Annotated in this window: 54 protein-coding genes (1 of these 54 running past the window's edge); 38 read left to right on the top strand and 16 right to left on the bottom strand. The window is 72.9% G+C overall.

Annotated features, from left to right (window positions below; genetic code table 11):
* The 4 genes from NHG27_RS13550 to NHG27_RS13535 all read right to left on the bottom strand — a co-directional run.
* Positions 1–839: the 5' portion of a D-alanine--D-alanine ligase family protein gene (locus NHG27_RS13550; RefSeq protein WP_497016627.1), read on the bottom strand. The gene continues 223 nt to the left of window position 1, outside the view; the window shows 839 of its 1,062 coding nt (coding positions 1–839); the start codon lies at positions 837–839; its stop codon lies beyond the left edge, outside the window.
* On the bottom strand, positions 839–2,017 hold the full coding sequence (gene alr / locus NHG27_RS13545; RefSeq protein WP_497016626.1) for an alanine racemase: 1,179 nt from the start codon (positions 2,015–2,017) through the stop codon (positions 839–841). The genes NHG27_RS13550 and alr overlap by 1 nt, the downstream gene beginning before the upstream one ends.
* Entirely contained in the window at positions 2,014–2,652 is a 639-nt protein-coding gene (locus NHG27_RS13540) for a M15 family metallopeptidase (protein WP_497016625.1), read from the bottom strand. Before NHG27_RS13540 ends, alr begins: the two co-directional genes overlap by 4 nt.
* Positions 2,653–2,847: 195 nt before the next feature.
* The gene (locus NHG27_RS13535) at positions 2,848–3,678 is read right to left on the bottom strand and encodes a DUF4184 family protein (protein WP_497016624.1); all 831 of its coding nucleotides are present in this window, start codon (positions 3,676–3,678) and stop codon (positions 2,848–2,850) included.
* Positions 3,679–3,969: 291 nt separating this feature from the next.
* On the opposite strand from NHG27_RS13535, the gene NHG27_RS13530 reads away from it, so the two are divergent.
* The 20 genes from NHG27_RS13530 to NHG27_RS13435 all read left to right on the top strand — a co-directional run bounded on the left by NHG27_RS13530 (position 3,970) and on the right by NHG27_RS13435 (position 24,073).
* Positions 3,970–4,176: a hypothetical protein gene (locus NHG27_RS13530; protein ID WP_193720174.1), complete on the top strand. Its 207-nt coding sequence runs from the start codon at positions 3,970–3,972 to the stop codon at positions 4,174–4,176.
* A gap of 105 nt (positions 4,177–4,281) precedes the next feature.
* Positions 4,282–6,303: a threonine--tRNA ligase gene (thrS, locus tag NHG27_RS13525; protein ID WP_193720175.1), complete on the top strand. Its 2,022-nt coding sequence runs from the start codon at positions 4,282–4,284 to the stop codon at positions 6,301–6,303.
* A gap of 75 nt (positions 6,304–6,378) precedes the next feature.
* Positions 6,379–6,951, top strand: a complete 573-nt coding sequence (locus NHG27_RS13520) for an HIT family protein (protein ID WP_497016638.1) — start codon at positions 6,379–6,381, stop codon at positions 6,949–6,951.
* Positions 6,952–7,584: a phosphatidylinositol phosphate synthase gene (pgsA, locus tag NHG27_RS13515; protein WP_193720176.1), complete on the top strand. Its 633-nt coding sequence runs from the start codon at positions 6,952–6,954 to the stop codon at positions 7,582–7,584.
* Position 7,585: 1 nt separating this feature from the next.
* The gene (locus NHG27_RS13510; RefSeq protein WP_497016623.1) at positions 7,586–8,572 is read left to right on the top strand and encodes a phosphatidylinositol mannoside acyltransferase; all 987 of its coding nucleotides are present in this window, start codon (positions 7,586–7,588) and stop codon (positions 8,570–8,572) included.
* 2 nt (positions 8,573–8,574) lie between these two features.
* Positions 8,575–9,786: a glycosyltransferase family 4 protein gene (locus NHG27_RS13505; protein WP_193720252.1), complete on the top strand. Its 1,212-nt coding sequence runs from the start codon at positions 8,575–8,577 to the stop codon at positions 9,784–9,786.
* Positions 9,783–10,454: a hypothetical protein gene (locus NHG27_RS13500; protein ID WP_193720178.1), complete on the top strand. Its 672-nt coding sequence runs from the start codon at positions 9,783–9,785 to the stop codon at positions 10,452–10,454. The genes NHG27_RS13505 and NHG27_RS13500 overlap by 4 nt, the downstream gene beginning before the upstream one ends.
* 134 nt (positions 10,455–10,588) lie before the next feature.
* The gene (gene pdxS / locus NHG27_RS13495; protein WP_497016622.1) at positions 10,589–11,512 is read left to right on the top strand and encodes a pyridoxal 5'-phosphate synthase lyase subunit PdxS; all 924 of its coding nucleotides are present in this window, start codon (positions 10,589–10,591) and stop codon (positions 11,510–11,512) included.
* Between the two features lie 36 nt (positions 11,513–11,548).
* Positions 11,549–12,196: an NUDIX hydrolase gene (locus NHG27_RS13490; protein ID WP_321575415.1), complete on the top strand. Its 648-nt coding sequence runs from the start codon at positions 11,549–11,551 to the stop codon at positions 12,194–12,196.
* 82 nt (positions 12,197–12,278) lie between these two features.
* A complete protein-coding gene (gene pdxT / locus NHG27_RS13485) occupies positions 12,279–12,914 on the top strand; it encodes a pyridoxal 5'-phosphate synthase glutaminase subunit PdxT (RefSeq protein ID WP_497016637.1) in 636 nt (211 codons plus the stop codon).
* Between the two features lie 7 nt (positions 12,915–12,921).
* Positions 12,922–13,680 carry a YebC/PmpR family DNA-binding transcriptional regulator gene (locus tag NHG27_RS13480; RefSeq protein WP_193720179.1) on the top strand — a complete coding sequence of 253 codons (759 nt, stop codon included), beginning with the start codon at positions 12,922–12,924 and terminating at the stop codon, positions 13,678–13,680.
* A gap of 83 nt (positions 13,681–13,763) precedes the next feature.
* Positions 13,764–14,327 carry a crossover junction endodeoxyribonuclease RuvC gene (gene ruvC, locus NHG27_RS13475; protein ID WP_193720180.1) on the top strand — a complete coding sequence of 188 codons (564 nt, stop codon included), beginning with the start codon at positions 13,764–13,766 and terminating at the stop codon, positions 14,325–14,327.
* Between the two features lie 178 nt (positions 14,328–14,505).
* Positions 14,506–15,144 (top strand): Holliday junction branch migration protein RuvA, encoded by a 639-nt coding sequence (gene ruvA / locus NHG27_RS13470; protein ID WP_193720181.1) that lies wholly within the window; start codon positions 14,506–14,508, stop codon positions 15,142–15,144.
* Between the two features lie 52 nt (positions 15,145–15,196).
* On the top strand, positions 15,197–16,270 hold the full coding sequence (ruvB, locus tag NHG27_RS13465) for a Holliday junction branch migration DNA helicase RuvB (protein WP_407671904.1): 1,074 nt from the start codon (positions 15,197–15,199) through the stop codon (positions 16,268–16,270).
* Positions 16,271–16,386: 116 nt separating this feature from the next.
* Positions 16,387–16,827 (top strand): preprotein translocase subunit YajC, encoded by a 441-nt coding sequence (yajC, locus tag NHG27_RS13460; RefSeq protein ID WP_193720183.1) that lies wholly within the window; start codon positions 16,387–16,389, stop codon positions 16,825–16,827.
* 127 nt (positions 16,828–16,954) lie between these two features.
* Entirely contained in the window at positions 16,955–18,721 is a 1,767-nt protein-coding gene (gene secD / locus NHG27_RS13455; RefSeq protein WP_497016621.1) for a protein translocase subunit SecD, read from the top strand.
* Positions 18,721–19,839, top strand: a complete 1,119-nt coding sequence (gene secF / locus NHG27_RS13450; RefSeq protein ID WP_497016620.1) for a protein translocase subunit SecF — start codon at positions 18,721–18,723, stop codon at positions 19,837–19,839. The genes secD and secF overlap by 1 nt, the downstream gene beginning before the upstream one ends.
* A gap of 6 nt (positions 19,840–19,845) precedes the next feature.
* On the top strand, positions 19,846–20,418 hold the full coding sequence (locus NHG27_RS13445; RefSeq protein WP_497016619.1) for an adenine phosphoribosyltransferase: 573 nt from the start codon (positions 19,846–19,848) through the stop codon (positions 20,416–20,418).
* A gap of 56 nt (positions 20,419–20,474) precedes the next feature.
* Complete coding sequence (locus NHG27_RS13440) at positions 20,475–22,790, top strand: RelA/SpoT family protein (RefSeq protein ID WP_193720187.1); 2,316 nt, start codon at positions 20,475–20,477, stop codon at positions 22,788–22,790.
* A 176-nt stretch (positions 22,791–22,966) separates the two neighbouring features.
* Entirely contained in the window at positions 22,967–24,073 is a 1,107-nt protein-coding gene (locus NHG27_RS13435; protein WP_497016618.1) for an ATP-dependent DNA ligase, read from the top strand.
* Between the two features lie 109 nt (positions 24,074–24,182).
* On the opposite strand, the gene ligD is transcribed toward NHG27_RS13435, so the two are convergent.
* From ligD to NHG27_RS13415, 4 genes are all read right to left on the bottom strand, one after another.
* A complete protein-coding gene (ligD, locus tag NHG27_RS13430) occupies positions 24,183–25,274 on the bottom strand; it encodes a non-homologous end-joining DNA ligase (RefSeq protein WP_497016617.1) in 1,092 nt (363 codons plus the stop codon).
* A gap of 4 nt (positions 25,275–25,278) precedes the next feature.
* A complete protein-coding gene (locus tag NHG27_RS13425) occupies positions 25,279–25,962 on the bottom strand; it encodes a hypothetical protein (protein ID WP_497016616.1) in 684 nt (227 codons plus the stop codon).
* Between the two features lie 106 nt (positions 25,963–26,068).
* The gene (locus NHG27_RS13420) at positions 26,069–27,817 is read right to left on the bottom strand and encodes a DUF349 domain-containing protein (RefSeq protein ID WP_497016615.1); all 1,749 of its coding nucleotides are present in this window, start codon (positions 27,815–27,817) and stop codon (positions 26,069–26,071) included.
* The gene (locus NHG27_RS13415; RefSeq protein WP_497016614.1) at positions 27,814–28,518 is read right to left on the bottom strand and encodes a peptidylprolyl isomerase; all 705 of its coding nucleotides are present in this window, start codon (positions 28,516–28,518) and stop codon (positions 27,814–27,816) included. The genes NHG27_RS13420 and NHG27_RS13415 overlap by 4 nt, the downstream gene beginning before the upstream one ends.
* 188 nt (positions 28,519–28,706) lie before the next feature.
* Here NHG27_RS13415 and NHG27_RS13410 point away from each other — a divergent pair, with 188 nt between their 5' ends.
* Together NHG27_RS13410 and hisS are read left to right on the top strand one after the other, a co-directional pair.
* Positions 28,707–29,555, top strand: coding sequence for an MBL fold metallo-hydrolase (locus NHG27_RS13410; RefSeq protein ID WP_497016613.1), 849 nt, complete (start codon positions 28,707–28,709; stop codon positions 29,553–29,555).
* 44 nt (positions 29,556–29,599) lie between these two features.
* Positions 29,600–31,003, top strand: coding sequence for a histidine--tRNA ligase (hisS, locus tag NHG27_RS13405; RefSeq protein WP_497016612.1), 1,404 nt, complete (start codon positions 29,600–29,602; stop codon positions 31,001–31,003).
* A gap of 177 nt (positions 31,004–31,180) precedes the next feature.
* On the opposite strand, the gene NHG27_RS13400 is transcribed toward hisS, so the two are convergent.
* Together NHG27_RS13400 and NHG27_RS13395 are read right to left on the bottom strand one after the other, a co-directional pair.
* Positions 31,181–31,702: a hypothetical protein gene (locus NHG27_RS13400; protein WP_497016611.1), complete on the bottom strand. Its 522-nt coding sequence runs from the start codon at positions 31,700–31,702 to the stop codon at positions 31,181–31,183.
* Positions 31,671–32,423, bottom strand: coding sequence for a TIGR02391 family protein (locus NHG27_RS13395; protein ID WP_497016610.1), 753 nt, complete (start codon positions 32,421–32,423; stop codon positions 31,671–31,673). The genes NHG27_RS13400 and NHG27_RS13395 overlap by 32 nt, the downstream gene beginning before the upstream one ends.
* Before the next feature lie 389 nt (positions 32,424–32,812).
* Between NHG27_RS13395 and NHG27_RS13390 the strand changes: the two genes are divergently transcribed.
* Together NHG27_RS13390 and NHG27_RS13385 are read left to right on the top strand one after the other, a co-directional pair.
* Positions 32,813–32,959: a hypothetical protein gene (locus tag NHG27_RS13390; RefSeq protein ID WP_497016609.1), complete on the top strand. Its 147-nt coding sequence runs from the start codon at positions 32,813–32,815 to the stop codon at positions 32,957–32,959.
* A 64-nt stretch (positions 32,960–33,023) separates the two neighbouring features.
* Positions 33,024–34,166, top strand: a complete 1,143-nt coding sequence (locus NHG27_RS13385; RefSeq protein WP_497016608.1) for an Rv2578c family radical SAM protein — start codon at positions 33,024–33,026, stop codon at positions 34,164–34,166.
* Positions 34,167–34,232: 66 nt separating this feature from the next.
* Here NHG27_RS13385 and NHG27_RS13380 read toward each other — a convergent pair whose 3' ends face one another.
* Entirely contained in the window at positions 34,233–34,700 is a 468-nt protein-coding gene (locus tag NHG27_RS13380) for a PPOX class F420-dependent oxidoreductase (RefSeq protein WP_193720197.1), read from the bottom strand.
* A 138-nt stretch (positions 34,701–34,838) separates the two neighbouring features.
* Here NHG27_RS13380 and aspS point away from each other — a divergent pair, with 138 nt between their 5' ends.
* Both aspS and NHG27_RS13370 read left to right on the top strand, forming a co-directional pair.
* Positions 34,839–36,671 (top strand): aspartate--tRNA ligase, encoded by a 1,833-nt coding sequence (aspS, locus tag NHG27_RS13375; protein ID WP_497016607.1) that lies wholly within the window; start codon positions 34,839–34,841, stop codon positions 36,669–36,671.
* Positions 36,668–37,513 carry a GNAT family N-acetyltransferase gene (locus NHG27_RS13370; protein ID WP_497016606.1) on the top strand — a complete coding sequence of 282 codons (846 nt, stop codon included), beginning with the start codon at positions 36,668–36,670 and terminating at the stop codon, positions 37,511–37,513. Before aspS ends, NHG27_RS13370 begins: the two co-directional genes overlap by 4 nt.
* A gap of 88 nt (positions 37,514–37,601) precedes the next feature.
* On the opposite strand, the gene NHG27_RS13365 is transcribed toward NHG27_RS13370, so the two are convergent.
* Entirely contained in the window at positions 37,602–39,884 is a 2,283-nt protein-coding gene (locus NHG27_RS13365; protein ID WP_497016605.1) for an MMPL family transporter, read from the bottom strand.
* 160 nt (positions 39,885–40,044) lie between these two features.
* Here NHG27_RS13365 and NHG27_RS13360 point away from each other — a divergent pair, with 160 nt between their 5' ends.
* From NHG27_RS13360 to NHG27_RS13325, 8 genes are all read left to right on the top strand, one after another.
* Complete coding sequence (locus NHG27_RS13360; RefSeq protein WP_497016636.1) at positions 40,045–41,520, top strand: replication-associated recombination protein A; 1,476 nt, start codon at positions 40,045–40,047, stop codon at positions 41,518–41,520.
* A gap of 245 nt (positions 41,521–41,765) precedes the next feature.
* A complete protein-coding gene (gene rpsD, locus NHG27_RS13355; protein WP_193720201.1) occupies positions 41,766–42,392 on the top strand; it encodes a 30S ribosomal protein S4 in 627 nt (208 codons plus the stop codon).
* A 140-nt stretch (positions 42,393–42,532) separates the two neighbouring features.
* Entirely contained in the window at positions 42,533–42,913 is a 381-nt protein-coding gene (locus NHG27_RS13350; protein ID WP_193720202.1) for a DUF948 domain-containing protein, read from the top strand.
* A complete protein-coding gene (locus NHG27_RS13345) occupies positions 42,913–43,254 on the top strand; it encodes a hypothetical protein (protein ID WP_193720203.1) in 342 nt (113 codons plus the stop codon). The genes NHG27_RS13350 and NHG27_RS13345 overlap by 1 nt, the downstream gene beginning before the upstream one ends.
* A 147-nt stretch (positions 43,255–43,401) precedes the next feature.
* Complete coding sequence (gene alaS / locus NHG27_RS13340; RefSeq protein ID WP_497016604.1) at positions 43,402–46,095, top strand: alanine--tRNA ligase; 2,694 nt, start codon at positions 43,402–43,404, stop codon at positions 46,093–46,095.
* Between the two features lie 11 nt (positions 46,096–46,106).
* Positions 46,107–46,658 carry a Holliday junction resolvase RuvX gene (gene ruvX / locus NHG27_RS13335; RefSeq protein ID WP_497016603.1) on the top strand — a complete coding sequence of 184 codons (552 nt, stop codon included), beginning with the start codon at positions 46,107–46,109 and terminating at the stop codon, positions 46,656–46,658.
* A 55-nt stretch (positions 46,659–46,713) separates the two neighbouring features.
* Entirely contained in the window at positions 46,714–47,859 is a 1,146-nt protein-coding gene (gene mltG / locus NHG27_RS13330) for an endolytic transglycosylase MltG (protein ID WP_193720206.1), read from the top strand.
* Entirely contained in the window at positions 47,856–48,740 is an 885-nt protein-coding gene (locus NHG27_RS13325) for a shikimate dehydrogenase (RefSeq protein ID WP_193720207.1), read from the top strand. The genes mltG and NHG27_RS13325 overlap by 4 nt, the downstream gene beginning before the upstream one ends.
* Before the next feature lie 46 nt (positions 48,741–48,786).
* On the opposite strand, the gene NHG27_RS13320 is transcribed toward NHG27_RS13325, so the two are convergent.
* The gene (locus tag NHG27_RS13320; protein WP_497016602.1) at positions 48,787–49,482 is read right to left on the bottom strand and encodes a prepilin peptidase; all 696 of its coding nucleotides are present in this window, start codon (positions 49,480–49,482) and stop codon (positions 48,787–48,789) included.
* 154 nt (positions 49,483–49,636) lie between these two features.
* Here NHG27_RS13320 and aroC point away from each other — a divergent pair, with 154 nt between their 5' ends.
* The 3 genes from aroC to aroB are packed head-to-tail and all read left to right on the top strand — an operon-like array spanning position 49,637 to position 52,636.
* Positions 49,637–50,854 (top strand): chorismate synthase, encoded by a 1,218-nt coding sequence (aroC, locus tag NHG27_RS13315; protein WP_497016601.1) that lies wholly within the window; start codon positions 49,637–49,639, stop codon positions 50,852–50,854.
* Between the two features lies 1 nt (position 50,855).
* Positions 50,856–51,428 (top strand): shikimate kinase, encoded by a 573-nt coding sequence (locus NHG27_RS13310; RefSeq protein WP_193720210.1) that lies wholly within the window; start codon positions 50,856–50,858, stop codon positions 51,426–51,428.
* Entirely contained in the window at positions 51,425–52,636 is a 1,212-nt protein-coding gene (gene aroB, locus NHG27_RS13305; protein ID WP_407671902.1) for a 3-dehydroquinate synthase, read from the top strand. The genes NHG27_RS13310 and aroB overlap by 4 nt, the downstream gene beginning before the upstream one ends.
* An 87-nt stretch (positions 52,637–52,723) precedes the next feature.
* Here aroB and NHG27_RS13300 read toward each other — a convergent pair whose 3' ends face one another.
* From NHG27_RS13300 to NHG27_RS13290, 3 genes are read right to left on the bottom strand one after another with little or no spacing between them, the layout of a single operon-like run.
* Positions 52,724–53,548 carry a glycerophosphodiester phosphodiesterase family protein gene (locus NHG27_RS13300; protein WP_193720211.1) on the bottom strand — a complete coding sequence of 275 codons (825 nt, stop codon included), beginning with the start codon at positions 53,546–53,548 and terminating at the stop codon, positions 52,724–52,726.
* Positions 53,545–54,732, bottom strand: a complete 1,188-nt coding sequence (locus NHG27_RS13295; RefSeq protein ID WP_497016600.1) for an alpha/beta hydrolase — start codon at positions 54,730–54,732, stop codon at positions 53,545–53,547. Before NHG27_RS13295 ends, NHG27_RS13300 begins: the two co-directional genes overlap by 4 nt.
* Positions 54,729–56,210 (bottom strand): MFS transporter, encoded by a 1,482-nt coding sequence (locus tag NHG27_RS13290; RefSeq protein WP_497016599.1) that lies wholly within the window; start codon positions 56,208–56,210, stop codon positions 54,729–54,731. Before NHG27_RS13290 ends, NHG27_RS13295 begins: the two co-directional genes overlap by 4 nt.
* A 198-nt stretch (positions 56,211–56,408) precedes the next feature.
* Between NHG27_RS13290 and NHG27_RS13285 the strand changes: the two genes are divergently transcribed.
* A complete protein-coding gene (locus NHG27_RS13285) occupies positions 56,409–56,855 on the top strand; it encodes a type II 3-dehydroquinate dehydratase (RefSeq protein WP_193720213.1) in 447 nt (148 codons plus the stop codon).
* The last annotated feature ends 96 nt before the right edge of the window (positions 56,856–56,951 follow it).

The following is a 56,951-nucleotide window of genomic DNA, read 5'->3' as shown; positions in this document are numbered from 1 at the left end:
TCGAACAGGGCGAGGGCGGCCTCGCGCAGCGCGGTGCGCTGCGCCGGAGAGACCGGTGCGGGGAGGAGGAAGGACGGGTCGGCCTCGTACTTGTCGGCGGTGTCGAACACGCTGCCGGCCGCGACCTCGATCTCGAGGGGAGGACCGACCATCCTCGAGCCGTCCGCCGTCTCGAGGACCGCGATGTCGATCTCCCGGCCGACCACGAAGTCCTCGAGCAGCACCCGGGGGTCGAGCAGAGCGGCCCGGGCGACGGCCTCGTGCAGCCCGGCGTCGTCGTGCGCGACGCTCACCCCGTGGCTCGATCCCGATGCGACCGGCTTGACCACGACGGGGTACGTCCGGTCGGCGGGCAGGGGGTCGCCCGCGTCGACGAGCCCGCCCCCGGCGACCGCGATGCCGAGCTCACGTGCCACGAGCTTGGTGGCCCACTTGTCCATGGCGAGCGCCCCGCCACGGACTCCCGACCCGACGTACGGGACCCCGGCGAGGTCGAGCAGGGCGGCCAGGGTGCCGTCCTCCCCGCGGGGGCCGTGGACCGCGGGGAAGACGGCGTCGCACCTGCCGAGCACCGCGACGGCCGCGGCGAGACTCTCGGCGACCCCCTCGCCGAGCGCCCCCTGCGGGTCGCGCCACCGACCGTCCCTCCCGATCGTCAGGCGCACGACGGTGACGTCGCGCGCCTCGAGCGCTGCGGCGACGGATCGTGCGGTCGCGAGGGACACGTCGTGCTCGCAGCTCTGCCCCCCGCCGAGCACGGCGACGCGCAGGCAGGACGGCGCACCCTCTGCGCGGGCCGTCGCGGGGCGGACGGGGGAGTCGTGGCTCGTGTTTCGCATCAGTGGTCCTCCTCGACGTGGTGGCGCTCGACGCGGGGGCCGATGCCGGTGACGATCTCGTGCTCGATGGTCCGGGCCCAGCCGGCCCAGTCGCGTGCGGTGGGCTCGCCGTCGTCCCCCGGGCCGAGGACGACGGCGACGTCCCCGGCGGCCACGGGCAGTGCTCCCACGTCGACGACCACCTGGTCCATGGACACGAGGCCGACGACGGGGCAGCGGTGGCCGTGCAGCAGGACCGACGCGCGTCCGGTCGTGATCCGGGGAATGCCGTCGGCGTACCCGACCGGGAGCAGGGCGAGCCGGGTGGCGCGGGCCAGGACGTGCGCGTCGCCGTACCCGACGCGCCGGCCCGCCGCTGCCTCGCGGACCCCGACGACCGGGGCGAGCAGGGTCAGGGCAGGGCGCAACGTGGCGGCGGGGCCGACGGGGGGAACGCCGGCGGGGGCGATGCCGACGAGCCCCGCGCCGACCCGGCACATGTCGAGGCGTGCGCGGGGGTCGTTCAGGGCCGCGTCCGTGCCGCCCAGGTGCCGGACCGTCGGCGACAGCCCTGCGGAGCGGGCGACCCGGGTCGCCCGCTCGAAGCGGTCCAGGTCCGCGGTCGCGGTCGGGCGTCCGGCGCGGTCAGCGCACCCCAGGTGCCCCATGAGACCGCGGACCACGACGTCGCCCGCGGCCTCGGCGGCACCCGCCTCGGCGCACAGCCGACCCCAGGTCTCCTCCTCGGCCCCGTCGCGCGACATCCCGATGTCGGCGTGCAGGTGGATCGTCGCCGTGGTCCCCGTGCGCCGGGCCGCGTCGACGACCGCACGCAGGTGACCGGGGCTCGGGACGGCGACGTCGACCCTGGCCCGGAGCGCGTCCCCGAAGTCGGCCGCCGGGGAGTTGAGCCAGCTCAGGACCGGGACGTCGATGCCTGCGTGCCGCAGGAGGACGGCCTCCGCGATCGAGGTGACCCCCAGCGCGCTCGCCCCGCCGGCGAGCGCCGCCCGGGCCAGGGCGAGGGCACCGTGCCCGTAGCCGTCGGCCTTGACCACGGCCATGACGGGAGTCCTGGTGGCGCGGACGACCGCGCAGGTGTTCGCACGCAGGGCGCCGACGTCGACGAGCGCGGTGGGGCGGCTCACGGCGGGTGGGCGGCGGGTCGTGCGAGGTGGCCGCAGCAGGTCGGTGCTCATGCCGCGGTCGCCAGCCCGGCGGGCCCGTAGAGCGCGTACCGCGCCCCCGTGGCGAGCGCCCAGTACCGGTCGCCGTAGCTCCAGTGCCACCACTCCGTGGGGTAGTTGACGAGCCCGACCTGCCCCAGGGCCGCCGCCAGCAGGTCGCGGTGCGCGCGGGCCTGCCGCGAGATGCCGGGGGCGTCGAAGTAGCAGGCGCCGCCGCTCTCCTCGGGGGTCGCGTCCAGGGGGCACCCCATGTCGAGCTCATGGCCGCGGGAGTCGACCAGCGTCACGTCGACCGCCGCGCCGGCCACGTGCGGCGCGACGTCCAGGGGGGCGACGTAGCGGCTCGAGAGCGCGGCCACCTGCTCCGGGTCGAGGTGCGGGTGGTGGGCACGCAGCGACGCGCCGTAGCGCGCGATGATCGCGTGCTGCGCCGCGACCGGCCGGTAACCCTCGGACAGCGCCAGGCGCAGCCCGCCCGGGAGCGAGCGCTGCGCGGCGAGCAGACGGTCGGCGAGGCCCGCGCGGACGTGGCGCGCCGTGGGGCAGGCGGGGCCGTCGATCCAGGTGAGCTCGACGAGCGGCTCGCCGGTGTCGCGGACCGGCACGCGCCGGACCTGGGGGTCGCTGATCAGGGTGGGCTGGGGCATGGCTCGACGCTAGGTCGCGGGCCGTCGGCGCGGCCTCCACCTCAGGTACCGGTGACCGGCCCGGGAGGTCCGTCCGTGGTCCGACCACGGGGTGACGCCAGGGCTGGTGCCGTGCGCCGTGCCCCTCGCGCTGCGACCGGGGCCGCGGCCGGAGGGGGCCCGACGACGCGACGTGCGCGCCGCCGTCGGGCCCGGTCAGCGGTGGGCCGCCACGTCCCGCGCGTCGCGGGGGCTCGACGCGCGGGCCTCCGTCGCGGTGCGGACCGAGGCCCAGACGAGCACGCCGAGCCCCGCCCCGAGGACCGGGTAGGTGGCGGCGAGGCGGGCGAGCGAGAAGACGGTCACGGCGTGGTCCGTCGCGAGGAGGCGCACGACCGCGCCGACCATCCCGACCACGGCCCCCGTGCCCGCCGCGACCACCGCGGAGCGCAGGTGCCGGGGGTGGGGCACGGGTTCGGCGCGGCGCCACCAGCGCACCGTGAGGATCGAGATCGCCACGAACCCCAGGAGCGAGCTCCCGTGCTGGAGGTACTTGTAGAGCACGACGCCCGCGACGGGGGTGCGCAGGACGTCCCAGGTCTGGACGGCCGTCCCTCGCAGGTGCGTGAAGTCGTCCCAGAGGATGTGGGTGAGCGTCCCGGCCACGGCGAACCCGACGACTGCGCCCGCGACGACCAGCGGTCCCGCGACCCGGGGAGACGTGCCCTGGTCCGTGCCGCCGGGCGGGGCGGACCGCCGGGGGAGGGCGGCCAGGAACGGCCCCCGCACGACCAGGACCCACAGCGCCGTGAAGGCGACGGCGAGGGCCAGGTTTACGGTCACGGCGCCCAGCAGGCGGTGCGTGGGGTGCGCGAGCTCGTCCGTCCCGGGGAGCAGGACGTCGAGGAAGAGGGGAGCGTCGGGCACCATCGCGCCGACCGCGAAGGCAGGCAGGGCCCAGAGCAGCAGGTTCGGGGGGAGCGCACGTCGCGCACGGCGGCCTGCGAGGGGGAGGGACACCAGGGCGTGGACGGGCGTGTACGGCACACGGCACATCCTGGCAGCGGTCGGTCGGCGCCGCTGCCACGTCTCGTGGCGTGCGCGGGGTCGACGTCGGGCATCTCACACTTTTCGGATGTTTCCCCGCGACGAGTAGAAATAGTGTGCCAAGCGCCGACCTTCACTCAGCTCACCCCAGCAACCCGACTCACCACCAGCAGGGACGAGCACAGGCCGGCCCCACGTCCGTCCCAGCCGTGGAAGGAGGCGCCCGACGGCGGTAGTTTCGCTAGGACGGGGCACCCGTCCCGTGACGGACCTGGCGCAAGGGAGCCGAGCATGGGGATCGACGAGGCGAAGGACAAGGCAGCAGCCGCAGGCGACGAGGCCAAGGAAGGGCTGGGGGGACTGGTCGACAAGGCCAAGGGCTTCCTGACCGACGACAAGATCGACGAGGTCGCCGACAAGATCAAGGGATTCACGCCCGACTCGGTCGACGGGCACGTCGACGCCCTGGCCGAGAAGGCCAAGGAAGCGAACGACTGACGGGGCAGGAACGCACGCGACCTGCCGAGGTCGGTAACATCGAGGGGCGCCACCGTCTGGTGGCGCCCTTTCCACTGCCCTCTCGAGCCGCTAGGAGCGCGCACCGTGTCAGACGTCTTCTCGTCACCCTTGTCCATCACTCTCGACGGGGAACGGACCACGGTGGAGACGGGCACGACCGGCGCAGACCTGTTCCAGGGTCGCCGCGACGTCGTCGTGCTGCGCGTGAACGGTCAGCTCAAGGACCTCGACACCCCCGTCGCCGAGGGCGACGAGGTCGAGGGCGTGACCATCGACTCGCCCGACGGGCTCGACGTGCTGCGCCACTCCGCGGCCCACGTCCTGGCCCAGGCGGTCCAGCAGGTCAACCCCGACGCCAAGCTCGGCATCGGCCCTCCCATCCGTGACGGCTTCTACTACGACTTCGACGTCGAGACCCCCTTCACGCCCGAGGACCTCAAGGCCCTCGACAAGGCCATGGCCCGCATCGTCAAGGACGGCCAGACGTTCAAGCGTCGCGTCGTCACCGAGGACGAGGCCCGTGCCGAGCTCGCGAACGAGCCGTACAAGCTCGAGCTGATCGGGCTCAAGGGCTCGGGCTCGGCCGACGACGCGGGGGAGGGCGTGTCGGTCGAGGTCGGCGCGGGCGAGCTCACCATCTACGACAACGTCCGCCGCGACGGCACCGTCGCCTGGAAGGACCTGTGCCGCGGCCCGCACCTGCCCAGCACGCGCCTGATCGGCAACGGCTTCCAGCTCATGCGCAGCGCGGCCGCCTACTGGCGAGGCAGCGAGAAGAACCCGCAGCTCCAGCGCGTGTACGGCACGGCCTGGCCCACCAAGGACGAGCTGCGCGCGTACACCGAGCGTCTGGCCGAGGCCGAGCGCCGCGACCACCGCCGCCTGGGCGTCGAGCTCGACCTGTTCTCGTTCCCCGACGAGATCGGCTCGGGGCTCGCGGTCTTCCACCCCAAGGGCGGGATCATCCGCAACGAGATGGAGGAGTACTCGCGCAAGCGGCACATCGAGGCGGGCTACTCGTTCGTCAACTCCCCGCACATCACCAAGGAGAAGCTCTACCAGGTCTCCGGGCACCTCGACTGGTACTCCGAGGGCATGTACCCCCCCATGCACCTCGACGAGGAGCGGGACGCGGACGGCACGCTGCGCCGCGCCGGGCAGAACTACTACCTCAAGCCCATGAACTGCCCCATGCACAACCTGATCTTCGACGCGCGCGGCCGCTCGTACCGTGAGCTGCCGCTGCGCCTCTTCGAGTTCGGCACCGTCTACCGCTACGAGAAGTCCGGCGTGGTGCACGGCCTGACCCGTGCCCGCGGCTTCACGCAGGACGACGCGCACATCTACTGCACGCGCGACCAGATGAAGTCCGAGCTGACCGACGCCCTGAACTTCGTCCTCGACCTGCTCAAGGACTACGGGCTCGACGACTTCTACCTCGAGCTCTCGACGCGCGACCCCGAGAAGTCCGTCGGCACCGACGACGCCTGGGAGGAGGCGACCGAGACGCTGCGCCAGGTCGCCGAGGAGTCGGGCCTGGCGCTCGTGCCGGACCCGGGCGGCGCTGCCTTCTACGGTCCCAAGATCTCCGTCCAGGCCAAGGACGCGATCGGTCGGACGTGGCAGATGTCGACCATCCAGCTCGACTTCAACCTGCCCGAGAAGTTCGACCTGGAGTACCAGGCGTCGGACGGCACGCGTCAGCGCCCCGTCATGATCCACCGTGCGCTGTTCGGCTCGATCGAGCGCTTCTTCGCGGTGCTCACCGAGCACTACGCAGGCGCGTTCCCGGCCTGGCTCGCGCCGGTCCAGGTCGTCGCGGTCCCCGTCGCGGAGCCGTTCAACGACTACCTGGCCGACGTCGTCGCGCAGCTGCGCGCCCAGGGCATCCGTGCCGAGGTCGACTACTCGGACGACCGGTTCGGCAAGAAGATCCGCACGGCCAGCACCCAGAAGGTGCCGTTCGTGCTCATCGCCGGTGGCGAGGACGTCGAGGCGGGTGCGGTGTCGTTCCGCTACCGCGACGGACGTCAGGACAACGGCGTGCCCGTCGCCGAGGCCATCGAGCGGATCGTGTCTGCGGTCCGCGAGCGCAGCCAGGTCTGACGCGTGACGTCGGACGGCGCGGGGGCCGGGTACTCGGTCGAGGGGCCCGAGGGGCATCCTCGGTTCGACGACGGGATGGACCGGTTGTGGACGCCGCACCGCATGGTCTACATCGGTGGGCAGGACAAGCCGGCCGACGACCGTTCGTCGTCGTGCCCGTTCTGCCGGGTCCCTGCGTCGTCCGACGAGGACGGGTTGGTCGTGGCGCGTGGCACGTGGTGCTTCGTGGTGCTCAACCTGTACCCGTACAACCCGGGCCACCTCATGGTGTGCCCGTACCGGCACGTGTCGGACTACACGGACCTGACGCCCGAGGAGACGGACGAGCTGGCGCGGCTGTCGCAGAAGGCGATGCGGGTGACGCGTGCGGTGTCGGGTCCTGACGGCTTCAACCTGGGCATGAACCAGGGGGCGGTCGCAGGGGCCGGCATCGCGGCGCACCTGCACCAGCACGTGGTGCCGCGCTGGTCGGGGGACGCGAACTTCCTGCCGATCGTGGCGCACACCAAGGCCGTCCCGGAGCTGCTGGGGGACACGCGTGCCCGGTTGGCGGCGGCGTGGGACGGCGTGGGCCCGGCGGCGGCCGGCGACGACGTGGTTGACGAGGACGACGTGGCGCCGGTGGCGCCCACAGCTGAGGAGAGCTAGATGTTCGGTCGGCTGCGCGCCGTCGTGACGAGGTTGTTCACGCCGATCGCGGCGTTCCTGCTCCGTGCCGGCGTGTCCCCGGACGCGGTGACGGTCGTGGGCACGCTCGGGGTCGTGGCGTCCGCCCTGTGGTTGTTCCCGACGGGGCACCTGTTCGCGGGGACCATGGCGATCATGGTCTTCGCGTTCTCGGACGCGCTCGACGGCGTGATGGCCCGGCAGGCCGGGCGCTCGGGGCCGTGGGGGGCGTTCCTGGACTCGACGCTGGACCGTCTGGCGGACGCGGCGATCTTCACGGGGCTCATCGTGTGGTTCGTCCGCACGGACAACACGTGGGGCATCGCGGTGGGGCTCGCGTGCCTGGTCCTGGGGTCGGTGGTGCCGTACGCGCGGGCACGGGCCGAGGGCCTGGGCATGACGGCTGCGGTCGGGATCGCCGAGCGGGCGGACCGCCTGGTCGTGACGCTCGTCGCGGCGGGGCTCGTGGGCCTGGGCCTGCCGGTGACGGTGCTGGTCGTGGTGCTGGGGCTGCTCGCGGCCGCGAGCGCCGTGACGGTCGTGCAGCGGATGGCGACGGTGCGTCGTCAGGCGGTCGCCGCTGCCGGGGCTGCGCCGTCCGAGGGTGGTGCCTGAGGTGGGGGTGAGTGCGGACAAGGCGTTCACGTTCGCGTGGCGCAATGCGCACAAGGTGCCGGAGCCGGTGCTGCGTGGGTTGTTCACGCTGATCGCGGACGTGGCGTGGGCGTCGCGCAGGGGTGGTGTGCCGCAGCTCGAGCGGAACCTGGCGAGGGTGCGGCCTGACCTGGACGTGCGGGGGCTGCGCCGGTTGAGCCGGGCGGGCATGCGTTCGTACATGCGGTACTACCGGGAGGCGTTCACGCTGCCTGCGGCGTCTGCTGCGCAGATCGAGGCGCGGGTGCGGCTGGAGGGGTACGAGAACTGTCTGCGGTTCACGTCGCAGGGGGTCACTCCGGTGCTGGCGCTGGGGCACACGGGCAACTGGGACCTGGCGGGGGCGTATGCGACGCCGCACATCGCCCCGGTGCTGACGGTCGCGGAGCGGCTCGAGCCGGAGGAGCTGTTCCAGGAGTTCCTGGCGTTCCGCAACTCGTTGGGGATCGAGATCCTGGCGCTGGGTGACGGGGACGTGTTCCGTGAGCTGATGCGCGGTGCGCGGGGGCCGGGGAAGCTGATCCCGTTGCTCGCGGACCGTGACCTGACGTCGCGGGGCGTGGAGGTGGACCTGTTCGGTGAGCGGGCTCGGGTCGCGGCGGGGCCGGCGGCGCTGGCGGTCTCGACGGGGGCGCCGTTGCTGACGGCGTCGATCCGGTACGAGCGGTTGACGGGGGTCCGGCGTCGTGCGGCGGGGACGCCGTGGGGGATCGTGATCCGGTTCTTCCCGCCGGTGGCCGTCCCGGAGGGGGTGCCGCGCAGCGAGCGGGTCGCGGTCATGACGCAGGCGTGGGTCAACCATCTGGCGGAGGGGATCGCCGCGGACCCGGAGGACTGGCACATGCTGCAGAAGGTGTTCGTGGCGGACCTGGACCCGGAGCGGTATGCCCGGACGAGGGCGAAGGACGCGCAGGATTCTACTGGTGGAGGGGCGGTGGGCTCGGTATGAGCCTGAAGGTCGGGATCGTGTGCCCGTACTCGTTCGACGTCCCGGGTGGTGTGCAGTTCCACATCCGGGACCTGGCGGAGGCGCTCATGGCGCAGGGGCACGAGGTGTCGGTGCTGGCCCCTGCGGACGAGGACACCCCGATCCCGGACTACATCACGTCCGCGGGTCGTGCGGTGCCGGTGAAGTACAACGGCTCGGTGGCGCGCATGACGTTCGGTCCGGTCACGGCGGCGCGCGTGCGCCGGTGGTTGGACGCGGGGCAGTTCGACGTGCTGCACCTGCACGAGCCGGTGACGCCGTCGTTGAGCATGCTGGCGCTGTGGATCGCGCAGGGTCCGATCGTGGCGACGTTCCACACGGCGCTGATCCGTTCGCGGGCGCTGCAGGTGGTGTACCCGTTGGTGCGGCAGAGCCTGGAGAAGATCTCGGCGCGCATCGCGGTCTCGGAGGACGCCCGGCGCACCCTGGTGGAGCACATGGGGGGCGACGCGGTCGTCATCCCGAACGGGGTGTACGTCGACACGTTCGCCGACGCGCAGCCGTCGGCGAGGTGGCAGGGGACGCCGGACGCGCCGACGATCGCGTTCCTGGGGCGCCTGGACGAGCCGCGCAAGGGGCTGCCGGTCCTGACGGCCGCGATCCCGCGCATCCTGGAGCAGGTCCCGGGGGCGCGGTTCCTGGTCGCCGGTCGCGGTGACCAGGGGCGCGCGGACGCCCTGGAGGCGTTGGGGGAGGCCGCGAGCGCCGTGGAGTTCCTGGGGTCGATCTCGGACGGGGAGAAGGCGTCCCTGCTGTCGTCGGTGGACGTGTACATCGCGCCGCAGACGGGTGGGGAGAGCTTCGGGATCGTGCTGGTGGAGGCGATGAGCGCGGGGGCGTGCGTGGTGGCCTCCGACCTGGGGGCGTTCCGGCGGGTCCTGGACGAGGGGGAGGCGGGGGCGTTGTTCCCGGTGGGGGACTCGGCGGCGTTGGCGCAGACGGTGCTGCGGGTCCTGGCGGACCCGGAGGGTCGGGTGCGGTACTGCGAGCGGGCGATCTCGTTCGTGCGCCGGTTCGACTGGTCGACCGTGACGGCCGAGGTCCTGGCGGTGTACGAGATGGCGTTGGCGGCCTCGGACGCGGTGATCCCGGTGCACGAGGACCCGGCGTCGTTGCGCGGCGGTCGTCGTCTGGGGTTGTGGCCCCGCCCTGAGCAGGAGAGGAACCCGTCGTGACGTGGTCGGAGATCGCCATCATCGTGGTGGCCGTGGTGCTGGTGGCGGGCTGGGCCCTGTGGGTCGCGGCGTCGCGCCTGGACCGGTTGCACCGCAAGGTCATGGCGTCGCGCCTGGCCCTGGACGCGCAGCTGGAGCGGCGGGCGTCGGCGGCGCTGGACCTGGCGGGCGCGGGGGAGCTGGACCCGGCGAGCTCGGTCCTGGTCGCGGAGGCGGCGTACGCGGTCCTGGACGACGACCTGCGCATGCGGGAGATCGCGGCCGCGGTACCGGGCCTGGCGGAGCTGGTGGGGGCGCCGGAGGGGGTGCGCCGGCCCGACGGCGGCGCTCCGGTCGTGCAGGCGCCGCGCCTCCTGGCGGGGGTGGGGATGCAGCGGGCCATGGCGGAGAGCGACCTGTCGGCCACGTTGCGCTCGGCGCTCGAGGACCCGCAGGAGGTCGCCGAGATCCGGGCCTCGCCCCTGGGGGCGGAGCTGTTGGCCGCGTTGGCGGGGGCCTGGTACCGGGCGCAGATCGCCCGCCGGTTCCACAACGAGGCCGTGGCGCAGACGCAGCGCCTGCGTCGTACCTGGTACGCCCGGGCGTTCTCCTTGGCGGGGCACGCCCCGATGCCGGTCACGGTCGAGCTGGACGACGCCTGGCCGCCGGCCCTGGACCGCAACCCCTGACCGGTGGCGCCTGCCGCTGCACTGCCCGAGGGGTGGTCGCCGCTCCGTAGACTGGGCGGTGACGTGCAAGCATGTCGGCGGCGCGAGCGTGACCCCTGCTCGTGCGTCCCAACGTGAAGATTCGAGGTTTCGCGGTGTCCGTGGAGAATTCCGGCGAGAACAGCCCGCAGGCGTCCGACGTGGTCGGCTCGGCCAAGGTCAAGCGCGGCATGGCCGAGATGCTCAAGGGCGGCGTCATCATGGACGTCGTCACCCCCGACCAGGCGAAGATCGCCGAGGACGCGGGAGCGGTGGCCGTCATGGCCCTCGAGCGTGTCCCGGCCGACATCCGCGCGCAGGGCGGCGTCTCGCGCATGAGCGACCCGGACATGATCGACGGCATCATCGCCGCGGTCTCGATCCCCGTCATGGCCAAGGCGCGCATCGGTCACTTCGTCGAGGCGCAGGTGCTGCAGGCCCTGGGTGTCGACTACATCGACGAGTCCGAGGTCCTGACCCCGGCGGACTACGCCAACCACATCGACAAGTGGGCCTTCGAGGCGCCGTTCGTGTGCGGGGCGACGAACCTGGGCGAGGCCCTGCGCCGCATCACCGAGGGTGCGGCGATGATCCGCTCCAAGGGCGAGGCCGGCACGGGCGACGTGTCCAACGCGACCACGCACATGCGCACCATCCGCGCCGAGATCCGCCGCCTGACGTCCCTGCCGGAGGACGAGCTGTTCGTCGCGGCCAAGGAGCTCCAGGCGCCGTACGAGCTGGTCAAGGAGGTCGCCGCCACGGGCAAGCTGCCCGTGGTCATGTTCACCGCGGGCGGTATCGCGACCCCGGCCGACGCGGCCATGATGATGCAGCTCGGCGCCGAGGGCGTGTTCGTGGGCTCGGGCATCTTCAAGTCGGGCAACCCGGCCCAGCGTGCGGCCGCGATCGTCAAGGCCACCACGTTCTACGACGACCCGGCCGTCCTCGCGGACGTCTCGCGCGGCCTGGGCGAGGCCATGGTCGGCATCAACGTCGACGACATCCCCGTCCCGCACCGCCTCGCCGAGCGCGGCTGGTGACTCCCGCTGCAGGTCCGGTGACGTCCCGGTGACACCGTGACGACCGGCGCGCAGGACGGGCCGGAGGGCCACGTCCCGTCCGGGGTGGGCGCACCCGTTGCGCCCGCCCCGGCGGCGTCGCCCGCCGCCCCGACGCCGGTGCCTCCCAGCACGCTCGGCCCCGACTGGGTCCTGGGCCCGGACGGCATGCGCCACCGGCGCGGTGCCCGCGTCCTGCTGATCGACGCCCGCGACCGGGTCCTGCTCGCCCGCGGCCACGACACCGACCAGCCCGGCCGCTCCTGGTGGTTCACCATCGGCGGCGGCGTCGAACCCGGCGAGAGCGACCGGGACGCGGCCCTGCGCGAGGTCCTCGAGGAGACGGGCCTGCGCCTGGACCCCGCCGGGCTCGAGGGGCCCGTGTGGACCCGGTCGGCCATCTTCGACTTCTACCGTGAGCGCTGCCGCCAGGACGAGGTGTTCTACCTCGCCCGCCTCGGCGACCAGCACACGAGCCGGCCCCTGACCCGTGACGGGTGGACCGAGATCGAGCACGACGTCGTCGACGAGATGCGCTGGTTCACGCTCCCCGAGCTGCGCACCGTGACCATCGAGGTCTTCCCCGCCGGTCTCGCCGACCTCCTCGAGCCCCTGCTCGACGGCTGGGACGGCCGCACCCGCCACCTCGGCGAAGCCACCGAGTAGCCCGCCCGGACCCGGGCGCCCACGGCGAGCGCCGCCGTCGGGCACCTCGCACCCCACCCCCGCCCAGCCCGTACGATGGGCGATCGTGAAACCGGTCATTGGAGTCCTCGCCCTGCAGGGCGACGTCCGCGAGCACGTGGCAGCCCTCGAGGCGGCCGGCGCCCGTCCCGTCACGGTGCGCCGCCCCACCGAGCTCGCCGCGCTCGACGGCCTCGTGATCCCCGGCGGGGAGTCGACCACGATCGACAAGCTGCTGCGGATCTTCGAGCTGTTCGACCCGCTGCGCGCCGCGATCGCGGCCGGGCTGCCGGTGTACGGGTCGTGCGCGGGCATGATCCTGCTCGCCGACCGGGTGCTGGGAGCCACGCACGACCAGCAGACCCTCGGCGGCCTGGACGTCACGGTGCGCCGCAACGCGTTCGGGCGCCAGGTCGACTCGTTCGAGTCCTCGGTCGAGATGGTCGGTGTCCCGGGCGGCCCCGTGCCCGCCGCGTTCATCCGCGCCCCCTGGGTCGAGGAGGCCGGTCCCGCGGTCCAGGTCCTGGCCCGCACCCGGCACCGCGGAGCGGGCGCGCCCGAGCCGTCCACGGGGACGGGTGACGTCGCAGGTAGAATCGTCGCAGTACGTCAGGGAACGTTGCTCGCCACCTCCTTCCACCCCGAGATCACGGGCGATGCGCGGGTGCACGAGCTCTTCGTCGCAATCGTGAAGGAGTAACAGGGGTATGTCAGGACACTCCAAGTGGGCTACGACCAAGCACAAGAAGGCCGTGATCGACGCCAAGCGCGGCAAGCTGTTCGCCAAGCTCATCAAGAACATCGAGGTCGCGGCCCGCACGGGCGGCGGTGACCTCGCCGGGAACCCCACGCTCTTCGACGCCGTCCAGAAGGCCAAGAAGTCCTCGGTCCCCAACGACAACATCGACCGCGCCCTCAAGCGCGGCTCCGGCCAGGAGGCCGGCGGCGCCGACTACCAGACGATCATGTACGAGGGCTACGGCCCCGGCGGCATCGCCGTCCTCGTCGAGTGCCTCACGGACAACAAGAACCGTGCCGCCGCAGAGGTCCGCATCGCGTTCACGCGCAACGGCGGCCAGCTCGCGGACCCGGGCTCGGTGTCCTACCTGTTCTCCCGCAAGGGCGTCATCGTGGTCCCCAAGGAGGGCACCACCGAGGACGACGTCATGGAGGCCGTCCTCGAGGCGGGCGGCGAGGAGGTCACCGACGAGGGCGACACGTTCGAGGTCCTCACCGAGGCCACCGACCTGGTCGCGGTCCGCACCGCCCTGCAGGACGCGGGCATCGAGTACGACTCCGCGGACGTCGTCTTCCACCCGTCCATGGAGGTCGAGGTCGACGCCGAGGGCGCCCGCAAGATCCTGCGCCTCATCGACGCCCTCGAGGACAGCGACGACGTGCAGAACGTCTACGCGAACTTCGACGCGAGCGACGAGGTCATGGCCGAGCTCGAGAACGACGACTGAGCACCCTGGTGTGACGAAGGGCTCCCGCGCGACCGCTCGCGTGGGAGCCCTTCGTCGTGGGCGGCCCGTGAGAGGGTGAGCGCGTGCGCGTGCTCGGAGTGGACCCAGGCCTGACCCGCTGCGGCATCGGCGTCGTCGACTCCCTGCCGGGGCGGCGCGCCCGCATGGTCGCGGTCGGGGTCCTGCAGAGCCCGCCCGACATGTCGGTGGACCTGCGCCTGCTCACCATCTCCCAGCGCCTGGACGCCTGGATGGACGAGCACGTCCCCGACGTCGTGGCCGTCGAGCGCGTCTTCGCCCAGCACAACGTCAGCACCGTCATGGGCACCGCACAGGTCGCAGGCCTCGCGATGGTCGCCGCGGCCCGCCGCGGGGTCCCCGTCGCGATGCACACCCCCAGCGAGGTCAAGGCCGCCGTGACCGGCACCGGGCGCGCCGACAAGATCCAGGTCCAACGCATGGTCGCCCGCATCCTCGAGCTCGCCGAGCTGCCCAAGCCCGCCGACGCCGCCGACGCCCTGGCCCTCGCGATCTGCCACCTGTGGCGCCCCGCGGGGGCCCTGCAGGGCGGGGACCGCCACCAGCTCACGCCCGCCCAGCGCGCCTGGGCCGCGGCCGAGCAGGCCTCGCGCGGACCCCGCCGCTGACCGCGTCCCCACCGGGGCGCACCGGCCCCGGTGAGCACGGGCGGTGCCGGGGGAGCGAGCCCGACGGCGAGGCTCACCCCGGCCGGCCGCGTCCCGTTGCTAGAGTGGCCGGGGTTTCGTACAGGTGTTCGGGGTCGGCCGCAGGCGGTCGGCACCCGCGAGGAAGCATGGAGGCACAGTGATCGCATCGCTGTCGGGCACGGTCGCGGACGTCCGCCTGGACCGCGCCGTCATCGACGTGGGCGGCGCCGGGGGAGCCGTGGGCTACCTCGTGCACGCGACCCCCGCGACGCTGTCCGCGCTGCGCGTGGGCGAGCCCGCCCGCCTCGCCACGAGCATGGTCGTCCGGGAGGACTCGTTCACGCTCTTCGGCTTCGCCGACGACGACGAGCGCACCGTGTTCGAGGCCGTGCAGACCGTCAGCGGCGTCGGGCCCCGCCTGGCCCTGGCCATGCTCGCGGTCCACACCCCCGACGCCCTGCGCCGCGCGGTCGCGGGCGAGGACATCGCCGCGCTCATGCGCGTGCCCGGGATCGGCCGCAAGGGCGCGCAGCGCATCGCGCTCGAGCTCGGCGACAGGCTCGGCGCCCCCACCGGCACCGACCCGGACACCGCGCCCGGTGCGCCCGGCAGCGTGGTCGACGACCAGCGCGACCAGGTCGTGCAGGCCCTCGTCGGCCTCGGGTGGAACCCCAAGGCCGCCGAGGACGCCCTCGCCACCGTCCTGACCCAGGCCGGCGCCGACGCCGTCGCCCCCGACGAGATCGCCGGCGCCCTGCGCGCCTCGCTGCGCGTCCTGGGCGGCCCCCGTGGCTGACTTCGACCGCGTCGGCTACGAGGACGGCCACGAGCCGTTCACGTCCGAACGCATCGTGACCTCGACCGCGGACGACCTCGAGCGCGCCGCCGAGGCCGCGCTGCGCCCGCGCCGCCTCGAGGAGTTCGTCGGCCAGCTCGTCGTGCGCGACCAGCTCTCGCTCGTCCTGCAGGCCGCCCTCGCCCGCGGCGCGACCCCCGACCACGTCCTGCTGTCCGGGCCGCCCGGGCTCGGCAAGACGACCCTCGCGATGATCATCGCCGCCGAGCTCGGCACGTCGCTGCGCGTCACGTCCGGACCCGCGATCCAGCACGCGGGCGACCTCGCCGCCGTCCTGTCCTCGCTCGAGGAGGGCGAGGTCCTGTTCATCGACGAGATCCACCGCCTCGCGCGCCCCGCCGAGGAGCTGCTGTACGTCGCGATGGAGGACTTCCGGGTCGACGTCGTCGTCGGCAAGGGCGCCGGGGCCAGCGCCATCCCGCTGTCCCTGCCGCCCTTCACCGTCGTGGGCGCGACCACGCGCGCCGGGCTCCTGCCCGCGCCCCTGCGCGACCGGTTCGGGTTCACCGGACACCTCGACTTCTACTCCGCGGAAGAGCTCGAGCGCGTCATCATCCGCTCGGCCGGACTGCTCGGCGTCGAGATCAAGCACGCCGCCGCGCACGAGATCTCGGGCCGGTCGCGCGGCACGCCCCGCATCGCCAACCGTCTGCTGCGCCGCGTGCGCGACTGGGCGCAGGTCCGCGGCGACGGCACCATGGACCTGCGCGCTGCCCGCGCGGCCCTGGAGGTCTACGAGGTCGACGAGCTGGGCCTCGACCGCCTCGACCGGGCCGTGCTCGGCGCCCTGTGCACGCGCTTCGGGGGAGGGCCCGTGGGCCTGAGCACCCTCGCCGTGACCGTCGGCGAGGAGTCGGAGACGGTCGAGACCGTCGCCGAGCCCTTCCTCGTGCGCGAGGGCCTGATCGGGCGCACGCCCCGCGGCCGCGTCGCGACCCCCGCCGCGTGGGCCCACCTCGGCCTGACCCCGCCCGACCCCCTCGCACCGCGCGGACCGGGCGGCGTCGTCGGGCCCCGCAGCGGTTCAGGACGCTCGGGGGGAACCCTGTTCGACACGGGGGCCTAGACTGGGGGAATCTGAGCGGCGGAACTCCACGGCCGGACGGTTCGTTGGTGATCCGTACGCGTGCGCCTAGACTGCCGCGCAGATTCCCGCACAGAACAGGAACCGGTTTCCCCGCCATGGACTTCAGCCTCATCATCATCCTCGCCCTCGCCGCAGGCGCGATGTTCCTCATGACCAGCCGGTCGCGCAAGGCCCAGAAGGAAGCAGCCGCCTTCCGCACCAACCTGGCCCCCGGCCAGGAGGTCATGACCGGCTCAGGACTGTTCGGCACCATCGTCGACGTCGACGAGGAGAAGGACATCATCACGATCGAGTCCACCCCCGGCACCCAGACGCGTTGGCTCCGCGCCGCGATCGCCAAGCTCGTCGAGCCGCCGGTCGAGGAAGAGGTCACCGAGGTCGAGGGCACCGACGTCACCGACGAGCAGGACCCGGCCTACGGCGACGCAGGCCAGACCTCCTCGCCCCAGGACGACACGCTCGACGTCCCGGACGACCTGTCCGGGCTCACCGACAAGCCGGGGGACAAGCGGGACGACGGCACCGACAGCAAGTGACACCACGTCGCACCCCGAACCCGGGGTGCGACGTCGACCCGCGCCATCTCGCGATGTCGCGCGCACGAGAAGAGACGGATAGTTGGCCACCTCCAACACACGACGCGCCAGGCCCGTACGCACCCTGGTGACCCTCGCTGTACTGATCCTCGCGCTGTTCGCGTCGATCTTCGCCGGCACCAAGTGGTCGGACGCGAGCACCACGCCCGGACTCGCCCTCGACCTGGAGGGCGGCACGCAGATCATCCTCACGCCGGTCGCCACCGAGGGCAAGGTCACCGACGAGACGATCACGCAGGCGATCAACGTGATCCGCCAGCGCGTCGACTCCTCGGGCGTCACCGAGGCCGAGATCACGAGCCAGGGCAACAACATCGTCGTCGGGCTGCCGGGCACCCCGAGCGACGAGACCCTCGACCTCGTGCGCAAGTCCGCGCAGATGCGGTTCCGCCCGGTCCTGACCGTCGGCGCGCCCACCCCCGTGGAGAGCGCGGAGACGGAGACGCCGGCCGACCCCGAGACGCCCGTCACCCCGGCGAACCCGAGCGACCTCGCCCAGATCACCCCCGCGATCCAGGCCGAGTTCGACGCACTGGACTGCACGGACCCCGCGAACCTCACCGGCGGGCTCGGCGACGACCCCGACGCGCCCCTGGTCACGTGCGCCGACGACGGCACCGCGAAGTACATCCTGGGCCCGGTCGAGATCGAGGGCACCGAGATCTCCAACGCGAGCTCGGGCATGGGCACCACGGCCCAGGGCGTGAGCACCGGCCAGTGGGTCGTCAACCTCGAGTTCAACAAGGCCGGCACCGAGGCCTTCGAGGTCGTCACCGACCGTCTCTTCTCGCTGCCCGCCCCGCAGAACGCGTTCGCGCTCGTGCTCGACGGACTCGTCATCTCGGCGCCGTCCGCGAACGCCGTCATCACCGACGGCAAGGCCGAGATCTCCGGCAGCTTCACGCGTGAGAGCGCAGCGCTGCTCGCGAACCAGCTCAACTTCGGCTCGCTCCCGCTGACCTTCGAGGTCCAGAGCGAGCAGCAGATCTCCGCGACCCTCGGCAGCGAGCAGCTCGAGAAGGGCCTCATCGCGGGTGCGATCGGCCTCCTGCTCGTCGTCATCTACTCGCTCTTCCAGTACCGGGCCCTCGGCCTGGTCACGGTCGCCTCGCTCGGCATCGCCGCCGTGCTCACCTTCGGGGTGATCCTGCTCCTGTCCTGGACGATCGGGTACCGCCTGTCGCTGCCCGGCGTCGCGGGAATCATCGTCGCGATCGGCATCACCGCGGACTCGTTCATCGTGTACTTCGAACGCATCCGTGACGAGCTACGCGACGGTCGGACCCTGAACTCGGCCGTCGAGAAGGGCTGGGACCGCGCACGGCGCACCATCCTGGCCTCCGACGCGGTCAACTTCCTCGCCGCGGTCGTGCTGTACTTCCTGGCCGTGGGCGGCGTGCGCGGCTTCGCGTTCACGCTCGGACTGACCACGCTGATCGACCTGATCGTCGTGTTCATGTTCACGCACCCCGTCATGCAGCTCCTGGCCCGCACCAAGTTCTTCGCGAACGGGCACCCGGCCTCGGGCCTCGACCCGCGCCGGCTCGGCGCGACCACCCGCTACGCCGGCCGTGGGCGCGTCGCCCGCCCCGGTACCCAGGCCGCGTCCGGCACCTCGGACGCCGCGGTCACCGACACACCCGTCGACGAGCCCTTCGGCAGCCCCACGCGCGAGAAGGTCGGTGCGGGCGCGAGCCTGTCCGGCGCGACCGCGGGTGACAGCGGCCGGATGACGATCGCCGAGCGCCGGGCCGCCGCCAGGCGCGCGGCCCAGGACTCCGGCTCCACCACCGATTCCTCGACCGAGGGCGACAAGAACGAGGAGAACCGCTGATGGCGCAGGGATTCGCCCAGTGGGGCAACGACCTGTACACGGGGCGCAAGTCCTACCAGATCGTCGGCCACCGCCGCCGCTTCTACATCGTCGCGATCGTCATGGTCGTCCTGTCGTTCGGGGTCCTGCTCACCAAGGGCTTCAACCTCGGCATCGACTTCCGCGGCGGCTCCGAGTTCGTCGTCTCGAACGTGAGCGACACCAGCCAGCAGCCCGCGATCGACGCCGTGGCCGAGGTCGCCCCCGACGAGGTCCCGCGCGTCACGAGCGTCGGTGGCAGCGCCGTCCGCGTCCAGACCGACCGCCTGACCGCCGACGAGGTCACCGAGGTCCGCGACGCGCTCGCCGGTGCCTACTCGGTGACCGAGAACGACGTCACGACCGCGTTCATCGGCCCCAGCTGGGGCAAGGACGTCTCGCAGAAGGCCATCACTGGCCTGATCGTCTTCCTGGTCCTCGTGGGCCTGGTCATGACGATCTACTTCCGGAACTGGCGCATGGCCGCCGCCGCGCTCATCGCGCTGTTCCACGACCTGATCATCACGGTCGGGATCTACGCGGCGATCGGCTGGGAGGTCACCCCGGCGACCGTGATCGGCTTCCTGACCATCCTCGGGTACTCGATCTACGACACGGTCGTGGTCTTCGACAAGGTCCGCGAGAACACGCGCGGCGTCCTCGACCAGACCCGCAGCACCTACGCCGAGCGGGCGAACCTCGCGGTCAACCAGACGCTCGTCCGGTCGATCAACACCTCGGTCGTGGCCCTGCTGCCCGTCAGCGCGATCCTGTTCATCGGCGCGTTCCTGCTGGGGGCCGGCACGCTGCGCGACATCTCGCTCGCCCTGTTCGTCGGCATGGCCGTCGGCGCCTACTCCTCGATCTTCCTGGCCACGCCCCTGGAGGTCTCGCTGCGTGAGCGCGAGCCCGCCATCAAGGAGCACACCCAGAAGGTCCTGGACAAGCGCGCGGCCCTCGTCGCGGACGCGGCCCGGTCCACCGACGACGTGTCCCGCGATGCGGCTCTGGCAGCGGCCGGGGTCCAGGGCTCGGGCCAGCTCCTGCCGGGGGCCCACCAGGGCAACAAGGCCCAGCCGCGACGCAAGCGGGGGCACTGAGCACTCATGAGCACCAGCAGCATCCTTCCCGTCGGACTCTCGGGCCTGGGGGACGAGCGCGCGGCCGAGGTCCTCGGCCTCATCCGCGACGTCCCGGACTACCCCCAGCCCGGTGTCACGTTCCGTGACATCACCGGCCTGCTCGCCGACGGCAAGGCGCTCGGCGACGTGGTCGACTCCCTCGCGGCCTTCGCCGCGGGGGGCGTCGACCTCGTCGCCGGTCTGGAGGCCCGCGGCTTCCTGATCGGCGCCCCGCTCGCGACCCGTCTGGGCGTCGGCTTCCTGCCGCTGCGCAAGGCGGGCAAGCTGCCGCCGCCCACCGAGGCCGTGACCTACGACCTCGAGTACGGCACGGCCACGATCGAGCTGCGCACCGGCACGCTCGCGCCCGGCGCGCGCGTCCTGGTCGTCGACGACGTCCTGGCCACGGGCGGCACGGCCTCGGCCGGTGCCGAGCTCGTGGAGCGGTGCGGCGGCGTCGTCGTCGGTCTCGCGTTCCTGCTCGAGCTCGACGGCCTGGGCGGGCGCGAACGGCTCGCGGGCCGGCAGGTCGACACGCTCCTGCGCGTGGAGTCGTAGGATTGCCACTCCGACGAACGTCGAGATTCTCCGGCGATCAGGGTGAGGAGGCACGCATGAGCGAAGAGACACGGACCGGTCGGTCCGCGAGCGAGAGCGGGCAGTCCTCGGCAGCGCGCGTACGGTCCCGGTTGGTGCGGTTCGGCGTCCGGGGGAGCCAGGGAGGCATCCCCGCGCTCGAACCCGTGCTCCAGGCAGTCCGGACCAACCACCCCAAGTCCGACCTGTCGGTCATCGAGCGCGCCTACGTCACCGCAGAGAAGGCCCACCGCGGCCAGGCCCGCAAGAGCGGCGACCCGTACATCACGCACCCCGTCGCGGTCGCCACGATCCTCGCGGACCTCGGGTTCGACGGCGCCACGCTCGCCGCGGCCCTGCTCCACGACACGGTCGAGGACACCGAGTACTCGCTCGAACGCCTCACCGAGGAGTACGGCGAGGAGATCGCCATGCTCGTCGACGGCGTCACCAAGCTCGACAAGGTCAAGTACGGCGACGCGGCGCAGGCCGAGACCGTGCGCAAGATGGTCGTGGCCATGGCCCGCGACATCCGTGTGCTCGTCATCAAGCTCGCCGACCGCCTGCACAACGCCCGGACCTGGAAGTTCGTCCCGTCGTCGTCGGCCGAGCGCAAGGCCCGCGAGACCCTCGAGATCTACGCGCCCCTGGCCCACCGCCTGGGCATGAACACCATCAAGTGGGAGCTCGAGGACCTGTCGTTCGCGACGCTCTACCCCAAGGTGTACGAGGAGATCGTCCACCTCGTGGCCGAGCGCGCACCGGCCCGCGAGGAGTACCTCGCGGTCGTCCGGGAGCAGGTGACCGCGGACCTGCGGACGGCCAAGATCAAGGCGACCGTGACCGGGCGCCCCAAGCACTACTACTCGATCTACCAGAAGATGATCGTGCGCGGGCACGACTTCGCGGAGATCTACGACCTGGTCGGCGCACGCGTCCTCGTGGACACCGTGCGCGACTGCTACGCGGCGCTCGGCGCCCTGCACGCGCGATGGAACCCCGTCCCCGGGCGGTTCAAGGACTACATCGCGATGCCCAAGTTCAACATGTACCAGTCGCTGCACACCACGGTGATCGGTCCCGGCGGCAAGCCCGTCGAGATCCAGATCCGTACGCACGACATGCACCGACGGGCCGAGTACGGGGTCGCGGCGCACTGGAAGTACAAGGAGGTCGCCAAGTCGAGCGGCGCTCCGGACACGGCGTCGACCGACATGCAGTGGTTGCGCCAGCTCGTCGACTGGCAGCGCGAGACCGCGGACCCCTCGGAGTTCCTCGACTCGCTGCGCTTCGAGATCGGGGGCGCCGAGGTCTACGTCTTCACGCCCAAGGGCGACGTGATCGCGCTGCCCGCGGGCTCGACGCCCGTCGACTTCGCGTACGCGGTCCACACCGAGGTCGGTCACCGCACCATGGGGGCGCGCGTCAACGGACGCCTCGTCCCGCTCGACTCCAAGCTGGACAACGGCGACGTCGTCGACGTCCTGACCTCCAAGTCGGAGACCGCTGGCCCCAGCCGTGACTGGCTCGCGTTCGTCAGCAGCCCGCGCGCCCGCAACAAGATCCGGCAGTGGTTCTCCAAGGAGCGCCGCGAGGAGGCCGTCGAGCACGGCAAGACCGCGATCGCCAAGGCCATGCGCAAGCAGAACCTGCCGATCCAGCGCCTGCTGAGCCACGAGTCGCTCGTGGGCCTCGCGAACGAGATGCGCTACCCCGACGTCTCGGCGCTGTACGCCGCGATCGGCGAGGGGCAGGTCTCGGCCGCGAGCGTCGTGCAGAAGCTCGTGCACGCCATGGGCGGGGAGGACGGCGCGTCCGAGGACCTCGCGGAGGTCGCCCGTCCGGGGCACACCGCGCGTCGCCCCCGCACGGGCGACCCGGGCGTGGTCGTCAAGGGCGTGGACGACATCTGGGTCAAGCTCGCCAAGTGCTGCACCCCGGTCCCGGGCGACGAGATCATCGGCTTCATCACGCGTGGACAGGGCGTGAGCGTCCACCGCGCGGACTGCGCCAACGTCGTGGGCCTGCGCAACCAGCCCGAGCGCATCGTCGAGGTCGACTGGACCACGGGCAGCAACGCCCTGTTCCTGGTGCAGATCCAGGTCGAGGCCCTCGACCGCTCGCGCCTGCTCTCGGACGTGACGCGGGTCCTGTCGGACCACCACGTCAACATCCTGTCCGCGACGGTCTCGACGTCGAACGACCGGGTCGCGATGTCCCGGTTCGTGTTCGAGATGGCCGAGCCCGGCCACCTGGCGACGGTGCTGTCCGCGGTCCGCAAGATCGACGGCGTGTTCGACGTCTACCGGATCACGGGCTCCAAGGCCGCCGAGCCGCCGCCGCTCCCGGCCTGACCGCCGGCCGGGCCCCCGCACCACGGCCCGACGGCGCCGCGCACCTGGGTGCGCGCGTCGCCCGGGTCCGGCGGGCGCGCGGCGACCTGGACGGCGAGGGGGGCGGCGCCGTACGGCCGCGGGCGACAGGCCCCGCTCGACGGGTGACCGGAGGCCCCCGGTGGCAGCATCAGGGGATGGACCTGCCCGTGCGCCCGCCCACGCTGCCCATGCTCGCGAAGTCGGTCTCGGGCGTCCCGGACCCCGCAGGGGTCGAGGGCGGCCTGGTGTTCGAGCCCAAGTGGGACGGGTTCCGTGCGATCGTCTACCGCGACGGCGACGAGGTGCGCCTCGACAGCCGCAGCGCCAAACCCATGGAGCGGTACTTCCCCGACGTCGTCCAGGCAGTCCTGGACTCGTTGCCCGAGCGGTGCGTGGTCGACGGGGAGATCGTGCTCGCCCAGGGCGGCCGGCTCGACTTCGAGGCGCTTCAGCAGCGCATCCACCCCGCGGCCTCGCGCGTCGCCCGCCTGGCCGAGGAGACCCCGGCGAGCCTCGTCGTGTTCGACCTGCTGGCCCTGGGCGACGACGACGTCACGGCCGAGCCGCTCGCCCGCCGCCAGGAGCTGCTCGCGGGCCTGCGGCTCGACGGCCCGCACGTGCACCTGACGCCCCGCACCACGGACCGAGCGGTCGCCCAGGAGTGGTTCGAGTCGTTCGAGGGCGCAGGGCTCGACGGGGTCGTCGCGAAACCGCTCGCCGCGCCCTACCAGCCCAACAAGCGCGTCATGCTCAAGGTCAAGCACGAGCGCACGGCCGACGTCGTGCTCGCGGGATACCGCCTGCACAAGACGTCGACCCCCGCGGAGCCGCTGCTGGGCTCGCTCCTCCTGGGGCTGTACGACGGTGCGGGCGACCTGCAGTTCGTGGGCGTCGCGGCGTCGTTCCCCATGGCCCGTCGCGCCGAGCTCGTCGACGAGCTCGCGCCGCTCGTGCTCGACCCCGACAGCCCCGACGCCGCCGAGCACCCGTGGGCCGGGTGGGAGAGCCCGGGCTCGGGGCGCATGCCGGGCGCGCAGTCGCGCTGGAGCGGCGCCAAGGACATGTCGTTCGTCCCGCTGCGGATCGAGCGGGTGCTCGAGGTGGCGTACGACCACATGGAGGGCAGCCGGTTCCGCCACACCGTCCAGCTCCGGCGCTGGCGCAGCGACCGCGAGCCCGCGTCGTGCACGTACGAGCAGCTCGAGGAGCCCGTGAGCTACCGCCTGGACGACCTGCTGCCCGGGGCACCGGGCGTGGCGTGAGCCGCACACCGGGCACCTTCCCCGGAGGGCCTGGAGCGTCGGCACCGCCCACAGGGCCGCACGAGGCGTGCCAGGGGCCCTTCTCCGCACCACGCCCCGGGGGGTGGGGTCAGTCGTCCTTCGCGTGCTCGTCGTGCCGTGAGGCGTCCTTGCTGGGCTGGACGCGCTTGGGCTCGCCCGGCATCTTGGGGTGCTCGGGAGGATAGGGCAGGTCGCCCAGCCCGTGGTCGCGCTCGTCACGCGCCGCGAGATCGAGCGCCAGCTCGAGAGAGCACCGCGGCTCGGGGGCCGCGGCGTCCAGACGGGCGTGCAGGTCACCGACCTCTGCGAACCGTGCCGGCACGGTCAGCACGTCGAAGTCGTCCGGCGCGACGTCCGGCACCTCCTCCCAGTGCAGCGGCGCCGAGACCGTGGCGCGGGCGTTGGACCGGATCGAGTACGCCGAGGCGATCGTGCGGTCGCGCGCCATCTGGTTGTAGTCGACGAAGATCTTGACCCCGCGCTCCTCCTTCCACCACTTCGTCGTGACCTGGTCCGGCAGGCGCCGCTCGAGCTCACGACCGATCGCGATCGTCGCCCGGCGCGCCTGCACGAAGCTCCACCGCGGCTCGACCGGGACGAACACGTGCAGGCCACGGCCGCCCGACGTCTTGGGGAAGCCCTCCAGGCCCAGCTCGCCCAGCAGCTCGCGCAGCTCCGGGGCCACCCGCGCGGCGTCGGAGTAGTCGGTCCCGGGCTGCGGGTCGAGGTCGATGCGCAGCTGGTCGGGCGACTCGACGTCCGCGCCCGTCACGGGCCACGGGTGGAACGTCAGCGTCCCCAGGTTCGCGGCCCACAGCACCACGGCCAGCTCGGTCGGGCGCACCTCGTCGGCCGTGCGACCGCTCGGGAACGCGATCCGGGCCGTCTCGACGTAGTCCGGAGCGCCCTGCGGGATGCGCTTCTGGTAGAACGCGTCGCCGCTGTTGTCCGTGCGGGTGCTCAGCCTGGCCCCCTCGAACACTCCCTTGGGCCAGCGTTCGAGCGTCGTCGGACGCTCGCGCAGCGCCGCGAGGATGCCCGGACCGACCGACTGGAAGTACCTCACGACGTCGAGCTTGGTCAGCCCCCGGCCGGGGAAGACGACACGGTCCGGGCTCGTGACGCGCACGGTGCGCCCGTCGACGTCGAGCTCGACGGCCGGGGTCGTGGAACGAGGCATCCCCTCACGGTAGACGCGGGGGCCTCCCGTCGCCCGCCGACCCGTCCTCGGCCGACGGCCCCCGGGCGGCGAGCAGGTCCGCGAGCAGCACCCGCGCCCGCGGCCGCCCCGTCCGGCGGTGCCGCAGGTCGAGGACCTGCAGCGCGACGCGCACGTCCAGGCCGCCGCGCTCGAGGAGCGCCCGCAGGACCGGCACGGCCAGCACCGGATCCGTCAGGCAGGCGACGTCGACCGCGGTCCGCTCGACCGTCGTCACCAGCACCGTGCCGATCCGCACGGTCTCCGGACGCAGGAGCGCGCTCTGGCGCGACACGCGCCCCGGACGGGGCGGGGGACGGTGGACGCCCAGGGGGTAGACGACCTCGAGACCTGCGCCCTCCGGTGTCCCGCAGTGCACCCAGGCCGCGCTCGTGCCGCCGACCACGGTCCGCGGGGGCACCTGGGGAGCCAAGGACTGCGCACGCACCGCGGGGGTGAGCGCCGTCGTCGGGCGGACCGCCGCGTCCTCCCGGACCCGGACGAGCGCGCCGCACCGCACCAGGTCTCCCCACGCGACGCGACCTCCGACGTGCTCCGGCCCGACCACCAGAGGTGCGTCGTCCACGCGGACGTCCATGGCGAGGTCCGCGGGCGTCGCCGCCCCCGGGCCGGCGGCGGCGCGGGAGAGGGGAGGGAGCAGTGTGGTCACGGTCACCAGCCTGGCGTGTCCGGCGGGCACGCACGAGGGGCCCGCGTGAACCTGTGGACAGCGGTGCCGTCCACAGGCCCTCGCGGGCCCCTCGTAGGGTGCGGGATCAGCCGCGCGAGTCCTCGGCGGCCTTGACGACCTGCTCGAGCCACGCACGACGCGCCGTGATCGCCGACTCGACCTCGGCGACCTTGCGCTTGTCCCCCTTGGCCTGTGCGGCCGCCAGGTCCTCCTCGAGGCCCGCGATCGCGGCCTCGAGCTGCGCGGCAGCCCCCTCGGCACGCGCCCGGGTCTCGGGGTTCGAGCGCGACCACTGCGACTGCTCGGCGTCACGGACCGCGGTCTCGACCGCGCGCAGGCGAGCCTCGACGCGCTGGACGTCGGCACGCGGGACCTTGCCCGCGTCCTCCCACTTCTCCTGGATGTCGCGCAGCGCCGACTTGGCCTGGGCCAGGTCCGTCACCGGCACGAGCTTCTCCGCCTGCTCGAGCAGAGCCTCCTTGACCACGAGGTTCTGCGCGTACTCGGCGTCCGTCGCCGCGTTGAGCTCGTCGCGAGCCTGGAAGAACGCGTCCTGCGCAGCGCGGAAACGCGCCCACAGTGCGTCGTCGTCCCGGCGGTTGGCCCGCCCGGCGGCCTTCCACTCGGTCATGAGGTCACGGAAGGCACCCGCCGTGGCACCCCAGTCCGTGCTGTTCTGCAGGGCCTCGGCACGCTGGACGAGCTTCTCCTTGACCTCCTTGGCCGAGGAGTTGCGCTGCTCGAGCTCGGCGAAGTAGTGCCGACGCTCGCGGTCGAAGGCCGTCCGGGCGTGGCTGAAGCGCTTCCAGAGCGCCTCCTCGCTCGTCCGGTCGATCCTCGGGCCGTTGCGCTGCGCGTCCTTCCACTGGTCGAGCAGCTTGCGCAGCTCCTCGCCCGCCGGGCGCCACTGGATGCGCGCGGGATCCGTCGAGGCGATCTTCTCGGCCGCCTCGATGATCTCGGTGCGGGCGGCGAGCGCTGCCTCCTTGGCGGCGTTGCGCTCGGCCTCGAGCTCGGCACGACGCGCCGCGGCGACCGAGCGCAGCGACTCGACGTGCGCACGCAGGCCGTCCAGGTCACCCACCGCGGACGGCTCGGCGGTCTCCTCGGTGAGCTTGGCGAGGGTCGAGTCGATCTCCTTGACCGACAGGTCCGTGCCGGTCAGGCGCGCCTCGAAGAGCGCGACCTTCGCGTGCAGGTCGAGGTAGCGACGCACGTACAGCGCGAGCGCCTCCTCGGGGCTGACCCCGGGGAACTGCCCGACGCTGCGCTCGCCCGCGGCCTCGGTCACGTAGACCGTGCCGTCCTCGTCGACACGGCCGAAGCCCGCGGCGGCCTTGGCGGCCGCGCTGTCGTCGGGGACGACGGCCGCAGCGGCGGCCGGGGCGATGGTCGCGGCGGCGGGCGCCGCCGGTGCCGGGGTCCCCGGCTTGGGCGGGCGCGGCACGGGGATCGCGCTCGGCTTGGGAGCCGCCGAGGGCTTGGGCGCGGCGGACGGCTTGGGCGCGGGCGCGGCGACCTCGGCGGGAGCCTCGGCCTGAGCGGGCTCTGCCTCTGCCTCAGCCTCAGCCGCGGGTGCGGGCGCGTCGGGCGCCGAGGAGGCCTCGGCCTCCGGGGCGACCGGCTCTGCGGGCTTCTCGGAAGGAGTCTCGTCCGCGACGGTCTCCGCGTCGGCGTCGTTCGCGGCGGGGGCCTCGGACTCGACCGTCTCCGCTGCGTCGGGCGCGGCCTCGGTCGGTTCAGCGACCGCCGGCACCTCGACCTGCTCCGTAGCGGTGGCCTCCTCGGATGCCTGCGCCGGAGAGTTCGCGTGGTTCTCGGTGCTCTCGCTCACTGGGTCTCAACTCCTTCGATGGTGACCGGGGTGGCGGGGGAGCCGTCGACGGCCCCGTTCGCGGTCCCCGCGTCAGCGACTGCTCGGACGACGTCCAAGCCGGATGTGATCTTGCCGAAGACGGTGTACCCACCGGTGTCCGTCGGCAAGGTGCTGTCCTCGTAGACGAGGAAGAACTGGCTGCCCTGGGAGTCCGTCGACAGCGCACGGGCCATGGCGATGGTGCCCGCGGGGAAGAACCCGTCCTCGGGCGTGTTCTCGACGGGACCGAACGTGTAGCCGGGCCCGCCCGTGCCCGTGCCCGTGGGGTCGCCGCACTGCAGGACGAAGATGTTCGCGGTCGTCAGCCGGTGGCAGTCGGTGTCGTCGAAGAACCCGCCGCGCGCGAGCGAGACGAAGCTCGCGACCGTCTGCGGTGCCGCCTGGCCGTCGAGCGTGAAGGCGATGTCCCCGGCGCTGGTGCGCAGCTCGCCCGTCCACTCGCGGTCCTGCGCGTCGGAGGCCGGGGGGAGCGTGAACGTCTTGGCCGGAGCGTTGGCCACGAAGGCGATCGCGGTGCCGCCCGCGACGAGGGCGAGCCCCGCGACCGCACCGACGACGGTCCACGTCCGACGCCTGCGGGCGTGCGCCTGCGCCTGGCGCTGGGTCCACCTCAGCTCGCGCCGACGGGCGCGCTCACGTTCGCGCTTGCTCGTTGACACCCCAACTCCTTCGTCTCACGCCACGGGCAGGTCCGCGTGCCGGCGCGAAGGCGCGTGCTCGCACGGGTGGTCCACGGTTTCAGAGGACAGTCTAGGCACCGGGAGCGTTCCGGCGCGGTGACTTTCCGCCCGCGAGGTCACGGTCCGGTATCAGGTGCCCCGCCGGGCGGGGTCGGTACTGTCCCTCCATGGACGTCTTCCTGGTGGTCGCCCCCGTGTTCGGAACCAACTGCACTGTCGTCGCGCCGCCCGCCCCGGACGGGCCCGACGGCGCCGCGCGCCCGTGCGTGATCGTCGACGCAGGGGCCGGGGTCGTCCCCGGCGTGGTCGAGGTCGTGCGTGAGCACGGCCTGTCGCCGCGGGCGGTCCTGGCGACGCACGGGCACGCCGACCACACGTGGGACGCGGCCGAGCTGTGCGACCTCTACGGCGTGCCGCTGTGGATCCACGCGCGCGACGCGTACCGCCTCGCGGACCCCCTCGGCACGGTCGAGGACGCGCCGCCCTCGACCGGCGAGCGCGCCGCCACGCTCGCGAGCGCGCTCCGGCAGCAGGGCGCACGGATCGAGGACTACCGCGAGCCGGTCGACGTGCGGACCTTCGGGACGCCCTGGGCACCGGGGCCCGGTGACCAGCAGGGCGGCGGCAGGGTCGACGGCCGGGTCCCCGCGGACTCGCGGACCCGGCTCGACCTGGGCGGTGTCCTGGTCGACGCCCTGCACGCCCCGGGCCACACCCAGGGGTCGACGCTCTACCTGCCGGTCGTCGGGGACGCTGCCGCGGACCCCGCCGGGCACGACGAGGGAGGCTCCGGCGGACGGCACGACGCGGCCGGTCTCGTGCTCGCCGGCGACGTCCTGTTCGCCGGCTCCGTGGGCCGGACCGACCTGCCCGGAGGAGACGGCGAGACGATGCGGCGGACCCTGCGCGACGTCGTCGGGCCGCTCGACGACTCCCTCCAGGTGGTGCCCGGGCACGGGCCCCTGACCTCGGTCGGCCGCGAGCGCCGGACCAACCCGTACCTGCGGGGCCTGTGAACCGATTGCTCGTCCGGTCCGGGAGTCTGGAAAGATCGGGTCCCATGGCCCGACCTACACCTCTCTCCGGTTTCCCCGAATGGCTCCCTGCTGGACGCGTCGTGGAGCAGCACGTGCTCGACACGCTGCGTCGCACGTTCGAGCTCCATGGTTTCGCGGGGATCGAGACGCGCGCCGTCGAACCCCTGGACCAGCTGCTGCGCAAGGGCGAGACCTCCAAGGAGGTGTACGTGCTGCGCCGGCTCCAGGAGGAGCCCGACGCAGCCGATGCAGGCGCGGGGGACCGGGGTGGCAAGGGCGACAAGCAGCTCGGCCTGCACTTCGACCTGACGGTGCCGTTCGCGCGCTACGTGCTGGAGAACGCCGGTCACCTGGCGTTCCCGTTCAAGCGTCACCAGATCCAGAAGGTGTGGCGTGGCGAGCGACCCCAGGACGGGCGCTTCCGTGAGTTCGTGCAGGCCGACATCGACGTCGTGGGCGCGGGCGAGCTGCCCTACCACTTCGAGGTCGAGCTGCCCCTGGTCATGGCCGAGGCGCTGGGCGAGCTGCGCTCGATCGGGGTGCCCGAGGTCCGCATCCTGGTGAACAACCGCAAGGTCGCGGAGGGCTTCTACCGCGGGCTGGGCGTGGACGACGTCGAGGGCGTGCTGCGCAGCATCGACAAGCTCGACAAGATCGGCCCGGACAAGGTCGCGGCGCTGCTGGTCGCGGAGACGGGTGCGACGCCCGAGCAGGCGGCCGCGTGCCTGGCGCTCGCGGCGATCTCCGGCTCGGACGCGACCGTCGCGGAGCGGGTGCGGGCGCTCGCGGCCGAGCACGGTGTGACGTCCGACCTGCTGGAGGAGGGGCTCGGCGAGCTGTCGGCGCTGATCGACGCGGCGGCCGTGCGGGCGCCCGGCGTGGTGGTCGCGGACCTGAAGATCGCGCGTGGCCTGGACTACTACACGGGCTCGGTCTACGAGACGGTCCTGGTGGGGCACGAGCAGCTCGGGTCGATCTGCTCGGGCGGGCGCTACGACACGCTGGCGTCGGACGGTGCGAACACCTACCCGGGGGTGGGGCTGTCGATCGGTGTCTCGCGGCTGGTCTCGCGGCTGCTGAGCGCGGGCCTGGTGCGCTCGACGCGGTCGGTGCCGAGCGCCGTGGTGGTCGCGGTGACGAGCGAGGAGACGCGTGCCGCGTCGGACGCGGTCGCGGTCGCGCTGCGCTCGCGGGGCATCCCGGTCGAGGTGGCGCCGAGCGCGGCGAAGTTCGGCAAGCAGATCAAGTTCGCGGACCGTCGCGGCATCCCGTTCGTGTGGTTCCCTGCGGGGATCGGTGCGGACGGCGAGGTCGTGCCGCACCAGGTCAAGGACATCCGTTCGGGCGAGCAGATCGCGGCGGACCCGGCGACGTGGGCGCCGTCCGAGGAGGACCTGTGGCCGCGGGTCGTCCCGGCGGGGGAGTGAGACCGCTGCCCGGGCGCTGACCCGGGCGGACGTGCGTGAGGCCCGGCAGGGGTTCCCTGCCGGGCCTCACGCGTAGGTCGTTCAGGGCCGCGAGGACGCTCGGGTGTGAGGGGCCCAACATGGCCGGTCATCGAACGCGAGTTCCGCAATCGGTCCGATGCGGCGGGGTGGGCGCGACTACGTGGTGCGTTGTCTGTGGGTGTGCCGCTCAACACTGCCGTCATTACGTCGCGTCCACCGCCGATCTCGTACATCCACGAAATCCACCCACGCAGGCATCGGGGCAGCCTGATGGGTGGATTCGGTCACGTGCTCACCGGGCAGGAGCACGTCCCACCACCCAACTCCAAGGGTCACGTGACGACCCTCAGTTGTTCTCATCGGTTCGGTGGACACCGTCACCTGGTAGACCGGATCCGACGATCCGTTCAGGACGTGGATTGTGACCGCAGACCCGTTGGATCCAGACTCATTCCAGATCGCGACCCTCCGTGCCTCGGTCATCGTTTCGGACTTGGCCCGCTCGGCCTCATGGCGTGCCTGGCGTCGGAGTTCTTCGTCGAGCGCCGTCTGTGCCCTCATCCTTTCCGCGCGCTCTACGAAGAAGAGCACCGCCGGAACGGCGGCAGCCAGAATCGTCCCGACCGCTGTTGCAATCGTCCAACCGTCAGTCATGTTGTTCCGCGAGTTCGCACCCATCGATCCAACGTGCAAGAGTGCTGAGGGTCGCGAGTTGCTCCAGTGCTTCCTGAGCGGGCAGATCCTCCGTGCTGTGCGTCGCTGGGTTCCGGATCGCGAGGAAGCACCCTTGGCCGAACTGAAGCAGTCCCGATCGCATAGCCCGGACCGTGAGGTCCGAGTCGTCGCCGGGCCATCGAAGGCGTGGCTTCCCAGGCTCGGGCTGGTTCGGTGAGAACACCTGCGCCATCAGCGCACTGTCGGACATGTCGCGTCGTCCGGTGAGTTCCTGGACATGTGCGTTCAGAAAGGTTGCAGCGCGCTGCACTGCCGAGCCGTGGTGCCCGTCGCCCCACAAATTGGCTGCCGCGTCCCAGATCAGCGGGTGCAATGAGTCGGCAGCCATTGCCGGCGCCGAGGTGCCCGTGATGTGCTGCGCTGTTTCAGCATCGGTGGCGAGCTTGCCAAGGGCGCGCCTGGCGAGGTCAAGGCCGTTCTGGAGCTCAACGAAGTTGTGACTGTTGAGCGGACGCACCAAGGCGTCGACCTTTGTCACCCCCAGAACGGTGCTGATCACTCGCCGTGCCTGGTGCTCTCGAGCGAGCATTGCGTCAGTCCTAGGACCTGAAGCGCAGAACGCGAACTCTCGACGAGACCGGCCGTCAAGCAGCGCGGCGTCGGCGTGCTCGATCCACCAATCGAGAACGCCCTTGGCCCAGACCGGATCAATGCTGAGCGGCATTTCGCGCACTTTCTGCTATAGGTGTTGCGCGGCGGAAAGTCATCTCATCTCACCCAGTTCCGTGGGACGACGTGTCGTGAGTCCATCGACAGGTGCGAGTGTCTCGCGTCGAGACGACGCCGCGCCACTCGCGGTCGACGCGACGAGTTCCGCGCGCCCGGGCCGGTCCGTGGTCGCGATCCGTCTGGTCATGCGTGCCTCCGGGGGAGAGTTCTCCCGAACGTGGTCCGCCCGCAGATCGTCGAGCCACTGACGGACCTCGCTCGGTACGACACCGCGATCCTCGCGAGCCCCGATCTGGAACGAGCGCCCGCCCATGATCATGTCGCCGTTCCTCGACGGAGTCTCGCTCGCGGGCGCGACGACCCTGCCCCGTCACGACGCACGCCATGGGCGGCCTCGGCCGGGCGCCCGAGGTCTACGCGACCCTCGCTCCCGACGCGGTCATGGGCGAGGGGCTCGCGGTGGGCGGGGAGCGTGTCGCCGACGCCGGGCCGGAGATCGACCGCTGGGTGCTGGCGGCGGGGATCGGCTGAGCAGTCCGGAGCCGCCGTCGGCGTCGACATCGACATGTGATCGAACATGTGTTCGAATAGCGCCATGAGGTGGGACGGGCAGGCGATCACGGCGGACGACGGCGCGCTGCCCGGGCTCAGCCGCATGGCGGGGCTGGTGCGGACCGTGCGCACGCCGGAGTTCGCCGGGGTCACGTTCCACGAGGTGCTCGCCAAGAGCGCGCTGTCCAAGGTGCCGGGGGAGTCCCGCATGCCGTTCACCTGGACGATCAACCCGTACCGCGGATGCTCCCATGCGTGCTCCTACTGCTTCGCGCGCCCCTCGCACCGCTACCTCGACATGAACCCCGGCGAGGACTTCGACAGCCAGATCGTCGTCAAGATGAACGTCGCCGAGGTGCTGCGGGCCGAGCTCGCCAAGCCGTCCTGGGCGGGCGACGCGGTCGCGCTCGGCACCAACACCGACCCCTACCAGCGCGCCGAGGGGCGCTACCGGCTCATGCCCGGGATCATCGACGCCCTCGAGGCCTCGCGCACGCCGTTCTCGATCCTCACCAAGGGCACGCTCCTGCGCCGGGACCTCCCGCGCCTGAGCCAGGCGGCGCAGATCGTGGACGTGGGCATCGGGGTCTCCCTGGCGTTCGTCGACGAGGACCTCCAGCAGGCCGTCGAGCCGGGGACGCCCACGCCGCGCGCCCGCCTCGACCTCGTCCGCGCCGCGAGGGCTGCCGGGCTGCCGTGCGGGGTCATGATCGCCCCGGTCCTGCCGTGGCTCACCGACTCGGCCGACCACCTCACGCGCCTGCTCGACGCGGTCCACGAGGCCGGCGCGACCGGCGCCACGGTCCTCCCGCTGTTCCTCAAGCCCGGCACCCGCGAGTGGTTCATGGCCTGGCTGCGTCGCGACCACCCCGAGCGGGTCGCGGGCTACGAACGCGTCTACGCGGGCGGGTCGTCCGCGAGCCGTGCGTACCGGGACTGGCTGTGGGACCGGGTGCGCCCGCTGCTCGTCGAGCGCGGCTTCGCGAGCGCCGGGCACCGCGCCCAGGCGCGCACGTCGGGCCACGCCCGGACCGCCTGGCACCCCGAGTCTCCTGGCGAGAGAGCGCGGCGCGACGAGGGGGACTACCCGGCCGGGAGCCTGGTGGCGCAGCACCGGGACAGCGGCAGAGGGCCAGCCCGCACGGGCACGAGTGCGTCCGCGAGCGCCGAGCAGCTGCTCTTCTAGGACGGACCCGGCAGGACACGCCCGGCGCGCGTCCGCTGAACGCGACGGCCTGGCGGACCCCCGCGCTCAGTCCTGCGCGAGCCGGGCCGGGAACCCGCCCGTGGCCACGGGTCCCCAGCCCGTGACGGTCACGCGCAGCAGCGACTTGCCCTGCGCGACCATGGCCCGGCGGTACTCGTCCCAGTCGGGGTGCTCCCCGGCGATCGAGCGGTAGTACTCGACGAGGGGCTCGACCGAGTCCGGCAGGTCGATCACCTCGGCCGTGCCGTCGACCTGGACCCAGGCGTCGTCGAAGTCCTCGCCCAGGACGCACAGCGAGGCGGCGGGGTCGCGCCGCAGGTTCACGGCCTTGGCGCGGTCGGGGTACGTCGAGACGACGACACGCCCCTCGGCGTCGACCCCGTACGTGACGGGGCTCATCTGCGGGGCGCCGCTCGCGCGCCGGGTGAGCAGCACGGCCCGCCGGTTGGCGCGCAGGAACGCGACGAGCTCCGCGCGTCCGACCCGGTCCGTGGTCGCGATCCGTCTGGCCATGCGTGCCTCCCGGGGAGAGTCCTCGTGAACGTGGTCCGCCCACAGACTAGACTCGTCCGCGTGCGTCGTCTGCGCACTCCCCACTCCCATCCCGGGACGCCACTGCGCGTCCCGGCATGTTCCGGAAGGACTCTCTCCGTGCTCCGCACCCATACAGCCGGCTCCCTGCGGGCCGAGCAGATCGGTCAGACCGTCACCCTCACCGGTTGGGTCGACCGTCGCCGCGATCACGGTGGGGTGGCCTTCATCGACCTGCGCGACGCCTCGGGCATCGCCCAGGTCGTCATCCGTGACGAGGCGATCGCGCACCCGCTGCGCGCCGAGTTCGTGCTCCAGGTCACCGGTGAGGTCTCCCGGCGCCCCGAGGGCAACGAGAACAAGAACCTCCCCACGGGTGAGATCGAGGTCGTGGCGAGCGACGTCGTCGTGCTCAACGAGTCCGCGCCCCTGCCCTTCCAGGTCTCCACGGCCCTCGAGGGCACCGAGGTCATCGGCGAGGAGGCGCGCCTCAAGCACCGCTACCTGGATCTGCGCCGCCCCACCCCGGCCCACGCCCTGCGCCTGCGCGCCAAGGCCAACCAGGCCGCGCGCCGCGTGCTCGACGAGCAGGACTTCGTCGAGATCGAGACCCCGACGCTGACGCGCTCGACCCCGGAGGGCGCTCGCGACTTCCTGGTCCCCGCGCGCCTGGCCCCGGGCTCCTGGTACGCCCTGCCGCAGTCCCCGCAGCTGTTCAAGCAGCTGCTCATGGTCTCCGGCATGGAGCGCTACTACCAGATCGCCCGCTGCTACCGCGACGAGGACTTCCGCGCGGACCGTCAGCCGGAGTTCACGCAGCTCGACGTCGAGATGAGCTTCGTCGAGCAGGACGACGTGATCGCGCTGGGCGAGAAGATCCTCGTCGCGCTGTGGGACCTCATCGGGTACAAGATCCCCACGCCCATCCCGCGCATGACGTTCCACGACGCGATGCGCCTGTACGGCTCGGACAAGCCGGACCTGCGCTTCGGCAACCCGCTCGTGGAGCTCACGGACTACTTCAAGGACACCCCGTTCCGCGTATTCCAGGCCGAGTACGTGGGCGCCGTCGTCATGGCGGGCGGGGCCTCGCAGCCGCGCCGCCAGTTCGACGCCTGGCAGGAGTGGGCCAAGCAGCGCGGGGCCAAGGGCCTGGCGTACGTGACGTTCCAGGAGGACGGCACCCTCGCTGGCCCGGTCGCCAAGAACCTCTCGGAGGCCGAGCGCGAGGGCCTGCGCGACGCGACCGGCGCACAGCCGGGCGACGCGGTGTTCTTCGCCGCGGGCAGGACCAACGAGTCGCGCGCCCTGCTGGGTGCTGCTCGTCAGGAGATCGCCAAGCGCACGGGGCAGATCGACGAGGACGCCTGGGCGTTCGTCTGGATCGTCGACGCCCCGCTGTTCAAGCCCACGGGTGAGGCCGCCGACGAGGGCGACGTCGCGCTGGGCAACTCGGCCTGGACCGCGGTGCACCACGCGTTCACGTCGCCCACGCCCGAGTGGATCGACACGTTCGAGCAGAACCCGGGCGAGGCGCTCGCGTACGCGTACGACATCGTGTGCAACGGCAACGAGATCGGCGGCGGCTCGATCCGTATCCACCGCCGCGACGTCCAGGAGCGCGTGTTCGCGGTCATGGGCATCGGCGAGGAGGAGGCCCAGGAGAAGTTCGGCTTCCTGCTCGACGCCTTCGCGTTCGGCGCCCCGCCGCACGGCGGCATCGCGTTCGGCTGGGACCGCATCGTGGCGCTGCTGACGAAGTCGGAGTCGATCCGCGACGTCATCGCGTTCCCCAAGTCGGGCGGCGGGTTCGACCCGCTGACGCAGGCGCCCGCGCCCATCACGGCGCAGCAGCGCAAGGAGGCGGGCGTCGACGCGAAGCCCAAGGCCGCGCCCGCGCCGGACGCAGCGGCGGAGGCCGCTGACGCTCCTGCCGCTGCCGGGAAGGCGTGAGCGCCCCGGACACCCGCACCCTCGCAACGACGCTGGGAGGCTCGACCGGTCTGACGGACCGGTGGGCCTCCCACCCGTTTGTCCTGGCGGACCTCGCGGAGTGGGACGTGCGCGGGGTGTGGCAGGACGAGCGGGCCTGCGTGCTGAGCGTGGCGGCGCCGGTCCCGGCCGGGACGGGTGCGGAGCCCGACGGCGCCGCTCACCTCCGCGAGGCCGTGGCCCTGTGGGGCGTGGGCTCGCCCGAGGGGACCGCGGCCCTGCTCGCGGACGCCGCACGCTCCGGTGCGCTGGGGGAGCCCGTCGTGGCCGCGGGGCTGCCCCGCGGGACGCTGCGGGACCTGGGGGACCGGTGCGCGGGCCAGGACCTGCCGGCGATCCTGCGCGAGCGCGACGAGCCGTCGGTCTCGACCTGGGACTTCCTCGCGACCCGCCGGGCCCCGGCCGCCCATCCGGGCGAGGAGCACGTCGAGGCACTGACCGGACCGACCGTCGTGGCCGAGGTGCGCGCGTGCCTGGACACGGCGAACCCGCTCGCCGAGACGAGCCCCGAGGACCCGCTCACCCGGTGGTGGGGCTGGCGCGACCAGGACGGCGTGCTGCGCGGTGTGGTCGGCGCCCGGCAGGCGGCACCGGGTACGCCGTGGTCGCTGGGCAGCATCGCGACCGACCCCGCATGGCGCGGGCGGGGGATCGCCGCGGCGACCACGGCCGTCGTGACCCGGGCGGGGCTCACGGAGTCCGACTGGGTGACCCTGGGGATGTACGCCGACAACGACGCGGCCCGCAGGCTCTACACCAGGTTGGGATACGCCGTCGCGCAGGAGTTCGAGAGCCGCCACTGACGTCCCTGGCGCCCGGCGGGGTCAGGTGTCGCGGGCGCCGTGCGGCCGCGTCACCAGCCCCGTTCCCGGCGAGCACGCCCGGTGCGGGTCAGTGCGTGATCGAGAACCGCTCGTACAGCCACCTCAGGTGCTTGGGCGCCCACCAGTTGGCCCGGCCCAGGAGCGTCATGGTCGCGGGCACCAGCAGGATCCGCACGATCGTCGCGTCGATGAAGACCGCCACGGCCAGCGCGAACCCGACCTCCTTGATCACGAGCAGCTCGCCGAACACGAAGCCCGCGAAGACGACGATGATGATGGCCGCGGCCGACGTGATGATGCGCCCCGAGCGCTGCAGCCCCAGCCGCACCGCCTCGTCGTTCGACAGGCCCGCGTCGTGCAGCTCCTTGATGCGGGACAGCAGGAAGACCTCGTAGTCCATGGCCAGGCCGAACGCGAACGCGATGACGAGCGCCACGACGTACGTCTCGATGCCGCCCGCCGACGAGAAGTCGAGCAGACCCTCCAGGTGCCCGTCCTGGAAGACCCACACCAGCACGCCCAGCGACGCGGCGAGCGACAGCGCGTTCGTCAGGAGCGCCTTGACGGGGATCAGGACCGATCCCGTCATGAGGAACAGCAGCACGAACGTCGCGACCACCACGATCGCGACGGCCCACCACACCCGGTCGGCGAGCGCCGCCCGGAAGTCGACCTGACCCGCGGCCTGGCCCGTGACGTAGAACGCGAACCCGGGGTCCTGCGCGCGCAGATCGTCGACGAGGGCGACGGCCTCGGGGCCGCCCGCGTCGTCGACGTCGAGGTGCACCCCGACGACCACGTGGTCGGTGCCCACGGCGACCGCCGGGTCGACCCGCTCGACGTGCTCGAGGCCCGCGATCTCGTCGGCCCACGCCTGCGCGTCCTCGGTCGTGGAGTCCGTCACGACGCGCAGGTCGGGGCTCGCGGACGCGGGGAACTGGGCGGCGAGCTCGTCGATGAACTCGCGCTGGGGCGAGGACTCGGGCAGGAGCTCGATCCCCGAGTTGCGCATCTGCAGGCCGAGCACGGGCAGCGCGAGGACGACGAGCACGGCGACCGTCGCGACCATGACCCACACGGGGTGGCGCTGGACGCGGCCCGTGAGGCGGGAGAAGAACCCCTCGTCGGACTGCACGTCGGCCGTGCGGGCCAGGACGGCGCGCAGCCCCGGGACCTTGCTCAGGACGCCGGGTCGGACGAGCCGGTGCCCCGCGAGGGCGAGCAGGGCGGGCACGAGGGTCATCGCGGTCGCCACCGCGATGAGGATGACCGCGAGCCCCGCGGCGCCGATGGCCCGCAGGATGTCGGGCTCGAACACCATGAGGCCCGCGATCGAGATCGCGACGGTCAGGGCCGAGAACGCGACCGTGCGCCCCGCGGTGGCCATGGTGCGCACGACGGCGGCGGTCACGTCCGCGTCGCGCCGGCGCGGACGACGCGTGGCGCGGGCCGTGGTGGCCGGGCCGGCCGTCACGGCCGGGTCGGCGCTCCCGGTCCGCGCGTCGTCGAGCGCGTGGAGCTCCTCGCGGAACCGGGACACGATGAGCAGCCCGTAGTCGATCGACAGGCCCAGCCCCAGCAGGGTCACGACGTTGACGACCGACGCGTCGATCGTCAGCACGTACGACAGGCCCAGGAGGACGCCGAGCCCTGCGCCGATCGACGCGACCGCTCCCGCCATGGGCATCGCGGCCGCGAGGAACCCGCCGAAGACCAGGACCATGACGAGCAGCGCGATGGGCAGGGCGATCATCTCGCCCGTCGTGAGGTCCTTCTCGACCTGGGACGTGATGGCCTCGACGATCAGGTCGTTGCTCGAGACGAGCCCGGTGGCGTCCGGGGCGACCTCGGCGAGGCCCGCGGGGACGGCCTCGAGGTGCTCGACGACGTCGGTCGCGGCCGCTGCCCGCGCCTCGTCGTCGAGGGCCGGGTCGAGCGTCACGGACAGCACGAACCCGTCACCGTCGGCCGCGACGAGCGACTGCCCGGCCTCGGTCCCGACCCCGCCCGGGACCACGAACGGGTCGACGACCGTCTCGACCCCGGCGATCGCGGCGAGGTCCTGGTGCACGGGCGCCATGGCCTCGGCGACGGCCGGATCGGCGGGGTCGACCCCGCTCACCAGCAGGGAGACCGTCTCATCGGTCTCGTCCTGCTCGGTGAGGATCTGGGTCCCGCGCTCGCTCTGCGAGCCCGGGACCGAGGGCTCGCCCGTGGTCAGCCGGTCGAACAGGCTCTCGCCGTGGAGGCCGACCACGGCGAGGGCGAACCCGAGCGACGTGAGCACGACCCAGAGGGCGACGGTCAGGCGGGGACGGTGGGCGACGGCACGGCCAAGGCTCTCGAACACCCCGTCAGCATGGCACCTCGTCCGCGCGCCCGCCGGGGTGTGCACAGTGTGGGCGAGCCGTTCCCACGGAGCGCGACGGCAGGTGCGGGCGCGCCGTGCGGAAGGAGCCGTGTCGAGACCTGTCGGTGGTGGTGCGTAGGCTCGGAGCATGCTTCCCGGGATGGACCTGTTCGACGCCGCGACCTCCGGCACCCAAGGGACGCCCCGCCCCGGCCCCGGGGCACCGCTGGCCGTGCGCATGCGCCCGGCCGCCCTCGACGAGGTCGCGGGGCAGGAGCACCTGCTCGTCGCAGGCTCGCCGCTGCGTCGCCTCATCGAGGTCGACGGCCCGGGCGCCTCGCGGGCCGCCCCCGGTTCCGTCATCCTCTGGGGTCCGCCCGGGACGGGCAAGACGACCCTCGCGTACCTCATCGCCACGACCTCGGGCCGCCGCTTCGTCGAGCTCTCGGCCGTGACCGCGGGCGTCAAGGACGTGCGCCAGGTCATCGACGACGCCCGCCGCCGCCTCGCGACCGGCGGCGAGGAGACGGTCCTGTTCATCGACGAGGTCCACCGCTTCTCCAAGTCCCAGCAGGACGCGCTCCTGCCGAGCGTCGAGAACCGCTGGGTCACGCTCGTGGCCGCCACGACCGAGAACCCCAGCTTCTCGGTCAACTCCCCGCTGCTCTCGCGCTCGCTCCTGCTCACCCTCAAGCCCCTGACCGCCGACGACGTGCGCGCCCTGGTGCACCGGGCGCTCGTCGACGAGCGCGGCCTCGGCGGGTCCGTCACCCTCGCCGCGGAGGCCGAGGAGCACCTGGTCCGCCTCGCGGGCGGTGACGCCCGCAAGGCCCTGACCATCCTGGAGGCCGCGGCGGGCGCCGCGCTCTCCGAGGTCCCCGACGCCCCGGTCCCCACCACCGACCTGCCCGACGACGACGCACCGGACGCGAGCGACGCCGTCGGGCAGGCGGGGGAGCCGGTCGCCCCCGGTACGGCCGGGTCGACGGCCGGGTCGGCGGCCGTGCTCGTGGATCTCGAGACCATGGAGCGCGCGATCGACGTCGCCGCGGTGCGCTACGACCGCGACGGCGACCAGCACTACGACGTCACGAGCGCCTTCATCAAGTCCGTGCGCGGCTCCGACGTCGACGCGTCCCTGCACTACCTCGCGCGCATGATCGCCGCGGGCGAGGACCCGCGCTTCATCGCCCGGCGCATCGTCATCTCGGCCGCCGAGGACGTCGGCATGGCCGACCCCAGCGCCCTGCAGACCGCGGTCGCCGCGGCCCAGGCCGTCGCGCTCATCGGCATGCCCGAGGCCCGGATCATCCTCGCGGAGGCCGTCGTGCACCTCGCGACCGCGCCCAAGTCCAACGCGGCCTACCTCGGGATCGACGCGGCGCTCGCGGACGTGCGCGCGGGCAAGGTCGGCACGGTGCCCGCGCACCTGCGCGACGCCCACTACGCGGGGGCCAAGGAGCTGGGCCACGGCAAGGGGTACAGGTACGCGCACGACGCCCCGCACGCGGTCGCGCGCCAGCAGTACCTGCCCGACGTGCTGCAGGGCACCCGCTACTACACGCCCTCGGACCGCGGGTTCGAGCGGTCCGTGACCGAGCGGCTCGAGCGGATCCGGCAGATCCTCGGGGACTGAGCCCGGCGCGCTCGCCCGCCGCACGGGCCACCGCGCGCCGTGCGGTAGACTTCTCAGGTTGTCTCCGCCCGTCAGGGCAGTAGCAACCGCCTGGGACCTCGGCCCCGCAGCCCCGCACGTCACCCTCGACCTCGCGTCGCAGGGTGCGGCATCCTCACGGATCGCGGCGGCTCATCGGCTGGTCCCGCACCCGGCAATCCGCACGGGTGTGACGTCAAGTACACACGACAGGACAGGAACACACTGTGTCTTCAGTGACTCGTTCGCGCCGCCAGGTTCGCCTGAGCCGCGCGCTGGGCCTCGCGCTCACGCCCAAGGCAGTCAAGCACTTCGAGAAGCGTCCCTACCCGCCCGGTGAGCACGGCCGCGCCCGTCGCCGCACCGAGTCGGACTACGCGGTGCGTCTTCGTGAGAAGCAGCGTCTGCGTGCCCAGTACGCGCTCCGCGAGAAGCAGATGGCTCGCGCCTACGAGGACGCTCGCAAGGACGCCGGTCTGACCGGTGAGGCCATGGTCGAGAACCTCGAGATGCGTCTCGACGCGCTCGTGCTGCGTTCGGGCTTCGCCCGCACCATCCTGCAGGCGCGCCAGGCCGTCGGCCACCGCCACATCCTCGTCGACGGCAAGATCGTCGACCGCCCCTCGTTCAAGGTCAAGCCGGGTCAGACGATCCAGGTCAAGCCGAAGAGCCAGGCCACCACGCCGTTCCAGGTCGCCGCTGCCGGTGCGCACCGCGACGTCCTGCCGGCCGTCCCGGCCTACCTCGACGTCCAGCTCGAGAAGCTGAGCGCCGTCCTCGTGCGTCGCCCCAAGCGCGCAGAGGTCCCCGTGACCTGCGAGGTCCAGCTCGTCGTCGAGTACTACGCTCGCTGATCCCTCGTGCGCGGCTGGTGCCGCGTGCTGTGCACGAACGCCTCGCTCACCGCTTCGACGGGGAGCGGGGCGTTCGTGCATCCGGGTAAGGTTTCGCGAGGCGTGGCTGTCGCGTCGCGCCGTCGAAGGAGGAGCAGGAGATGTCCGTAGGAGACGTGGCCGGGCTGATCGCCGCCATCGCGTTCGTGCTGCTGGTCGGGGTCCTCGCGGTCCCTCTGGTCAAGCTCGGCCGGGTGCTCGACGAGGCCCGTGCGAGCATCAAGGAGGTCACGGACCACTCGGTGCCCATCCTCGACGAGGCCGCGACGACGGTCGCCACGACCAACAGCCAGCTCGTCAAGGTCGACACGATCACGACGTCCGCCGCCCAGGTCAGCGAGAACGTCTCTGCCCTCACGGGCCTGTACGCGGCGACCTTCGGGGCTCCGCTCGTCAAGGTCGCGGCCTTCACCTACGGCGTGCGCCAGGCGTTCGCCCGGGCCTCCGGTCGTGCGGGCTCCGGACCGCGGACCGGTCGCTGATGCGCCGCGTCTTCTGGGTCGGCGTCGGCGTCGCGATCACCGTGGTGATCGTGGTCAAGGGGCGGCAGGTCGTCGCACGCTACGCGCCCGCGTCGCTCGTCGACCAGGCGACGGACCAGGTCAACTCGCTCGGGGAGAAGGCCACGGGGTTCGCGCGGACCTTCCGCGAGGAGTTCCGGGTCGCTCGCGACGCACGGGAGGCCGAGCTGCTCGCGTCCCTGCTCGCCGAGGGCCAGCCCCACCCCGACGACGTGCGCGCGGCTCGCGCGGCGCGCCGCGACCGTGCGGGGGAGCCCGGCGTCGACGACGACGAGGACCTCCTCGGGTACTCGTTCTACTGATCCACCTCCCGGGCCTCTCCGCCCCGTCCCGACGCACCGCGCCGGGACGGGAGGGAAGCAGGTCGGGAACATACTTGTTCTAGCCGGTGTCGCCCGCGTCCAGCGGCGCGCCCCGGGCCGTTCCATCACCGACTTCCGAAGGACATCATGCGTACCGCCGAGATCCGCAAGCGTTGGCTCGACTACTTCGCCGCCCAGGACCACACGGTCGTGCCCTCGGCGTCGCTGATCTCGCCGGACCCCTCGACCCTGTTCACCATCGCGGGCATGGTGCCCTTCATCCCGTACATGACGGGCGAGCAGACGGCGCCGTGGGCCCGTGCGACGAGCGTGCAGAAGTGCGTGCGCACCCTCGACATCGACGACGTGGGCAAGACGACGCGCCACGGCACGTTCTTCCAGATGAACGGCAACTTCTCGTTCGGCGACTACTTCAAGGAAGGTGCCATCACCTACGCCTGGGACCTCATCACGCGGTCGCAGGACGAGGGCGGGTACGGCATCCCCGAGGACAAGATCTGGGTCACCGTCTTCCACGAGGACGACGAGGCGCGCCAGCTCTGGAAGAAGATCGCCGGTCTGCCGGACGAGCGCATCCAGGGCCTCGGCATGGGACCCAACTACTGGTCCACGGGAGCCCGTGGGCCCGCAGGTCCGTGCTCGGAGATCTTCTACGACCGCGGCCCGGCCTACGGCCCCGACGGCGGCCCGGCGGTCGACCTCGCGGGCGACCGGTTCCTGGAGATCTGGAACCTCGTCTTCATGCAGTACGAGCGCGGGGACGGTGGGACCAAGGAGTCCTTCCCCATCCTGGGCGAGCTCACCAAGAAGAACATCGACACCGGCATGGGCCTCGAGCGCGTCGCGTTCGTCCTGCAGGGCGTCGACAACATGTACGAGATCGACGAGGTCTTCCCCGTCATCGCCGCGGCCCAGGAGCTGTCCGGCAAGCGCTACGGCGCCGACACCGACGACGACGTGCGCATGCGCGTGGTCGCCGACCACGTCCGCTCGGCGCTCATGATCATCAGCGACGGCGTGCGACCCTCGAACGAGGGGCGCGGCTACGTGCTGCGCCGCCTGCTGCGCCGCTCGGTGCGCGCGATGCGCCTGCTGGGTGTCGAGGACCCCGCGCTGCCCCAGCTCTTCCCCGTCTCTCGCGACGCCATGCAGGCCTCCTACCCGGAGGTCGGCGCGGACTTCGAGCGCATCTCGCAGATCGCCTATGCCGAGGAGGAGGCGTTCCGCCGCACCCTGACCTCGGGCACCACGATCCTGGACACCGCGGTCGCGGCCGCCAAGACCACGGCCGGGGCGGGCAGCACGCCCGTCCTGCCCGGTGACCAGGCGTTCGCCCTGCACGACACGTACGGCTTCCCGATCGACCTGACCCTCGAGATGGCTGCCGAGCAGGGTGTCCAGGTCGACGAGAAGGCGTTCCGCGCCCTCATGCAGGAGCAGCGCACGCGCGCTCGTGCCGACGCGCTCGCCAAGCGCACGGGCGGGGTCGACACCGCGGCCTACGAGACGCTGCAGAGCGAGATCGCGCGTCCCGTCGAGTTCCTCGGCTACACCGACGCCACGGCGTCGGTCAACGTCGTGGGCCTCCTGGTCGACGGCGTGCCCTCCCCGGCCGCGACGGCTCCGGCCGACGTCGAGGTCGTCCTCGACCGCACGCCGTTCTACGCCGAGGCCGGCGGCCAGCTCGCCGACCACGGCACGATCGTGCTCGACGGCGGCGCGACCATCGAGGTCGACGACGTGCAGCGCCCCATCAAGGGCTTCTCCGTCCACCGCGGGCGCCTCGTCGAGGGCGTCGTGGCGCTGGGGGACCCCGGCACCGCGCAGATCGACACGGCCCGCCGCAAGGCGATCAGCCGCGCCCACACCGCGACGCACATGATCCACAAGTCCATCCAGGAGGCCCTGGGCAAGGACGCGACGCAGGCGGGCTCGGAGAACGCGCCGAGCCGCATCCGCTTCGACTTCCGCGCCTCGAGCGCGGTGCCCGCGGGGGTGCTCGCCGAGGTCGAGGAGCGCGTCAACACCCAGCTCGCCGAGAACCTCGAGGTCACGGACAAGGTCATGCCCATCGCCGAGGCCAGGGCGCTCGGCGCCATGGCACTGTTCGGCGAGAAGTACGGCGACCAGGTGCGTGTGGTCTCGATCGGCGGCGACTGGTCGCGCGAGCTGTGCGCGGGCACGCACGTCAAGCAGTCGGGCCAGCTGGGCCTGGTGACGCTGCTCGGCGAGTCCTCGATCGGCTCGGGCGTGCGTCGCGTCGACGCGCTCGTCGGCGACGGTGCGTACGGCTTCCAGGCCAAGGAGCACGCGCTCGTGGGACAGCTCACGGGGCTGCTCAACGTGCGCACCGAGGAGCTGCCGGACCGGGTGGGCTCGCTCGTCTCGCGGCTGCGCGAGGCGGAGAAGGAGCTGGCGGCACTGCGCCAGGCCCAGCTCCTCGCCCAGGCGTCGAGCCTCTCCGCGGGGGCCGAGTCCGTGGGCTCCGCGCGTGTCGTGGTGCACGACGCCGGTGAGGTCGCCTCGGCCGACGACCTGCGCGCTCTCGCCCTCGACGTGCGCGGCCGCCTGGCCGACTCCGCGCCGAGCGTCGTCGCCGTCGGTGGCGTCAGCAAGGGACGTCCTCAGGTCGTCATCGTGACCAACGCGCCGGCCCGTGAGGCCGGCCTGCGCGCGGGCGCCCTCGCGAAGAAGGCGTCGGGCGTGCTCGGCGGCGGCGGCGGCGGCAAGGACGACATGGCCCAGGGCGGCGGCACGGACGTGTCCGCGCTGCCCGCTGCCCTCACGGGCATCCGCGACGACGTCGCCTCGGCGCTCTGAGCCCGCACCCGATGACCGTCGACGACCACCAGGCGGGGGGCCCCCCCCCCCCGGCGGGCGCCCCCCGCCCGGGGGGCGCCCGCCTGGGCGTCGACGTGGGCAGCGTGCGCGTCGGGCTCGCCGCGAGCGACCCCGACGGCCTGATCGCGACCCCCGTCGAGACCCTTCCGCGGGACATGAAGACCGTCCCCTCCGGCCCCGACACGCCGTCGGGCACGTTCCCGGCCGACGTCGCACGGATCGCGGCGGAAGTGGAGGAACGCGGTGCACGTGTGGTGTACATCGGGCTTCCTCGACACCTTTCCGGCGCGGAGGGTGCCGCCACCCAGGCCGCACGTGCGTACGCTGGACTGGTGGCACGTGCCGTCGCACCGGTCCCGGTGCACCTCGTCGACGAACGCATGACGACCGTGAGCGCCCACCAGGCGCTGCGGGCCTCGGGGCGCGCCGGGCGCAAGCAGCGCTCTGTCGTCGACCAGGCGGCGGCAGTTATCATCCTCCAGACCGCTCTGGACCGCGAGCGGAGCGCGGGGGCGCGTGCTGGAGAGTTCGTAGAACGTTGATCGTTGCGTCGTGGCAAGGACCGCCGCGCGCACACCCGTCAGGAGGCAGCCTCCCGTGACCGACCTATTCGACCGCCCGCCGGTGCAGCAGCAACCACCGTCCCGGGCGTCCCGTTCGGGGAGCCGAGACCGTCGAGCCGCGAAGAAGCGCGCGCAGCGCAGGCGCCGTCGCGCGCTGATCATCGTGCTCGCCCTGGCCCTGGTCGGAGGGGCCGGTTTCTACCTGGTGACCAACGCGTCGAACCTCCTGGGGTTCGAGAACCCCTTCAGCGCCTCGGACTACGAGGGGCAGGGCACGGACCCGGTCGAGGTGACGATCGACCAGGGCTCGACCGGGACGGACATGGGTCAGGTGCTCCTCGACGCGGGGGTCGTGAAGTCGGTCAACGCGTTCGTCGAGGCCTACAAGGCGACCCCTGAGGCGAGCTCGATCCAGCCGGGAAACTACACGCTGCTCACCGAGATGAAGGCTTCGGCCGCGGTCTCGCTCCTGCTCTCCAAGGAGGCGAAGAACGAGCTCAAGCTGACGATCCCCGAGGGGTTCACCAAGGCGCAGGTCATCGACCGCGCCGTGTCGGTGACCGGCAAGCCCAAGGAAGAGTTCGACGCAGCGATGGCGGACCCTGCGGCGCTGGGCCTGCCGGCCGAGGCCGGAGGCAACTTCGAAGGCTGGCTCGCTCCGAGTACCTACATCCTCGAGCCGAGCGACACCGCGGAGACCATCCTGGCAAACATGGTGGTGACGACCATCAGCAACCTCGACTCGTTGGGCGTCGCACCGGCTGACCGTCAGACGGTCATCATCAAGGGGTCGCTGGTGGAGCGCGAGGGCATCTCGCTCGAGCAGTTCGGCAAGGTTGCCCGCGTGATCGAGAACCGCCTGGCGGTCGGCGAGCCACTGAGTCTCGACGCGATCGACTCCTACGGCCGGGGGAAGAAGTCCTCGGAGATCACGACCCAGGAGTTCCAGGACAAGTCCTTCCCGTACGCGTCTCGTGTCAACAAGGGGCTCCCGCCCACCCCGATCGGGAGCCCGGGGATCGCTGCGTTGACCGCGGTCGTCAGTCCCACCGAAGGTGACTGGCTGTGGTACGTCACCGTCAACCTCGACACGGGCGAGACGAAGTTCACGAACAACTACAACGAGTTCGTGAGGTTCAAGAGAGAGTTCAAGGCTTGGGAAGCGGAGCAGGACGGATGACGCCTCGGCGCGCCGCCGTCCTCGGCCACCCCGTGGCCCACTCGCTCTCACCCGTCCTGCACTCCGCGGCGTACCGCGCGCTGGGGCTGGACGGGTGGGAGTACACGGCGGTCGACGTGACCGAGGAGCAGCTGGGCGGCTTCGTCGAGGGCCTCGACGAGAGCTGGGCCGGGTTGAGCCTGACCATGCCGCTCAAGCAGGTCGTGCTCGACCTGCTCGACCACGTCGAGCCGCTCGCCGGCGTCGTGGGGGCGGTCAACACGGTCCTGCTCCAACCCACGGGCTCCGGACGGACCCTGGTCGGGGCCAACACGGACGTCCACGGTCTGGTCGCGGCTCTGCGCGAGGGACTGGGCAGCGGTCCGGGGGAGCGGCCCGTCGGGTCGGCGCTCGTGCTGGGAGCGGGTGCGACGGCGGCCTCGACCCTGGCCGCGCTCGCCGAGCTCGGCTGCGCCTCCCCGACGGTCCTGGTGCGTTCGCTCGCGCGCACGGGGGGCCTGCAGCGGGCCGCGCACCGCATGGGTGTCACCCCGCGCTTCGAGATCCTGGACCCGGCCTCGCCCCTCGTGGCGCAGGTCGACGTCGTCGTCTCGACCTTGCCGTCGCGGGCGGCGGACCCGGTCGCGGATGCGCTCGCCGGGCAGGCCGCGGCCGGGGCCGCGGCGCCCCGTGGTGTCCTGCTCGACGTGGTCTACGACCCGCGCCCCACCGCGTTGTCCCGTACCTGGTCGCAGGCAGGAGGGACGGTCGTGGGCGGTGAACGCATGCTGCTGCACCAGGCCGCCGAGCAGGTGCGCCTCATGACGGGGCAGGTCGCGCCCCTGGCGGCCATGGCCGAGGCCCTCGAGGCGGCCCTCCTGCCCAGCGTCACCCGGTCCTGAGCGCGGAGTGCCGAGGGCTCCGACCCGGGACGCACGTCGTCCCGGGTCAGCCCAGCAGCAGCGCCTCGCCGAGCACACCGGGCCCGTGCACGGCGCCGACCAGCGCCCCCACGAGCATGAACGGCCCGAACGGGATCGCCGTGCGGCGATCCGCCCGCCTCGTCGCGAGCAGCGCGACGGCGGCCGTCCCGCCGAGCACGAACGCCGCGAACGTCCCCACGGCGAGCTCTGGCCACCCGCACCACCCCAGGTAGGCACCCAGCAGCCCTGCGAGCTTGACGTCGCCGAACCCGAGGCCGGCCGGGACGAGGGCCATCGCGAAGTACGCGCAGCAGAGCGCCAGCCCGCCGACCAGGGCACGGACGAGCGCGCCGGCGTCGGGTGCGAGGAAGCTCGCCGCGCCCAGCAGGAGCGCGAGGACCGGGTACGACGGCAGCACGAGCGCGTCGGGCAGACGGTGCGTGCGCGCGTCGATCACCGCGAGCGCCGAACCCACGACCGCGAGGTGGACGGTCGCGGGCACGAGGCCGACCGGCAGGCCCGCCGCCAGCGTCCCCGCGACCGCCACGGGCACGGCCACCGACGTCACGGCGAGGACCGTGCGTCGGTGCGGCCCGACCTCGGCCCGGGCGCGCGACCAGGCCCGTCCCGCGCGACCGCCCGACGGCCCGCCGGCACGCACACCGCGCGCCGCGTCCTCGTCCGCCACCCTCCACCGGTCCCCGCCCCCTGCGCTCGTCACGGCGCGAACGTAGCGCAGCGGGCGCTGCGGCCGGGCGTCGTCCACAGAGCTGGACGGCCTGGAGGGGCGACGGGCTCGGTCACCGGCCCGCGGTGCCGGTCCGCACTGCGGTCGGGTTCGGGGACGCGCCGGGCGGCGTGGGAGGATTCTCCTCATGCTTCGTTGGTTGACATCGGGTGAGTCGCACGGTCCGGCGCTGGTCGGCATCCTGGAAGGGCTGCCCGCAGGGGTCGAGCTCGTGACGAAGGACGTGCAGGACGCGCTCGCGCGCCGCCGCCTCGGCTACGGGCGCGGCGCGCGCATGAAGTTCGAGCAGGACGAGGTCCGCATCCTCGCGGGTCTGCGCCTGGGCCTGACGCAGGGCGGCCCGCTCGCGATCGAGATCGGCAACACCGAGTGGCCCAAGTGGGTCGACGTCATGAGCGCGGACCCCGTGCCCGCCGAGGCGCTGCAGGTCGACGCCGGGACGGGGGACGTCCGCGAGATCGCCCGCAACCGCCCGCTCACGCGCCCACGCCCCGGGCACGCGGACCTGATCGGGATGCGCAAGTACGCGTTCGACGACGCCCGCCCCGTCCTGGAGCGTGCCTCGGCGCGCGAGACCGCGACCCGAGTCGCGCTCGGCGTGGCCGCGGCGAACTTCCTCGAGCAGGCCGTCGGGATCCGCCTGGTCTCGCACGTCGTGGGCATCGGCACGGTCGACGTCCCCGAGGACGCGGCGCTCCCGGCGCCCGACGACGTCGCGCGCCTCGACGCGGACCCGGTGCGCTGCTTCGACCCCGCGAGCTCCGCGGCGATGGTCGCCGAGATCGACGAGTGCCACAAGGACGGCGACACCCTGGGCGGTGTGGTCGAGGTCCTGGCCTACGGAGTCCCGTCCGGGCTCGGCACCTACGTGCAGTCCGACCGCCGCCTCGACGCGCGCCTCGCGGCCGTGCTCATGGGGATCCAGGCCATCAAGGGCGTCGAGGTCGGCGACGGCTTCCGCACCGCGCGCCGCCGCGGCTCGCAGGCGCACGACGAGATCGTGCGCGGCGAGGACGGTCACCTGCACCGCCTGAGCAACCGTGCGGGTGGCATCGAGGGTGGCATGTCCAACGGCGAGGTGCTGCGCGTGCGCGCAGCCATGAAGCCCATCTCGACCGTGCCCCGCGCGCTCGCGACGGTCGACGTCGCGACGGGCGAGCCCGCCAAGGCCCAGCACCAGCGCTCGGACGTGTGCGCCGTTCCGCCCGCGGCCGTCGTCGCCGAGGCCATGGTCGCCCTGGTCCTCGCCGAGGCCGTCCTGGAGAAGTTCGGCGGCGACTCGGTCTCCGAGGTCCGCCGCAACGTCGAGGGCTACCTGGCCTCGGTGCCCGAGCTGCTGCGCTGAGATGACCACGAGCACCGGCCCCCGCGTCGTCCTCATCGGCCCTCCCGGCAGCGGCAAGTCCACCGTCGCGAGCGTCCTGTCCCACCGCCTCGGCCTGGTCGCCCGCGACACCGACACCGACGTGGAGGTCCTTGCGGGCAAGTCCGTCGCGGACGTCTTCCTCGAGGACGGCGAGCCGCACTTCCGGGACCTGGAGCGTGAGGCCGTGACGCAGGCGCTCGCGGTCCACGAGGGGGTGCTCGCCCTGGGAGGCGGCGCCGTCCTCGACGAGCACTCCCAGACCGCGCTGGAGGCGTACTCGGCCGCGGGGGGCGTCGTGGTGTTCCTCGACGTCTCCCTGGCGCACGCCGGCCCGCGGGTCGGGTTCAACCAGGCGCGTCCCCTCCTGCTGGGGAACCCCCGGGCCAAGTGGCAGGCGCTCATGGAGCAGCGCCGTCCCGTCTACGAGCGGCTCGCCACGGTGCGGGTCCTGACGGACGCGCGCACGCCCGGCCAGGTGGCGCACGAGATCGAAGCAGCACTCGGCGGCGCGTCCACGGACGTCCCGGCCGACCAGACGAGGAGCGAGCAGTGAACGACCAGCAGACGACCGCGACCGACGGGCCGTCGGCCGGCAGCGCCGGTGCCCACGGACCGGCGAAGGCCCGGCCCGCGACCCAGGCGCGGGTGCGTGTCGAGGGTGCGCAGCCCTACGACGTCCTGATCGGGCGCCACCTCCTCGGCGAGCTGCCGTCGCTGCTCGGCCCGGACGTGCGCCGGGTCCTCGTCATCCACCCGGCCGCGCTCGCAGCCTCGGCCGACACGGTCCGCGAGGACCTCCTCGCGGTCGGCTACGAGGCGTACATCGCGGAGGTCCCCGACGCCGAGGAGGCCAAGACCGCCCAGGTGGCCGCGTTCCTGTGGCAGGTCCTCGGGCAGGCGGACTTCACGCGCAGCGACGCGATCGTGTCGGTGGGCGGGGGCGCCACGACCGACCTCGCGGGCTTCGTCGCCGCGACGTGGCTGCGGGGCATCAAGGTCGTGCACGTCCCGACGACGCTGCTCGCCATGGTCGACGCCGCGGTGGGCGGCAAGACCGGCATCAACACGGCCGAGGGCAAGAACCTCGTGGGTGCGTTCCACCCGCCCGCGGGCGTGCTGTGCGACGTCGCGGCCCTCGAGTCGCTGCCCAGGTTCGACTTCGTCGCGGGGCTCGCGGAGATCGTCAAGACGGGCTTCATCGCGGACCCGCGCATCCTCGAGCTCGTCGAGGACAACACCGAGGAGCTCAAGAGCTGGGGCGGCGCGGAGGTCCCCGCGTCGACGTGGGCCGTGGTGGTCGAGCTCATCGAGCGCTCGGTCGCGGTCAAGGCACGCGTCGTGGGCGAGGACCTCAAGGAGGCCGGGCTGCGCGAGATCCTCAACTACGGCCACACCCTGGGGCACGCGGTCGAGCTCACCGAGCGGTACGCGTGGCGCCACGGTGCCGCCGTGTCCGTGGGGATGGTGTTCGCGGCCGAGCTCTCGCGCCTCGCGGGGCGCCTCGACGACGAGACCGTGGACCGGCACCGCGAGATCCTCGGCGGACTCGGCCTGCCGCTGACCTACCGTGGCGACCGCTGGGAGCAGCTCCTGTCCGCGATGCGTCGCGACAAGAAGTCGCGCGGCGACATGCTGCGTTTCGTGGTGCTCGACGGCCTGGCCAAGCCCGGCCGGCTCGAGGGCCCGGACCCGGCGCTGCTCGCGGCCGCGTACGCCGAGATCTCGATCGACGCGCCCCGTGGTGGGCCGATCGCGCTCTGACGCGCCGCCGTCGGGCATCCTGCGACGCCACGGCCCGCCCCCACCGACCGGTGAGGGCGGGCCGTCCGCGTGCGAGGGACGTGGGGCTCAGCCCCAGCGACCGCGCGCGACCAGGACGTCGCGCAGCAGGTCCGCACGGTCGGTCACGACCCCGTCGACGCCCAGGTCGAGCAGGCGGCCCATCTCCACCGGGTCGTTGATCGTCCACACGTGCACCTGCCGTCCCGCGGCGTGCGCGGCGGCGACGGTCCGGGCGTCCACGACCTGCACGCGCCCCTGGGCCACGGGCACCTGCAGGCAGTCCGCCCCGCGCAGCGCCCACGCCGCGAGCGCCCCGAACGGAGCGCGGGGCGCGCCAGCCCGGGCAGCGAGCAGGAACGCCGCGACCTCGCCCGTCCCCGTCGAGGTCGCCACGGGTCGGGTCAGGAGAGCGACCGTGCGCCGACGACGTGCCGGGGAGAAGGACGCGACGCACACCCGCTCGTGCGCGCGCGTCCGCTCGATCGCCTCCGCGACCGGCCCGACCGCGGAGTCCGCCTTGACGTCGACGTTGACCCGCAGGTCGGGCCAGGTGCCCAGGACGTCCTCGAGGAGCGGCACGGGCTCGACACCCCCGATCCGGGCGGCCCGCACCCGCTCCCACGGCTGGTCCGCGACCAGGCCCGTGCCGTCGGTCGTGCGGTCGAGGCTCGCGTCGTGCAGGGCGACCGCGACGCCGTCGGACGTCGCGTGCGCGTCGGTCTCGACGTACCGGAAGCCCAGGTCGCGGGCAGCGGCGAACGCCGCGAGCGAGTTCTCGAGGCCGTCGCGCGAGAACCCGCGGTGCGCGAGCGCCACGAACCCCGTGGGGGAGTCCAGGTACGGGTGCCGCCAGTCGCCGGGCCGCCCGCCGCGCGGGTCGGTGGCGCTCATCGGCCGGCCGCGGGCGACGTCGCGGGACGCCCGAGGCACCCGTCGAGCCAGCCCAGGACCTCGTCCAGGTACGCCTGGCGCGGCCCGTCCGCGGACAGCGTCAGGTCGTGCACCCCGCCCTCGACCGCGCGCACGCTCACCTCGGCGCCGATGCGCGGGGCCAGCCGCGCGATCTGCGCGACGTCCAGGACCGTGTCCTCCTCGTCGAGCAGCGGGTTCGCGAGGTCGTCGGGCCCCGAGCGCGCCGAGTGCGCGACCAGGACCGGGCACGCCACGTCGAGCCCGCGCGCCAGGCGCGCCTGTCCCTGGCGCACCGCACGCAGCCACCCCGCCCGCACGGGCACCCCCTCGGGGCGCTTGAGCGTGGGGTCGAAGTCCCACCGCCCGCCGTTGGCGGCGAGCAGGTGCGCCGCGTACGCCGACGGGGCGGCGCTGAGCACCGCGAGAGGAGACCACGGCCCGACGGCGTCGAGCACCCGCGTCGCGATCGTCCGGTTGAGCCAGCTCGAGTTGAGGTCGAGGAACGGCGAGTCCAGCACGAGCGCGTCGACGAGCCGCTGGTGGCGGTGCGCGTGCGCCCACAGGGGAGCCACCAGACCACCTGTCGAGTGCGCGTGCACCACGAGCGGCAGACCCGGGTGCAGCCCTCGGACCGCCGCCACCGCGACCGACAGGTCCGTCGCCGGCTCCCGCAGGTCCTCGACGAAGTGCGGCACCTGCCCCGGGCGGAGCGAGCGGCCCGCCGCCCGCAGGTCCACCGCGAAGAACGCGAACCCGGCGTCCTCGACCGCCCGCGCCAGGTGCTCCTGGAAGAAGTAGTCGTTGTACCCGTGGACGTGCAGGACGACGCCGCGCGGGTCGTCCTGCGGGGCGCTGCCGGGCGGCGTCCCCCGCTCCCGACGCACGAGGGTCGCCACGGGCGCGGGCACCGGCTCCGGGTCCGGTTCGAGACCAGGGTCCGCGTCGTGCGCCGGCGCGGCGCTCGCGGCCCGGTGCGGCAGGGGAGGGACGAGGGCGAGCAGGCCGTTGCGGGCGGCGGGCGGCGGCCCGCCCGTGGCCAGGGTCGCGGCCTCGAAGCCCGGCAGGAGGCGGTCCGGCTCCCAGGAGAGGGTCGGCGCGCCGGGCAGGGGCGCCGAGGCGCCGCCCGCCGCTCGGGCTCGTGCCGCCGCGACCGGTTCCGTCATGCGCCGTCCTCCTTGCTCGTCGAGCCCGCAGCCCCCGCTCGGGCGGGCGCGAGGTCCTTGCTCCCGTCGATGCCCTCCCCGGCGGGGAAGCGCACGAACAGCATGAGCACGAGACCCACGAGGATCACGGCCACGAGCCCCAGGATGCCCCAGTACTGCTCGCCCGACACGGCGACCATGGTCGCGAACGCCATGGGGGCGAGGAAGCTGGCGGCGCGTCCCGTGGTCGCGTACAGGCCGAACGCCTCGGCCTCGCGCCCCTCGTCGCTGATCCGTCCGAGCAGCCCACGGCTCGCGGCCTGGGCCGGGCCGACGAACGCGCACAGCAGCAGCCCCCAGATCCAGAAGACGCTCGTGCCGCCGTCGTGCTGGACGAACACGGCCGTGCCCGCGACCACGAGCCCCACGAGCGACCCCACGATCACGCGACGCGGGCCGATCCTGTCGTCGAGCCAGCCGGCTGCGATCGTGGACAGGCCCGCGACGACGTTGGCCGCGATCGCGAACACGATGACCTCGCTCGCGCTGAACCCGAACGTGCCCGACGCGATCACGGCGCCGAACGTGAAGATGCCCGCGAGGCCGTCGCGGTAGACGGCGCTCGCGACGAGGTACCCGAGCGTCGAGCGGCGGGTGCGCCACAGGTGCACCAGGTCGCGGCCGAGCTTGCGGTACGCGCCCACCACGCCGATCGGTGCGGACCCGCCCGGGCGTGGCGACTCGGGGACCGCGAGGAGCACGGGGATCGCGAAGGCCGCGAACCACACGGCCGACAGCAGCACGCTGACACGGACGTCCATGCCGCCCTCGCCCGTGACCCCGAACCAGCCCACGTCGGGGTTGATGAAGCCCACGAACAGCACGAGCAGCAGCACGATCCCGCCCACGTACCCGGCACCCCACCCGATGCCGCTGATGCGCCCGATCGTCCGGGGCGTCGAGATGTCGAGGAGCAGGGCGTTGTACGCCACCGAGGCCAGCTCGAAGAAGACGTTGCCCGCCGAGAGGAGCACGACGCCCAGGATCACGGCGTCGGACAGCGAGCCGGGGGTCGGCTGCACGAAGAACATCGCGACCATCGCCCCGACGGTCGCGGCGGTGTTGACGCCGAGCCACACCTTGCGGCGCCCCGAGGCGTCCGCGAGCGCGCCGAGGGCGGGGGCGAGCAGTGCGATGAGGGCGCCGGCGATCGTCAGCCCCCACCCGAGCCACGCGGTGTGGTCGGCCATGACGGCCTGCGGATCTGCCGAGCCGGCCTCGACGAACGCGTCGCTCGTGATCCAGCGCGTGAAGACGAACGTCGTGACGACGGCGTTGAACGCGGCGGACCCCCAGTCCCACAGCGACCAGGCGAGGACCTGGCGCCTGCCGACGGCGGGCGCGGAGACTCGCACGGCGCTGCCCTCCGGTCCCGCGTCGGGGGCGTAGGGGGAACGCCGGTCGGGTGTGGCGGGGGTCACGTCCTGGTGTTCTGGCACGCGCGCATCGTAGACCGCCTGGCGGGCGGGGTGGTGAACACGTGGCGACGTGCGTGCCGAGCGTGCAGCCCGGGCTGTCGTGCGGGGTGTGCCGACAGCCCGAACCGCACGCTGGGCGGGTGCCCGTGCCCCGGAGGTTCGCTCGTCCGGCCCGGACGGTCGCCGCGGGGCGGGCCGGGGCCCCGCTAGGCTCTGCGCATGACTCGCGTCCTCATCCTCAACGGTCCCAACCTCGGTCGCCTGGGCGTCCGCGAGCCCGACGTCTACGGGGCGGCGTCCTACGCCGACCTGGTCGCGGCGGGGGAGCGGTGGGGGGCGGAGAACGACCTCGAGGTGCAGGTGCGCCAGACGGACGACGAGTCGGAGCTCGTCGGGTGGTTGCACGGCGCGGTCGACGACGGCGCGCACGTGGTCCTCAACCCGGCGGCGTTCACGCACTACTCGTACGCGTTGCGGGACGCGGCGGCGCAGGTGACCAAGGCCGGCCTGCTGCTGGTCGAGGTCCACCTGAGCAACCCGGCGGCGCGCGAGGAGTTCCGGCACAACTCGGTCATCGGTGGTGTCGCGACGGGGACGGTGGCCGGGTTCGGGTTCGACTCGTACCGGCTGGCGGTCCTGGCGATCGTCGCGAAGCTCGCCGCCTAGATGTACCCGGCCAGGAGGTTGGTGTCAGTTCCGGTTGTTGAAGGGAGGACCTCCGGGCTTAGTGGAGATGTCGAAGTCTTCACAACCCGGAGGTCC

Source organism: Oerskovia sp. 140933 (assembly GCF_059651515.1).
This window is presented reverse-complemented; position numbering and strand designations above follow the sequence as displayed.

Excerpts from the sequence above, each read along its gene's own strand:
- NHG27_RS13310 (WP_193720210.1), top strand. The coding sequence starts at position 50,856 with ATGACCACGAGCACCGGCCCCCGCGTCGTCCTCATCGGCCCTCCCGGC.
- NHG27_RS13285 (WP_193720213.1), top strand. The coding sequence starts at position 56,409 with ATGACTCGCGTCCTCATCCTCAACGGTCCCAACCTCGGTCGCCTGGGC.
- NHG27_RS13440 (WP_193720187.1), top strand. The coding sequence starts at position 20,475 with ATGAGCGAAGAGACACGGACCGGTCGGTCCGCGAGCGAGAGCGGGCAG.
- NHG27_RS13530 (WP_193720174.1), top strand. The coding sequence starts at position 3,970 with ATGGGGATCGACGAGGCGAAGGACAAGGCAGCAGCCGCAGGCGACGAG.
- alr (WP_497016626.1), bottom strand. The coding sequence starts at position 2,017 with ATGAGCACCGACCTGCTGCGGCCACCTCGCACGACCCGCCGCCCACCC.
- NHG27_RS13400 (WP_497016611.1), bottom strand. The coding sequence starts at position 31,702 with ATGGGTGCGAACTCGCGGAACAACATGACTGACGGTTGGACGATTGCA.
- NHG27_RS13295 (WP_497016600.1), bottom strand. The coding sequence starts at position 54,732 with ATGACGGAACCGGTCGCGGCGGCACGAGCCCGAGCGGCGGGCGGCGCC.
- NHG27_RS13360 (WP_497016636.1), top strand. The coding sequence starts at position 40,045 with ATGGACCTGTTCGACGCCGCGACCTCCGGCACCCAAGGGACGCCCCGC.
- ligD (WP_497016617.1), bottom strand. The coding sequence starts at position 25,274 with ATGCCTCGTTCCACGACCCCGGCCGTCGAGCTCGACGTCGACGGGCGC.
- NHG27_RS13435 (WP_497016618.1), top strand. The coding sequence starts at position 22,967 with ATGGACCTGCCCGTGCGCCCGCCCACGCTGCCCATGCTCGCGAAGTCG.
- NHG27_RS13300 (WP_193720211.1), bottom strand. The coding sequence starts at position 53,548 with ATGAGCGCCACCGACCCGCGCGGCGGGCGGCCCGGCGACTGGCGGCAC.
- NHG27_RS13325 (WP_193720207.1), top strand. The coding sequence starts at position 47,856 with ATGACGCCTCGGCGCGCCGCCGTCCTCGGCCACCCCGTGGCCCACTCG.
- NHG27_RS13345 (WP_193720203.1), top strand. The coding sequence starts at position 42,913 with ATGCGCCGCGTCTTCTGGGTCGGCGTCGGCGTCGCGATCACCGTGGTG.
- NHG27_RS13395 (WP_497016610.1), bottom strand. The coding sequence starts at position 32,423 with ATGCCGCTCAGCATTGATCCGGTCTGGGCCAAGGGCGTTCTCGATTGG.
- aroC (WP_497016601.1), top strand. The coding sequence starts at position 49,637 with ATGCTTCGTTGGTTGACATCGGGTGAGTCGCACGGTCCGGCGCTGGTC.
- NHG27_RS13380 (WP_193720197.1), bottom strand. The coding sequence starts at position 34,700 with ATGGCCAGACGGATCGCGACCACGGACCGGGTCGGACGCGCGGAGCTC.
- ruvX (WP_497016603.1), top strand. The coding sequence starts at position 46,107 with ATGACCGTCGACGACCACCAGGCGGGGGGCCCCCCCCCCCCGGCGGGC.
- NHG27_RS13350 (WP_193720202.1), top strand. The coding sequence starts at position 42,533 with ATGTCCGTAGGAGACGTGGCCGGGCTGATCGCCGCCATCGCGTTCGTG.
- hisS (WP_497016612.1), top strand. The coding sequence starts at position 29,600 with ATGGCCCGACCTACACCTCTCTCCGGTTTCCCCGAATGGCTCCCTGCT.
- pgsA (WP_193720176.1), top strand. The coding sequence starts at position 6,952 with ATGTTCGGTCGGCTGCGCGCCGTCGTGACGAGGTTGTTCACGCCGATC.
- NHG27_RS13390 (WP_497016609.1), top strand. The coding sequence starts at position 32,813 with ATGGGCGGCCTCGGCCGGGCGCCCGAGGTCTACGCGACCCTCGCTCCC.
- NHG27_RS13410 (WP_497016613.1), top strand. The coding sequence starts at position 28,707 with ATGGACGTCTTCCTGGTGGTCGCCCCCGTGTTCGGAACCAACTGCACT.
- alaS (WP_497016604.1), top strand. The coding sequence starts at position 43,402 with ATGCGTACCGCCGAGATCCGCAAGCGTTGGCTCGACTACTTCGCCGCC.
- yajC (WP_193720183.1), top strand. The coding sequence starts at position 16,387 with ATGGACTTCAGCCTCATCATCATCCTCGCCCTCGCCGCAGGCGCGATG.
- NHG27_RS13520 (WP_497016638.1), top strand. The coding sequence starts at position 6,379 with ATGGACCGGTTGTGGACGCCGCACCGCATGGTCTACATCGGTGGGCAG.
- NHG27_RS13540 (WP_497016625.1), bottom strand. The coding sequence starts at position 2,652 with ATGCCCCAGCCCACCCTGATCAGCGACCCCCAGGTCCGGCGCGTGCCG.
- NHG27_RS13480 (WP_193720179.1), top strand. The coding sequence starts at position 12,922 with ATGTCAGGACACTCCAAGTGGGCTACGACCAAGCACAAGAAGGCCGTG.
- secF (WP_497016620.1), top strand. The coding sequence starts at position 18,721 with ATGGCGCAGGGATTCGCCCAGTGGGGCAACGACCTGTACACGGGGCGC.
- NHG27_RS13445 (WP_497016619.1), top strand. The coding sequence starts at position 19,846 with ATGAGCACCAGCAGCATCCTTCCCGTCGGACTCTCGGGCCTGGGGGAC.
- NHG27_RS13385 (WP_497016608.1), top strand. The coding sequence starts at position 33,024 with ATGAGGTGGGACGGGCAGGCGATCACGGCGGACGACGGCGCGCTGCCC.